Here is a 52823-nt window from a genome sequence, read left to right on the forward strand (position 1 = left end):
GGGTCTAGGGTTACGGTGGTTATAGCGTGGGGGAAACGCCCGGTCCCATTCCGAACCCGGAAGCTAAGACCCACAGCGCCGATGGTACTGCACCCGGGAGGGTGTGGGAGAGTAGGACACCGCCGGACAACATTTCATCGGATGGCCCCGATCAGCACAGGTTGATCGGGGCCATCCGCCTTTAACAACCACTCTGCAATAGTTATCGTTCGTTATCTATTAATGACGCTCTGTCGCAGGACGGTGAGCGTGAGCACGGAATCTTCAAGTGCTGTGACTGAGTGTTTCTCAGGCGGAACGGGAAACAGCTGCCCAGCAGCAATCTCCCAGGACCGGTTGTCACCATTGAGCCGTACTTTACCTTCTAGTACGTGCAGAAATCCCTCCGATGGACTCTCATGTTCGGCCATTTGTTCTCCGCTGAGTATGACCACGAGCGTTTGCCGAACACCATCCCCGCGATAGACTGTGCTGCCAGCTCGTCTTGCAACGGCAGTTTTTGCTGCCTCCAGAAGTACCTCTCGTTCGTCATTCAGATCTACCAATTGGAGTTGTTCGGGTGGGTACGACACGATGTAACCTCCATAGCCTCGTCACTGAGCCGAATCATCAAAGTGAGACCGCTGTTGTCGTGGTTACACTGTACCTGAGGCCAATCACTTGAAGTTAGTGACCATGTACTGCATAGGCTTCATTGCTCCCCAGGGGTACATAGATCAAGACCGCGGTGACACAGTTTCACGCTATGGGCCATTTGACGTTCATTATTTGTATCAGGATATTTTGAATCTAGACGGTTGGTGCACCAGCAGAGACATTAGCCAGCATAAACTGCGCCCAGGCGGGTAACGATTTGCTCTATGATTGCCGGGGCGGTCGCGAAATTGATTCTCAGATGTCCTGCACCTGAAGCTCCCGTCGCAGCGCCGTCCGTCGCGACGACGCCACTGTGTTCAGCGGTAATATCTGCAAGGCTACGGTGCTCGGTCACAAGCGTTGCAAACTTGGCATAATTAGGTGTACTGCGTAAGTCGAGCCATGCCAAGTAGGTAGATTCGGGTTGACGGTAGCGCCCTCCGGGCAGATGGTGAGCCACGAGTTCACCGAATAGCCTACGATTGGTATCTAACTGTTGTCGTGCGGCGTCGAACCACTGTTGGCTATGCTCTAACGCGGCGATAGTGGCAACATATCCCGATGAGGCGGTCCCCATTTCGAAATGTGCTGCGTAGCGCTGCCACAGGTCCGCATCAGCAGGATTGGTGAAAATCAAACTGGCGGCTTTTGTCCCAGGGATTGAATAGGCCTTCGTCGCTGACCACGCCGTGATCGCGACTTCTGCTGCTTGAGCACTGATTGAAGCAAATGGTGTGTGACGATGGCCATCGTAAACCAACGGCGAATGAATTTCATCAGAGAACACCCGGACTCCGTAACGTTGGGCCAATTCCGCGATGCATTCCAGCTCGGTGCGAGTGTATACCTTGCCGATGGGGTTGTGCGGATTCACGAGAACCAATAAACCACCGGCTGACATCGCGTGTTCCAAAGCCTCCCAATCAATCCGCCAGTGGTCATGAGACTCTTCAGGGGCGAGCATATCTACGGTCTGAATCCGACGCTGATCAGAAAAGACGTGTCGTACGAAATTCATATACGCCGGCGTCATCAACGTGATGGGCGAATCGGCGGGAGTAAATAAACGTGCGACGACGTCGTATGCGGTCATGACATCCGAGATGGGGCGAACGCTATCGTCAGACACTTCTAAGCCAACGGTCGAGAAATATTGGCCTACAACGCGCTGAAAACCTTCGACCAGCACCGGATCCCGGTATCCTAACGAACCATCCTCCGCCCATCGGGTCAGGGCCTGCCGTATCGGCGCCGCGGGAGCGAAGTCCATTTCTGCAACAAAACAGGGCAGCGTTTCCTGACCATGAATATGATCGGCAAACATGCTCCACTTCATCGAGCCAGAAGAGCGCAATGCAGGAATGGACAGATCGCCAAGAATCTCAGGGACATCATAAGTCATGCGTTCAGCCTATCGATCCTTGCTTAGTATTGACTAGGAGTAACGCAATAATCGCGGGAGAACATCGAATATACCCACGAGACAGCGCTGAGCCTAGACTGTGGAACTATGACTGAAAATTCTGTGTTTGAAAGCCCAATTGTTGGTCGCCAATTATTTGGTCCCGGACCGTGTAATCCGTATCCTGAAGCCCATTTGGCCTTGAGTTTACCGTTGCTTGGGCATCTCGATCCCGCCTTTATCGACTCCATGGATGCCACCAGTGAAATGTTACGTCAGGTGTGGGGTACACGAAACCAGCGCACCATCCCGCTGTCAGCCACCGGTTCTGCTGGAATGGAAGCTGCCTTCGTCAACACCGTACATCCCGGTGACGTCGTCGTGGTCGCCGTCAACGGGCTCTTTGGCGAACGGATGGTTGATGTTGCGGGTCGTCACGGCGCCGACGTGATCGCGGTTGAACACGAATATGGCACACCCGTTGACGTCGAACGCGTGATTACCGCCCACCCAAATCCCAAAATTATCGCCGCGGTGCATGCAGAAACCTCGACTGGCGTCGTCTCGGATATTCAGGCGCTGGGCGAGAATAAGGGTGACGCCTTGCTGCTGGCCGACTGTGTAACCTCGATTGGCGGTATGGACATACAGCTTGATGACTGGGGTGTTGACTTGGCGTATGCAGGGTCACAAAAATGTCTAGGGGTTGCCCCTGGACTGGCACCGTTTACCATTTCTGACCGGGCGTTTGAACGCCGCGTTGAAAAGCCGTCGAACTGGTACCTGGATCTGAATCTTTTGGGCGGGTATGCAACCGGGACAACCGGCGGGCAACGTACTTATCACCACACTGCCCCAACTGGAATGGTGGTGTCATTGAAAGCGGGGCTAGAACGGATATTTGCTGAGGGCTTGCAGAATGTTTACGCACGTCATGCCACCGCAGGACAGGTATTACAGGATGGCCTTGAAGCCATGGGTCTAACCTTGTTCGCCGAAGAAGGTTCGCGTCTAGCCCAGCTGACCACAGTCAAGGTTCCCGATGGCGTTGATTCAGCTGCCGTACGTAATTACTTGATGAGTAAATACAATTTAGAAATCGGTGCCGGTACCGGTGCCTATGCGGCCAAGATTTGGCGCATTGGGATGATGGGGCACAATGCCACTGAAGCCAACGCCAACCTGCTGCTTGCGGCATTAAAAGACGCATTAGACAATGCCTAAGCGTACGTAGCCGCCTGCTTGAAAGGAGCTGGGACCGGCAACTGCCGGTCCCAGCGACGTTGATAGTTGAAGACTAGAAGTCGATGTCGTCTTGGGTCTCAACCGTGGCTGGTGTGATGCCATTGCGTTCTGCGACCTCGGCCACGGCAGCAGCGACGGCTGGTGCGACGCGTTGGTTAAACACCGACGGGATGACATAGCTTGGGTTCAGCTCGTCTTCCGTGATGGTTTCGGCAATTGCACCGGCAGCGGCAACCAGCATATCTTCGGTGATATCAGACGCCCCGGCATCCAAGAGGCCACGGAACAGCCCCGGGAAGGCGAGCACGTTGTTAATCTGATTCGGGAAATCGGAACGACCGGTCGCGACAACAGCAGCGTGCTTGGAAGCCTCGGTCGGTAGGATTTCCGGGTCGGGGTTGGCCATGGCAAATATGATGGAGTCCTTGTTCATGTTGGCCACGTCATCAGCATCAATGAGGTTGGGTGCGGACACCCCGATAAAGACGTCAGCGCCAACCATGGCCTGTTTTAGGCTGCCGGAGAAACCTTCGGTGTTGGTATTGTCGGCCAGCCACTGACGGTGCTCATCACGCTGGCTGGTATTTGGTTCCAAGACACCGTCGCGGCCAGCAGCCATGATGTGTTTGGCACCGGAAGCCTTAAGCAATCGGATGATGGCATGACCGGCAGCTCCGACGCCAGAAACAACGATACGGACATCTTCGATCTTCTTGTTGACGACTTTCAGCGCGTTATTCAATGCGGCTTGGGTAACAATTGCGGTTCCGTGTTGGTCATCGTGGAATACGGGGATGTCAAGTTCTTCACGGAGCCGAGCTTCGATTTCAAAGCACCGTGGAGCAGAAATATCTTCCAGGTTGATACCACCGTAAGCCGGAGCCAACGCTTTGACGATCTGGATGATTTCTTCGGTGTCTTTGGTATCGAGTGCAACAGGCCAGGCGTCGACATTGGCGAACTGTTTGAATAGGACTGCTTTACCCTCCATGACTGGCATTGCAGCGGCTGGACCGATATCACCTAGACCCAAGACGGCGGTGCCATCAGTGACCACAGCAATGGTGTTGCGCTTGATGGTCAATTCACGGGCGCGAACCGGGTCCGTGGCAATGGCTTTGCAAACACGCGCCACACCCGGGGTATAGGCGCGAGAGAGATCATCGCGGTTGCGTACATGAACTTTCGAAACCGTCTGTAGCTTTCCGCCCTGGTGCATGTGGAAGGTGCGGTCAGACAGACTGAGCACTTCGAATCCTTCTACGGCTTCGATGGCGTCTTTGACTTGGCGGCTATGTTCTCTGCCTCGAGTGTTACACGTCAGGTTGATGATGTTGGATACGTGGCTGGCGTCAACAATATCCAACGCGGTGATCGCAGCACCGGCCTCGGCAACTACAGCGGTCAGATCGCTGGTAGCGGTGAACGTCGTGGGGGCCTGGACTTTGACAATGATCGAATATCCGGGGCTAGGTGTTGCCATGTTTGAATGAACTCCTTGAACAGGTAATAAGCAGAGACATAACGAAAGGCTCTGCTTTGTGATAATTGAACGAGCGGCTCGTGTGCACTACCTGGCGATCATGGGGTATATGACGACAGCACATGCAGCGGCACTGGCCTGGGTAAAGGCTCAAAGGCCACATGATTTGGAGTTGTCAGAATACCACGCCAGGTCAAGGGCCCGATGAGACTTCAGACTTATTGAGCCAGGGATGCGAAATTCTACCAAAACCCTAGTAATTGGTCGTGAGTTATATTACAGTGGGCGTTTATCGGAGCTTCGAAGATGCAGCATCTGATACTGATCTCGCCGGATACACTCTCCGCCCACACGGTGGAAGTGGCGTAGGCTTCAGCTGCCGACTCTGCCATAACCTCGCAGACGCTCTGCAAGATTTCGGTCTAACCATCGTCCGAAGTTGTTGCTACCCGTCGACCTTATAACGGGTTCCCACAGACCAGTTCCTTTTTCATTCGGCGCTTGTGACGCGCTCGAGGTCTTTGAGGAGACATCATGACTTCAGTTCCAAAATCATCCCCGCATCCAACACCTCTGACTCCCTCGCAACAATCGTTGGCGAATTTTCCTGTCGGGGGACTGGATCCAGACTTTGTAGTCGAAGGATCCGTCAGGCCGAAAATTTGTGCTCTTCCTGTGGTTGGCAAACTGCTGCCACAATGTAAGTAAGTCATTGCTGTTGGCGAAGGACGCCGTCAACGGTCAAAATCCAGCGGGCTTTGTGGGGAACAGTTGTAGGATAGTGGCAGTATATTGACCTGCTTGTACCCTAAACAGGCGCAACGTTGACCCAAGGACGTAACAGCTTTGACCGACAGCACTCAAAACCAGCCGAAGGATCGCGACGATTCCCCACGTGAGGAACGTTCGGATCGTCGAGATGCACCCCGCGATCGGCAACAGCGTGACCGCGGACCTAGCTTCGGTAAGGGGCGGCAGCGCGGTCAGCAGCGTGATGGTGACCGTCATGGGGGAAGCCGAAGCCGGGATGAACGTCGTGGTCGCGGTAAAGGGCCACGGAAATTCGATGGCAAACCGCGTCGTCGTGAGGATCGTCCAGAACACGCGGAACGCACCCCGCCACCGCACAACCCAGCCGACCTACGTTCAGCGAACCGTCCAGAGCGTGGACGCTCTCCGGATATCGATCCCGATGTGACCGGTAGTGAACTGGATAAAAGTGTGCAACGGGAACTGGGCGCGCTCGACGAACAGAACCGCCCCTGGGTGCAGAAGCACCTGGTCATGGCTGGCCGATTGATGGAAGAGGATCCTGAACTAGCGTTTGCACATGCGCTTGCGGCATCTCGACGAGGCGGTCGACTCGGTGTTGTGCGTGAAGCCGCCGGGATGACGGCCTATGCTGCGGGCAAGTTCTCAGAAGCCCTTCGGGAATTTCGTACCTACCGCCGAATTTCAGGCGATAACGCGCATCTGCCAGAGATGGTGGACTCAGAACGAGCATTGGGCCGCATTGAAAAAGCACTCGAAATGGCAGCCGAGGCACCCCTCGATAAACTGCCGGTCACGTCTCGGGTCGAATTGGCCATCGTGGTTGCCGGCATTCATCTAGACCAGGACAACGCCGAACAAGCAGTCAAGGCGTTGGAAATTCCAGAACTCAACCCGCGTCGCGGATTTTCCTATTCACCGCGCCTCTTTAATGCTTACGCTCAGGCACTCGAGGGCGCAGGGCGAACGACTGAAGCCCGCAAATGGGCGAATCTAGCCATCAGGGCAGAACGTGCGTTAGGTTTGAATGTTGAGCCCGAACCAGAAATCTTTGATGTCGCGGAAGAAGAGGAGGAAACGACTCCTTCGGTTCGTGCGCGCGACGTCATACCTCCGGCAGCTTCCAAAGAGGAAACAGGTGCTCAAGGCGGCGAAAGTTAGTCCGTGACGACGTTTTTTAATGGGTACGACGGCCTGCTATGCGATCTCGATGGTGTCGTGTATGCAGGTTCACAGCCGATTGATCGAGCCGTCACTACACTCAACACACTCATAAACGCAGGGATACCGGTCGCATTTGTCACGAATAATGCTTCTAAAGCAGCCAGCGAGGTCGCAGAGCGACTCGTTGAGCTTGGTGTGAACACTGATACTGAGCATGTGATGACCTCGGCCCAAGCTGTTGTGAATCTGCTTTCTGCAGACTATCGCAGTGATGCCGGTCCGGTTCTGGTTACGGGCTCACCGCAATTGACCGAACAGGTCCAAGCCGCAGGCTTCGAGGTCACCCAGGTTGCTGCTGACGAACCGCAAGTTGTTGTGCAAGGCTTCAACCCCAAACTGGGATGGAATGATCTGGCACAAGCCAGTTTTGCCATACAGCGTGGAGCAGGATGGTTGGCAACAAATCTTGACCTAACGATCCCGCTGAGTGAAGGGATCGCTCCTGGTAATGGATCGCTAGTCAATACCGTCGCTCAGGCAACAGGAACGCGACCTGAGATTGCTGCAGGAAAGCCGGCCCCGGTCATGTTCACGACGATGGCTCAGAGACTTTCTATGATCAGACCTCTGGTCGTTGGGGATCGGTTAGATACTGATGTTCTTGGTGCTGCAAACGCTGGATTTGATGGTGCGCTGGTAGAGACCGGAATCCACCGGCGCCAAGATATTGACGCCCATCGAACGGTCGTGACACCGGCCTGGGTGCTGCCGGATCTCGGAGCGTTACTTGAAGAACCCCTCGATGATTATTGGAGTCGCGATGCGTGACGTGCAGAACTTGTCAGCCGAGGTTGCCGAACAGTTAGCTGATGTTCATGAGCTTTCACCCGCTGATGAACTCGCCACGTATGAGCGCTTACTGACTGAACTGACGGAGCTGCTCAACGCTCCTGAAGAACACGGACCCGGAGACTAACAGAGTGATACGTCTCGATCAAGCACTCGTTTTGCGTCAGCTGGTAACCTCTCGAACCGCAGCAGCTAAGCATATCCAGGCCGGTGAGGTGATCGTCAATGATCAAAAGGTCACGAAGCCCGCGACTAAAGTCTCGGATCAAGACGTCATAAGGCTGACGATATCTGGGCCCCAATTTGCTTCTCGTGCCGGACACAAATTAGCCGGAGCCTTAGAAATTTTTCACACCATCGAAGTCTCTGGGGCTCGCTGTTTAGACGCCGGCGCATCGACCGGTGGGTTCACCGATGTTTTGCTCCAGCAAGGGGCACGTAAGGTCGTTGCCGTCGATGTTGGCCATGACCAACTGATACAGCGTTTGCGGGTCGATCCACGAGTCGAGGTCCATGAGGGACTCAATGTTCGATACCTTAAGTTGGAAGAAATCGGCGAGCCAGTGGACATCGTGGTATCTGATCTGTCGTTCATCTCATTGAGACTCGTTCTCGGAGCTTTAGTATCGGTATGTGTACCCGGGGCCCACTTGGTCTTGATGATTAAACCGCAATTTGAGATCGGTCGTGAGCGCCTACCAAAAACTGGCGTCGTGACAGATCCAGATCAACGACGCGAGGCCGTCGTGGCCGTGATTGAAACAGCCTTAGCTCAGGGTTTAGTGCCGCAAGGGGTGGTGTTGAGTCCTTTACCAGGCCAGGACGGCAATCGGGAATTCTTTTTTTGGGCCACTTACGATGTTGCCGGAGCGCATCTTCATGCCACAATTGAAGCGTCGCAATGGTTAGACTCCCAGCGTGTTCAGTGGGCTGACTAAGTCGTGACAGGTTTTCCACACCGCGTCTGGAAAGGTAGCAAAATCAGATAAAATGGCTAGATTGGTGTGTTGGGCAATACGTACGAACGAAGGAGAACCATGAGCCGGCGAATATTAATTTTGGCTCACACGGGACGCCAAAAGGCGATGCAATCTGCATTGCAGGCCATCGAATTGTTACGTGCGTCCGGGCTCACACCGGTCATGTTGCCTCACGATGCTGCCGTCATGTACGAAGCCATTCATAATGGCGTACTACAAACTCACGAGGCCGGTGTCGATGCAATTGACACCAAAACTTCTCTACACGATGTTGAACTCGGCATGGTCTTGGGCGGGGACGGTTCGGTTTTGCGTGCTGCTGAGATGGTTCGCGAATCTAATCTGCCGCTGATGGCAGTCAATCTCGGCCACGTGGGGTTCCTCGCCGAAGCAGAACAAGCCGATCTAGAACTTGCCGTCTCGGCGGTGGTCAATAAGGATTACCTCGTTGAAGAACGTATGGCCATTGACGTGAAAGTTTTGGTGGGCAAACACCTGGTAGCTCATACTTGGGCCTTGAATGAGGCATCCGTGGAAAAATCCAATCGGGAGCGTATGCTTGAGGTGGTCATCGGCGTCGATAATCGACCGATTTCATCGTTCGGCTGTGACGGAGTGGTTATGGCAACTCCCACCGGCTCAACGGCATATGCGTTTTCCGGAGGCGGGCCCATCGTATGGCCTGAGGTCCAAGCCATGCTGATGGTGCCCTTATCTGCCCACGCACTTTTTGCCCGCCCATTAGTTGTTGCCCCGGAATCCGTCATCTCTGTTGACGTACTGCAACGCAGCAACGAAAACGGAGTGCTCTGGTGTGACGGACGACGGACCGTGGACTTGCCATTTGGGGCGCGAATTGAAGTCACCCGCTCAGATAGTCCAGTCAAACTGGCGCGGCTGGCACTGACCCCATTTTCAGAACGACTGGTCCGAAAGTTCGATCTGCCCACAGAAGGTTGGCGTGGCTCGATTAGCGAAACAGACCGAGCTGCGATTGATGCACGCGAGCGCGCTCGACGAGATCAAGACAGCTGGCATCAGTCCCTGGCTGATTCGCAAGGCATTCGCATCGTGGAACCTCACCATGCGGCACCACGCCCAGATATGGTCCCACCGCGTACGACACCAATTCCGATAGTCACCAAGGCCGATGAAGAGGTAATTATCGACGTATCGAAACCACCAGTCGAGGACGAATAGGGAGCAACGCATGCTAGAATACCTGTCGATCAACTCGTTAGGCGTCATCGAAGAAACCACCGTCGAACTTGATCCGGGGTTCAACGTCGTCACGGGTGAAACTGGCGCCGGTAAGACGATGGTCGTGACCGCACTGAACCTGTTGTTAGGGGCACGTGCGGATGCCGGCGCGATTCGTGCAGGTGACTCCAAAGCAACAGTTGAGGCTGGGTTTGTATTACCAGCCGATCATCGAGCGATCGGTGCAGCTGAAGAAGCAGGCGCGATCCTAGATGAGGATAACCATGATCGCCACCTGGTCATTACCCGTGCAATCAGCGCCTCAGATTCCGGTACCCGCTCGCGGGCTACAGCCGGTGGCCGCGGTGTTCCGGTGGCTCTACTGTCGGAAATCGGGGAAAATGCGGTCGCTATTCACGGTCAGTCTGATCAACTGCGGTTGAAATCAACGACAGCACAACGTCACGCTCTGGACTCCTACGGGGGCAAATCCATTGCCAAAGCGCTGGCTGCTTACCGGCAGACTTATACCAGCCTGCAAGAGGTCTCCAATCAGCTCCAAGAACTGATTCATCAGGCTCAAGAGCGTGCCCTTGAGGCTGAAAACCTGCAACGCAGCCTAGAAGAAATCGATAACGCCAACATTCAAGACGACGAAGACGAAGAAGTCCAGGAGCGCATTAAACGCCTAGAATCCGCCGAAGAATTTCGAGATGCGGCACGCATGGCCACAACAGCTCTGTCAGGGGATGATTATAATCTTGATGCTTCAAGTGCCGAATCACTAGTGGAAGCAGCGCGCCAAGTTATTGCACAGGCACCGGGCCAGGTGGAAAAACTCGAAGAGATCGGCAAACGGCTCACCTCGGTCGGTATCGAGCTTGCAGACATTACTGCGGAAATCTCTCAGTTTGCTTCGAGCCTGGATGATGAAGGTCCTGCTGCCTTGAACCAAGCACAATCCCGGTTAGCTGAGCTGAATCGTCTCAAAAAGCTCTATGGGCCGGAGCTGGCTGATGTTATCCGGTGGGCTGAAGAACAGCGCCCGCGCCTCGATGAACTCCACGGCGATACTGATCGTATCGAGTATTTAGAACAAGAACAGCAAAAGTTGACTGACCGCCTCCAGCAAGAAGGCACGGAATTGACCTCGCTTCGACAAAAGGCTGGCGAACGACTGGGCAAGGAAGTTACTAAGGAACTCCATGGCTTGTTGATGCCAACCGCGCAGTTCTCGGTGGCTATCACTCCAGCAGAACTACCTGGACCATACGGTTTTGACGATATAGCGCTGTTACTGCAGCCACACCCCGGCTCAGACCCGAGACCACTTGGTAAAGGCGCATCAGGCGGTGAGCTGTCGCGCATCATGTTGGCGCTTGAAGTAGTTCTAGCAAACACTGATCCGGTCCCGACGTTTATTTTCGATGAGATTGACGCTGGTGTCGGTGGCGAAGCCGCAGTACAGATCGGTCGACGTCTAGCCCGATTAGCTAAACACGTTCAAGTCATTGTCGTCACCCACCTACCCCAGGTTGCGGCCTACGCCGATAAACACCTGCGAGTCAATAAGGCTCCGAACGTGGATGCAGGTTTCACAACCTCAGATGTCAGCGAATTGGTCGGAGAAGACCGCATCTCTGAACTGGCACGCATGCTGGCAGGACACGCCGATTCAAGCTCAGCTCGCGAGCATGCCAAAGAACTCTTGGAGACCTCACATTAATGCGCCAACAACACATACACGACACCGACCGGGTTGTGGCAGTTCAGCATCAGGCAACAGTCTTTCAAGGTGCAATCTGGGATATTCAACGGGACACCTTCACGATGACTGATACTGATCAGCCGCTTACCCGCGAATATATTACCCACCCGGGCGCGGTAGCGATTGTGGCCGTTGACGATCAACAGCGGATCGCAATGATCAATCAGTATCGTCATCCGGTAGGACAGGACTGCTGGGAAATCCCGGCGGGGCTCTTGGACGTTGAAGGGGAAAGCCATCTAGTCACAGCCCAACGTGAATTGGCCGAAGAAGCTGACCTGCAAGCTGCAGATTGGTCTGTGTTAGTCGACCACTATCCTTCGGCTGGGTCTTCAGCAGAAGCCATTCGTATCTTCTTGGCCCAAGGCATCGAAGAGCTTCCAACAGATCAACACCATCAACGTGAAGCCGAAGAAGCACACTTAATCCTACGCTGGATACCCTTCGATCAAGCATTGCATGCCGTGCTGACTGGAGCAATCCGAAACGTCAATGCAATTAGCGGTATCTTGGCAGCTCACTTGGTGCTAAATGGACAACACCAGGCACGTCCGGCCGAGGCTCCTTTCTAACCGGTATGGCTGAAAACATCGCGATCCCCGAAGCCCTGCAGCGTCTTGTCACCACCTATCTGAATCATCTGATGATCGAACGTGGTCTATCAGACAACACATTGGCAGCGTATCGCCGAGACCTCCAACGCTATTTGCGTTATCTCGCTCAGGAACGCGTTGATGACGTCACGACGATTACTGCTCACCACCTTGCGGGTTTTCTCCAGGCGCTTAGCTCAGGTAGCCACAACATGGGAAAACTGGCCCAAAGCTCCGTCAACCGAGTATTTATTGCTGCTCGTGGTTGGCACCGATTCATGTTTTTGGAAAATACGACCTCAACCAATCCGGCTGCAGAAGTTAAACCCCCCAAAACCGGACAACAGCTGCCCGACGCTCTCAGCATCGACGAAATCACCCGGCTATTAGATACTCCGCCGATCGACAGCGCCCAGGGACTCCGTGACAGAGCCATGATGGAATTGCTGTACGCCACCGGTGCTCGTATTACCGAAGCAATTGATCTTGACGTTGATGACATTGTGCATCTCGACGACGATGACACCACCATTGTTCGGTTATTCGGTAAAGGCTCAAAAGAGCGTATCGTGCCGTTGGGTTCATACGCGCAACGAGCTATTGATGCTTATCTGGTTCGTGGACGACCCAAGCACGCTGCCGGTGGGAAAGGTTCACCTGCGCTATTCTTAAACAGGTTCGGAGGGCGGTTATCGCGGCAGACCGGATGGAATATTCTGAAACAAGCTGCTGAAGACGCCGAACTCACCGAAGAAATTTCCCCGCACACTTTGCGCCACTCATTTGCCACGCACCTATTGCAAGGCGGAGCAGACGTTAGAGTTGTGCAAGAATTGCTCGGGCATGCATCAGTGACGACGACCCAGATATACACACAAGTCACTGCCGACACGCTCCGGGAGGTTTTTGCCTACGCGCATCCTCGGGCGCAAGGCTAGCCTGACCTTCAGGTTTGACGTTAAACTTTAAGGCTCGCCGTGAAAAACAAATAAGTTCGGGAAGTCATGTGAACCGGCAATACACTAGAGTCAGAAACTACACTCACGTCACTTACGAATACTAAGAGGATCACAACCCCAACTTACGTAGCGGTCAGGAGTTTCAAACATCGTGAACGACGCCAGCCAACAACCACAACCCGTGATGATGATCACTGGAGATCCAGTGATCGGACCCACCGGGCGGCCAAAGCACGAATTTCCAGTTCCAGAGCCACTCGAAGCACACGGTCCTGCTCGCATTATCGCGATGGTGAACCAAAAAGGTGGTGTCGGCAAAACCACTTCTTCAGTGAACCTGGGGGCTGCTCTGGCAGGTTATGGTCGAAAAGTGCTGATGGTTGACTTTGACCCTCAAGGCGCGCTGTCGGCGGGGTTCGGGATGAACCCTCACGAAATGGACCTCACGGTCTATAACGTCTTGATGGAACGTGGCGTACATATCAGCGACGGGATCGTCAAGACTGACGATCCAAACATTGATCTCTTGCCAGCCAACATTGATCTATCTGCTGCAGAAGTACAGTTGGTCAATGAGGTGGCACGCGAGCAAGTGCTGGCTCGAGCCCTCCGTCCCGTCATTGACGACTACGATGTCATCATCATTGACTGCCAACCGTCGCTGGGCCTGTTGACGGTCAACGCATTGGCTGCAGCACACGGTGTGATTATCCCACTGACTGCTGAATTCTTTGCTTTGCGTGCCGTGGCACTGCTGGTAGAAACCATCGAAAAAGTCCAAGATCGCATCAACCCGGAACTCATTATCGACGGCGTGCTAGCGACAATGGTCGATGGGCGAACCTTGCATTCGAAAGAAGTTATCGGACGATTGGTAGAGGCCTTCGGCGACCGAGTATTTGAAACAGTGATTAACCGTTCCATCAAGTTTGCTGATGCAACAGTGGCAGCGGAACCCATTACAACCTTTGCGCCCAATCATCCTGGTGCCAAAAACTACCAGCAACTTGCTCGAGAACTGATCTGCCGCGGTGGCGCTCCATGAGCCAGCTAGCCGTGCCGACCTTCGATGATGAGTACACCGAAGAGCAAGTTGGCTTTGAACTAGCGCTCACTAATTTTTCAGGACCGTTTGACCTACTGCTATCGTTGATAGCTCGTCGACGCATGGATGTCACAGAAGTTGCACTAGCCGAAGTAACCGATGAATTCTTAGCGTACGTGGCGACGTTGGAAACTACCGAGGAGGTCTTAGAGAACTCGACCTCATTTATGGTGGTAGCCGCGACCCTGCTGGAATTGAAGACCGCCCGTTTGCTCCCATCTGGAATCGCAGACGCCACTGACGAGATGGCGCTGTTAGAAGAACGAGACTTGTTATTTGCCCGGTTATTGCAATACCGAGCATTCAAACAGGCAGCGGATTTGATCAAGGAACGCATCAGTGTGCAGTCAGCCATGCTGCCACGTCAGGGTGGGCCGGAGCCTCAACATGCAAACCTGTTGCCAGAACTTGTCTTTGACCTATCTGCTGATGATTTTGCCCTCATCGCGAACGAAGTCTTTACAAAATTTGTTACCGAACCTGTTGAAGTCGGCACTCAACACTTACACGCACCGATTGTTTCCTTGACCGAACAAGTATCAATCATGTCTCGTCGCATTCAAGAAGCTGGTCGATTGACGTTTAGCGATCTCACTCGTGACGCATCAACCACAATGGTGGTTGTCGTACGATTTTTGGGTTTACTAACGATGTACCGTGATCGGTTAATCAACTGGCAGCAGGAAACCCCACTGGGCGAAATTACCGTGTTCTGGCAAGAGGCAGCATGACCCAGCGGCGCTATGAATCAGAATTATTTGCCCAGCTAGAAGCCATCTTGTTAATCTCCGATGAGCCGGTGACTATTCAACAACTGGTCAAAGTCACGGAAGCCAGCCCCACCGAACTCGAGACCACCTTGGAAGCTATTCAACGCGACTATGACGGAAAAACTGACGGTCCTGTTCGAGGTTTTCAACTGCGACACGTCGCAGGAGGCTGGCGTCTTTATACTCGTGCAGATCATGCTGATGTGGTCGCCACATATATGGTTCAAGGGGCCACACAAAAATTAAGCCAAGCTGCCTTAGAGACTTTGGCAGTTATCGCATATCTACAACCGGCTACTCGATCACGGGTTGCCCAAATCCGTGGCGTGAACTCGGATTCTGTCGTACGCACACTCCTGACCAGAGGACTGATTGCCGAAGATGGCACTGAGGAACATACCAGTGCCGTACGCTATAAAACGACGGATTATTTTTTGGAACTACTTGGCCTAAACTCTATAGAGGAACTGCCGAAGATTTCCCCGCTCCTTCCCGGAGTAGATGAAGCAAGTAAATTAGCAGAAAGTCAGGAATAATTATGACATCCCGCAAGCCGAGAGGCTCCGGACGCCGCAACCGCACACCCAAAGCTGGTCGTCGCGGTGGCCCATTTTCCGGTGCCGTCTATGATCGCAATCTAGGTCCAGTAGACCGTAGCCAATACCGAAGAGGCAAGGGCCAGGGCAAGAAATCCCGCCAACACGTGCCGGAAGGCGAACGCCTCCAAAAAGTCATTGCGGCTGCAGGTATAGCCTCCCGCCGCGTAGCAGAAGATCTCATTGCCGAGGGGCGGGTCGAGGTTAACGGAGAAATCGTGACCGCACTGGGCACTCGCGTTGATCCTGACAACGACATTATTTTTGTTGATGGTATCCGCGTCAACACGAAACCCGAGTCTGTCTACTATGCTTTCAACAAGCCTCGGGGCGTTATTTCAACCATGTCGGACCCGAAAGGTCGCCCCTCGATTGCCGACTTCGTCAATACCGCAGATACCCGGCTATTCCACATAGGTCGGCTCGATAATGAAACCGAGGGCCTGCTGCTACTCACTAACGATGGCGAACTTGCAAATCGTCTTTCACACCCAAGCTACGAAGTGCCAAAAACCTATCTGGTCCAGGTCAAGGGCCCAATGCGCAAAGGCGTCGGCGATGAACTTCGTAAAGGCATCGAACTGGAAGAAGACGGCCTCGTATCCGTCGACTCCTTTAAAGTTGTAGACTCTACGCCCGGCCACATCCTATGCGAAGTCATCATCCATAGCGGTCAGAACCGTGTGGTGCGTCGTCTCATGAAAGCTGTTGGCTATCCTGTGCAACGCCTAGTCCGCATTGCCCACGGACCCATTACCCTGGGCAACCAGCGTCAAGGCAGCATCCGACAACTCAACTCCCAAGAAGTTGGACATCTCATGGCAACGGTAGGACTATGACGACACCGCGGTTCTCACGCACAGAAATTGTCAACACTGCCTCACTAGCAGCAGCTACAGAGACAATTTCCAAACACCACACCATCCATGAGCCCGTGCTCATTATTGGGACAGGTCTGTTGGGGACCTCGATCGGTCTCGGCTTACGATCGGCCGGCTTACAGGTTTTGCTCACTGATCCGTCACCGTCTGCCCAGGCGGTGGCCGAAGATATCGGTGCTGGCCAAGGGCTGGCCGATGAAGACCAACCAGGCACCGTAGTTGTCGCAGCACCGCCAGACGTTACAGGTACAGAAGTGATCAAAGCCTTGCGTTGTTGGCCCTCTGCGGTCGTGCTTGATATCGCTTCGGTCAAAGGGGCCATTGCTCAGGAGATCGCGGCAGCAGTTGCAGCAGGTGAGCTCACTGCACAGGATGCGCAGCGTTATATCGGTACTCACCCGATGGCCGGACGTGAACGGTCAGGCCCAGTAGCAGCTCGTGGCGAGTTATTTACCGCTGCACCATGGGTGCTGTGCCCGACTTCGGAAACACCCCCACACGTCATCGACGTTGCTTCTGATATCGCACGGCTGCTTGGCGCCACCATCTATCACATGACTTCCGAAGAGCATGATGGTGCTGTAGCCCAAATCAGCCATTTGCCGCAGATTGCTGCCTCGCTGTTGGCCTCGCGCCTTCAAAACACTTCTGGACAAGCGCTGCAATTGGCCGGTAATGGGCTGCGTGATACGACCCGAATCGCTGCATCTGATCCCAGTCTCTGGGTACAGATCTTGACTGCAAATGCTGAACACATCCTGCCAGAACTTCATGGGATGAAAGCTGACCTTGACCGGTTAATTAACACCCTGAGTGCGCCTAGTGCCTCAGGGGCTCGACTCGACGTCGCTCAACTGATGGACGAAGGAAATCGCGGACAAGCGCGGATTCCTGGCAAGCATGGTGGGCCTGCTCAAGGATTTGCCCAGGTCACCGTGCTGGTCGACGACAAGCCCGGGGCGATAGTTTCAGCGCTACAAGCTGTGGCCGATGCGGGGGTGAACGTGGAAGACTTAAGGATGGAACACTCATCTGGTTACCAGGTGGGTATGCTGGAAATCGCTGTGGTTCCCGGTCATAAGAAGCACCTGGTTAACGCGTTAACCAAACTTGGATGGAAGGTACTGTAATGTCTGCACAATCACGGCTCGTCATCGCCATAGATGGTCCTTCAGGCACTGGCAAGTCCACTGTGGCCCGCTGGGTGGCTCAAGACTTGAAACTCAGTTATCTGGACACCGGTGCAAACTATCGCGCCGCAACGCTGTGGTGCATGCGAAATGGTTTGGATCTCACCCAGCCGGAGACCGTGGACACCCAGCAGATTACCGAACTGATCACCACCATGCCACTGGCTCAGGACCTCAATCCGAATAATATTTCGGTGGTCCTAGACGGACAGGATATTACTGAAGCCATTCGCTCCGATGAAGTTACTGCCAACGTGTCAGCCCTTTCGACACGCCCACAGGTGCGAGAATTGTTGGTTAAACTGCAACAACAAGCCATTGAATCACGGCCACGTATTGTCGTGGAAGGCCGCGATATCACCACGGTGGTGGCCCCCGACGCTGATGCTCGCATTTTGCTGACAGCCTCACCGGAAGTACGCATGGCGCGACGTCGTCAACAACTTCGTGAGACTGATCAAGACCCAACCAATGTTGAATCTGATGTTATGGTCCGGGACGCCAAAGACTCCGCCCTCGTGGACTTCATGACCCCAGCTGAGGGTGTTGCTGAAATCGATTCAACGAATCTTTCCCTTGAAGACACCGTGACCGTCGTCCTGGCTGAAATACAACGCCAAGTCAACGCCAAACAACCTTAAGAAAGCGTAATGACAGAAGAAGAATACATTCCATCTGGTGCTGACACGGTCGATGAAGACCTCGCGCAGATGACTGATGAAGAACATCACGCCCGCACTCAAGCTTATTTGGCCGGCTTACAACAATACGAACTTGAAGACGACGACCAACAGATCCTGGAAGGTTTTGAAGAAGCAGCAAGCTTTGAACAACTGGACTTTGTGCCACCCGTCGTGGCCGTTGTTGGACGACCCAATGTTGGAAAATCAACACTAGTCAACCGGATCATTGGCCGTCGCCAAGCTGTAGTCGAGGACGTCCCGGGTGTCACCCGTGACCGAGTCTTCTATGAAGCTGAGTGGAATGGGCGTCCATTCACCGTCGCTGATACTGGTGGCTGGGAATATGGTGTCAAGGGCTTGGCCGGCAAAGTCGCGGAACAAGCCGAGCGCGCCGTACAACGAGCCGATGCTGTGCTGTTTGTGGTCGATGCTACCGTGGGGATCACCGCTACCGACGAAGCCATTGTCACTATGCTCAGAAAAGCGAATAAACCAATCACCTTAGTGGCCAACAAAGTTGATGGGCAATCGCATGAGGCTGACGCCGCGATGCTATGGGGTCTGGGTTTTGGTTACCCGTGGCCGGTGTCCGCACTCCATGGACGCGGCACCGCAGACCTCTTGGATGCATTGCTGGAAGATCTACCCGAAGAATCAGCGCATAAAGACGTGCTGACCGCCCAAGGACCGCGCCGCGTGGCGCTGGTTGGACGACCAAATGTAGGCAAGTCGTCACTGCTCAATAATCTGGCAGGTAGCGCTCGAGCAGTCGTCGACGATACCGCGGGGACCACCCGTGATCCAGTCGATGAGCTCATTGAGCTTGACGGTGACATCTGGGAGTTCATTGACACCGCTGGAATCCGACGTCGTCAACATATGGCTTCTGGATCCGACTACTATGCATCCCTTCGGACCCGTGCAGCCCTGGAACGCGCTGAGGTTGCAGTAGTCCTACTGGAAGCGTCCCAACCGCTGAGCGAACAGGACGTCCGTATTATTCAAATCGTGTTGGATACCGGCCGTGCGCTGGTCTTAGCCTTCAACAAGTGGGACCTGCTTGATGAGGACCGTCGGTTGGATCTGGAACGAGAAATCGATTTAGACCTGCAACACGTCTCCTGGGCGCCACGCATTAATATTTCAGCTAAAACAGGTTGGCACAAAAACCGATTGGTGCCTGCGTTGGAGACCGCGCTGGAATCCTGGGAAACTCGTATCCCGACCGGCAAGCTCAACTCGTTTATCGGCGAGTTGGTAGCGGCTCACCCGCACCCGGTACGGGGTGGCAAACAACCCCGAATTTTGTTTGCCACGCAATCATCGACCAGACCGCCCAAATTCGTACTGTTTACCACAGGCTTTTTGGACCCTGGCTACCGACGATTTATCATCAATCGTCTACGACAGTACTTCGGGTTTGAAGGATCGCCTATCGAACTGACGATGCGTGTACGCGAACGTCGGAAACGCTAGATTGATGAGATTGGAATGCCGTAGACGACCTCCTCAAGAGTGCGCGTTGGCGGCATAACCAATTGGCCGCCTGCACCCCGAAAGCACAGCGTTGCCCTGATTCACTTCGGCTCCGGCTGCAGGTTATCACGCTAGCACCGGCTTGCAGCGATCTACCCGCGGCCAGGATCTTATCAATGAGTAACACAGGTACTTCTAGCGTTGCGTCGTAGGACCTCACCGGTTTCGCCAGTGTCGAGGCTCGCTTGCAAGGGTAACCCCCGCTTCTCAAAGCATGCGACGACAACGAAACTGCCGTGTGCCTGAAAGAGCGGTTCTGGTGCGACAGACTCCATTGCTCCATTATGAGCAAGCACGGGGATGATGTTTGGAATCGAAAAGCTCACCTGATGATAATCGCAATGGGCCTGAAGGGGAAACGCACATGGGCGACAGGGTTTATTTGTGAAAGAAAGACAAATCGATTTTCAATCCTAGGACCAGTTTTCGAAATCATCGGCATCCACTGAAGTACACAAATTCGGAGATTCTTTGGACATGGTGTAGAGTATCCCGAGTATCCTAGCTACTGAATACATCAGTGCAAGATCGGGCTGTGGCGCAGCTTGGTAGCGCACATCTCTGGGGGAGATGGGGTCGCAGGTTCAAATCCTGTCAGCCCGACGAGATCATCCTTGGTTTAGCACTAAACCAAGGATGTTTTAGTCTTGGCCTCTCGGCACATACTCGAGGAGGTCCAGCAGGTCGGAGTCGTAATATTTGCTCCAAAATGTCTGGGATTTTACTGTCAGCATACTTTGGCCAAAAAACCCAGATGACAGGCTGTTTTATCTGAGGTTTCCCAGCTTCAACAAGTGAATTAGCTGAATCTATCGGCTAAACTTAGGTGGCCAGGGTGGCAGTCTGAACCGTCGAGCCACCCACGATGAATTTGTACAACAAGGAGCGTTCAAGCATGACAAAAGATAACCCCGTTCCTGGTAACTCAGAAGACCCGTCTGAGGTAGAATCAACGACCGTTGGGTTGCCCAAGCTTGAACCGTTAAGAAACCTGCCGCTTGACGCTGAAGAACGCTCAGCAGTAGAAGCCTTGCCGGTAGGATCTGCACTCTTGGTTGCACATGAAGGTCCCAACCGTGGGGCTCGTTTTTTGCTGGATCAGGACAAGGTCACAGTCGGTCGTCATCCCGACGCCGACATCTTCCTTGATGATGTGACTGTCTCTCGTCAGCATGCCCTATTCGAAAGGGAAGCCGGCGGCTATCGCGTTATCGATACCGGATCACTCAACGGCACCTACATCAACAACGATCGGGTCGATGCCTTACTCCTTCGCACGGGCATGGAGTTGCAGATTGGCAAGTTCCGGTTGTCCTATTATGCAGGAACCCAGCAACCTACCAAGTAGCCGTTTGATGCTTTCGTCGACGGTCAGATGCCGGCGACAACTTGTATCTGATCTTACGTTGTTGAAAAAGGTTTCAAGATATTGGCTGCTTCCCATAAACCCCGTAGTTCTTCGCCCGCGACTTCAAAGCGTTCGCAGGCATTGATGAGTATCGGCGAAGTTTTAGAACACATCAATGCTGAGTTCCCGGAAGTCCGTGCCTCAAAAGTACGTTTCTTAGAGGAACGTGGATTAATTACCCCTGCTCGTACAGCAGCAGGATACCGAAAATATACGCAGGCTGACGTAGACCGGTTACGTTTCATTTTGGCACTCCAGCGTGATCAATTTTTGCCGCTTAAAGTTATCAAAGACTACCTTGACGCCATTGACGCCGGGAAGCGCCCTGAATCGTTACCCGGTGGATTACGGCTTGAACCTCGGTCTGTGTCTCAACAACTTGCCCACGAAATCAGTGGCCATATTCGGCCTATGACTCGGGCGGAGCTTCAGGGCATTTGTGGGGCTTCTGACGAGTTAATGAAAACACTCGAATCATACCGTTTGATTTGGCCTGATGAGACCGGGCGGTATAACGATCACAGTCTCAAAGTGGCTCGAGCTGCGGTGACCTTGGCAGAGTTTGGCTTTGAACCACGGCACTTGCGGCCCTTTCGTATCGCGGTCGATCGTGAGCTGGGAATGGTACAACAGGCCACCTCAGGGCTAGGGCAGCACGACGGTGGTGTTTCAATGGAACGCGCACAGGAAGCAGCACGAGAGATCACCCAAGCATGCCTGCGCTTGCATGCAGGGGTTGTGAGTGCTGAAATTGCAGATATGGACGACTAGCCGCAGCTAGCGTTGGTCACCACAACGAAAAGGAGCTTCACCATGGCCGACATTGTACTGAAGGTCCTTGAAATTAGGATCGTACTTCCGGGGAACCAACCGATCCTTTTGCTCTTGCACCAACAAAGTCAACGTTTGCTCCGTCTGTGGATCGGACCGTCCGAGGGGACAGCTATCGGTCTTGCCCAGCAGGGGATCGACACGCCTCGACCGACCACACATCAATTGCTTGTAGATGCTCTACGGCAAGCCGGTGACCCACTGCAAGCTGTACGCATTTCTAAAGTTGACGAAGAAGTGTTCTATGCAGAACTTATTTTGACCTCTGGGACGACGGTGGACTCACGCGCCTCGGACGCCGTGGCATCTGCATTGTTTGCTGGTGTGCCGGTTTATGCGACCGACACCGTATTAGACTCGGCAGGCATTGATTTAACCGAAGGTGAGATCGCAGCAGAGCTCAATATCGAGCAACCCGAAATCGAGCCCGAGATTACGGAAGAAAGCGTGGATGAATTTCGCGAGTTCCTCAAAGACCTGAACCCTGAGGATTTCCTCACACCAGAAGAAACTGCTAAAGAAGAACCACCCAATACATCGACGGCCAATGACGACGAGGACGAAAACGGCGATAACGATGGTAACGGTGCTGAGGATACCGAAAAATAGTTCCGACACGACTAACGTTTTTCTCTCCGGTCTTTGACCAGGGCTGATTCTCAGAATAGCGTGGGATACTATACGTTCCATTGCATAATGTGAGACCATTAACCAGTAATCGCAGATGATGTCGGTTCCACGTGAGTCTTACGAAATCTTCCCCGTGTGGAACAGAACAGCAGGAGGAAACCCTAGTGTCTCACACAAGTGATTCAGGGCATCGCCAGAGTCTCGATGCTGGCAATCAGGGTGTGTTGTTTAACGACGATGCGCCGTGGCTAGACAATGAGTGCGGCTACCGCGGTCCAACCGCATCGAAAGCAGCCGGTATCACATACCGACAGTTAGATTATTGGGCACGTACCGGTTTGGTCGTTCCGTCGCTTCGTGGTGCAGAAGGTTCTGGAACCCAGCGACTGTATTCGTTCCGTGACGTACTCGTGCTCAAAGTCGTCAAGAGACTCCTCGATACCGGAGTCTCGTTGCAACAGATTCGCACGGCGGTCGATCATCTCCGCGAACGCGGGGTTGAAGATCTTGCTCAAATCACTTTAATGTCCGATGGGGCGTCCGTATATGAATGCACCTCAGCTGACGAAGTCATTGACCTGGTTCAAGGCGGTCAAGGTGTCTATGGTATTGCTGTAGGTCGGGTATGGCGTGAAGTCGAAGGGACACTAGCTGAACTTCCAGCAGTGCGCCTGGCCGACTTTCAGTCCGATGCTGATTTTCCTGGTGATGAGCTCGCTGCCCGACGTGCTACTCGCCGAAAAACCGCTTCCTAGCAGGTCGTTACGTTCCTTTGAAGCTCAATCAAAACCCGGTTATGTATACATAACCGGGTTTTTGCTCTTACACACGTTGAGGAAACACGTTCAAAATTACCCGTGCAGGGCTCTTCGAGAAGAAACTTGTGGTTGGTGGAGCTGCTGAAGCAACCGATCGAATGTGCGCGCGGCGGTTGAGGCCGTATCGCCAGGCCAAGCGTGAACCGGCCACGCAGCACCTTGGATTTGCTGCCAATTTGAACTCTCTGGAACCTGGATGTCTAACATCCGCTTGCCGAACATCCGACGCATTTCAGCAAGGCGGTATTTATGTTCGGTCGAAGCTGCACGCACTCGGTTAACGACCAGTACGGAGTTCCTCAGTTTTGGTGCGTATTCCCGTTGGAATAGATCCAGGGCCCGGAAGGTGCGCTCGGTGCCGGCAACGGAAAATAAACTCGGCTCTGCCACCAGTAATACATCGGTTGAAGCTGCCCACGCCATACGCGTGACACCATTGAGCGCAGGAGGGCAATCGATCAAGACCAGGTCATAACCCTGCGTTTGATCTAATAATGTCATAAGGCGATTAATTTCACGACGGCGCGTCGTCACTTTTTCAAATAAAGACGTTTTGGCCGAACCACGAATGACATCGAGCACGCCCGATTCAGTACCATTACGGTGGTTCGTTTGTATCCATCCAGACGTAACGGCGTGTTCGTGCAGCCGAAATTGTTTAGGCTTACGCAGCATCGTGCCAATCTCGGTACTCATATCATCATGTTTGATACCAAGGCCGGTGGTCGTATCGGCGTGCGGGTCGAGGTCGATGACTAGGGTCGAGACGCCAGCTGCCCAAGCCGCAGATGCCAAACCAAGGGTTATGGAAGTTTTGCCAACGCCGCCCTTGAGGCTGGAAATAGAGATAACCTGCACTACGATTGCACCTTATTTATTAAATAGACGTTTTGGTCAATACCATATTCTAACAAGCCGGACGAGAACTTCTGGGACTGTCCCTTTTGGGTACTTATTGTTTGCAATGACCAAGAACGTGGGTAGTATCGCCTATGTTCAATGTATACAGGACCGGTATCTTTGAACGTCCCTGAGAGTCTGTCATTACTCGTGACAGCACTAACACACACTGGAGGAACCTTGGCTGAAAATCAAGACCACTCGGCCCACAAGAGCGGTGGTGTCCCAATGTTTAACAAAGTATTGGTCGCCAACCGCGGCGAGATTGCTGTTCGCGCTTTCCGCGCGTGTCACGAGCTCAATGCCAAGACAGTCGCTGTCTTTCCATACGAAGATCGCAACTCGATTCACCGACAAAAAGCAGATGAAGCCTATCAGATCGGTGAAGAAGGTCACCCGGTCCGGGCGTATCTAGACGTCGACAGCATTATCAAAGTTGCGCTGGAATCTGGTGCAGATGCTATTTACCCCGGCTACGGATTTCTAGCCGAGAATGCTGAGCTTGCACGGAAAGCCAAAGAGAACGATCTGACCTTCGTTGGCCCGCCTGCCGAGGTCTTAGAACAAACTGGAAACAAGGTCGCGTCACTGCGCGCCGCTGAACGAGCTGGCGTGCCAACCCTGAAATCTACGGATCCGTCCGCTGATGCTGAGGAACTCTTATCACAAGCAGACTCCATCGGCTTCCCCTTGTTCGTCAAAGCCGTTGCAGGTGGTGGCGGTCGCGGAATGCGTCGCGTCGAGAGAGCTAAAGACTTACCTGAAGCCCTCAAGAGTGCTATGCACGAGGCAGAAACCGCTTTTGGGGACCCAACAGCCTTCCTCGAACAGGCAGTGTTACGTCCACGCCACATCGAAGTGCAGGTTCTTGCAGACAAGTATGGGAATGTTGTTCACCTTTTTGAACGCGACTGCTCGATGCAACGCCGCCACCAGAAAGTCATCGAAATTGCCCCTGCCCCAAACATCGACGATCAGTTGCGCCAACGACTGTATGATGATGCGGTCAAATTCGCCAAGGCGATGGACTATCAAAACGCCGGCACGGTAGAATTCTTGGTTGATACCGAAGGCGAGCGCGCCGGGCAGCATGTCTTTATTGAAATGAACCCGCGCATCCAGGTGGAACACACCATCACCGAAGAAATCACCGATGTGGATCTCGTCGCAGCACAGCTTCGTATTGCTTCCGGAGCCTCCCTGGACGACCTTGGCATCCGTCAGGAAGACCTTCAGATCCGCGGTGCTGCCATTCAGTGCCGCATTACTACCGAAGATCCAGCCAATGATTTCCGTCCAGATACTGGCAAAATTACCGCCTACCGTTCTGCTGGTGGCTCAGGCATTCGTCTCGATGGTGGCACGATCTACACAGGTGCAGAAATTTCACCGCACTTTGACTCGATGCTGGTGAAAATGTCGGCTCGAGGCCGAGACTTCCAAACGGCTATTCGGCGAGCACGTCGCGCACTAGCCGAGTTCCGTGTCCGTGGGGTCGCAACCAATATTCCGTTCTTGATGAACGTTTTCGACAACCAACAATTTATTGATGGCGACGTCGCAACGGACTTTATCGATAAGAACCCCTACCTCACGCAAATCAACCGCTCCAAAGACCGTGGTTCGCGTGCGCTAGCTTACCTTGCTGATGTCACGGTCAACCGGCCATATGGTCCACGTATCGAGGGGATGGATCCACGCCGTAAGTTGCCGCACTTCCCGGGAGATAAGGCCGACGAACCAGACCGCAGTCCATTTGATGGTCCGTCGTTGGAAACACCTCCAAGCGGATGGCGCGATATCCTCATCGACAAGGGACCCGAAGGGTTTGCGCAAGCTCTGCGTAATCACGAAGGTCTTGCAGTCACCGACACGACCTTCCGAGATGCGCATCAGTCACTGTTAGCAACCCGTATTCGTACTCGGGATATGCTTGCCGCCGCACCCGCAGTGTCCCATCTGATGCCACAGCTTTTGTCGGCTGAAGTCTGGGGCGGGGCCACCTACGACGTCGCACTTCGTTTCTTGTCGGAAGACCCATGGGATCGTCTGGAGCGTCTCCGTGAAGAAATGCCAAACATCCCACTGCAGATGCTGCTGCGTGGTCGCAACACCGTCGGATACACGCCGTACCCACAGCGCGTGACCGAGGCATTTGTTGAAGAAGCAGCACTAACAGGCGTTGATATCTTCCGTATTTTCGATGCGCTCAATGATGTCAACCAGATCATCCCAGCCATTACAGCGGTTCGCGAAAACACCTCCTCGGTTGCCGAAGCAGCCATGTGCTACACAGGCAACCTCCTGGACCCCAACGAAAAGCTCTATACGCTGGACTACTACTTGGGTCTTGCTGAAAACATGGTCAAGGCTGGGGCACACATCCTGGCGATCAAAGACATGGCAGGTCTGCTGCGCCCAGCAGCGGCAAGTAAACTCGTTACCGCCTTGCGTGAGAACTTCGATTTGCCGGTGCACTTGCACACCCACGACACCTCAGGTGGACAACTGGCGACCCTGCTAGCAGCCTCTGAGGCAGGCGTGGATGCCGTGGATACCGCAATTGCGGCATTGGCAGGTACAACCTCACAGGTCTCGATGTCTGCTCTAGTTGCAGCAACTGATAATACCGAGCGCGAGACCGGGCTGTGCCTGGAACATGTTGCCGGGCTGGAACCCTATTGGGAAGCCGTACGGGAAATCTACGCACCGTTTGAATCGGGGCTGCCGGCACCAACTGGTCGAATTTACGCGCACGAGATCCCAGGTGGTCAGCTATCCAACCTGCGCCAGCAGGCTATCGCATTGGGCTTGGGGGAGCGCTTCGAATCGATCGAAAACATGTATGCTGCCGCCAACAATATCCTTGGAGACATCGTCAAGGTGACTCCATCGTCGAAGGTTGTGGGCGATCTGGCCCTAGCCTTGGTATCTGCCAACGCTGACCCTGTCGACTTCGAAGAAAACCCAGGCAACTATGACATTCCAGACTCGGTCATCGCCTTTTTGTCTGGACAGCTTGGTGATCCTCCAGGCGGCTGGCCAGAACCATTCCGAACCAAAGCACTGGAAGGTCGTAACACAACCGGCATCGAGGTCGAAGAGCTTGCTGCCGAGGACGAAGCCGAACTGGCAGAATCGGGCGAGACCCGACGTCGTACCCTTAACCGACTGCTTTTCCCTGGACCAACCGGTGAATATGAAGAGCACGTTCGACTCTATGGCGATACCTCGGTCTTGCATACCCGCGACTTCCTCTATGGCATGGTCGAAGGCCATGAGCATGTGATCTCGCTGGGTAAGGGTGTGCGTCTATTGACCACCCTGCAAGCTGTGTCTGAAGCTGACGATAAAGGCATGCGTACCGTGATGGTTACCCTCAACGGCCAGCAGCGCCAGGTTGAAGTCCGCGACCGGTCTGTAAAATCCAATGTGCACGAGGCAGAGAAAGCTGATACCTCGAATACGGGTCACGTACCAGCACCATTTTCTGGGACGGTTACCGTCGTCGTGGAAGAAAACACGACCGTGGAAGCGGGAGACACGATTGCCACAATTGAGGCCATGAAAATGGAAGCCGGTATTACCGCGCCGATTAGCGGGACTGTGTCTCGTGTGGTCCTAAAGAACCCAACCCCTGTGGAAGGAAACGACCTCATTTTGGTCCTCGATCCAGCATGACGTTCGAATGACCCAGGACGTCAATACCGGATTCGGAACCACTACACTGATGGCATGAGCATCGAACAATACGATCTGGCCATCATTGGTTCCGGATCCGGTAATTCTATTATCACCCCATATTGGGACAACAAAAAAGTTGCGATCATTGACTCTGGCACCTTTGGCGGTACCTGCCTCAACGTCGGATGTATCCCCACCAAAATGTTCGCATACCCTGCTCAACTGGCGGCGACGGCTCGGGACGCCGAACGACTCGGTGTCGACCTGAGTGTCGATGCTACGAACTGGCCGGAGATACGCGATAGAATTTTCAATCGCATCGATGCCATCTCTGAGGCCGGTAAACACTACCGTGACGTCCAACTGGACCATACAACGCTGATTACCGAAGAAGTCCACTTCAGCGGACCCAAACAACTCACCACGTCGAGCGGACGTGTTTTGGAAGCCGATCACATTGTTGTTGCTGCCGGTTCTCGGCCGAGCCTGCCGGACGTGCCCGGACTCAATCTTCCTGGCGTACACACCTCAGATACGGTGATGCGACTCAAAGCACTACCAAAGCGCATTATTATCGTTGGTGGCAAATACATTGGTTCGGAATTCGCCGCCGTATTTTCGGGGTTGGGTTCCGAGGTCATTCACATCAATCGCTCGGGGCAATTGTTATCCAACCACGACAACACCATTTCTGATGAGTTCACCCGGGTGGCAAAGGAAGCTTGGCAAGTCGCTCTCAACCGTACCTTGCATTCGATTGAACGCCAGGACGGCAGACTGCGGGTCAATCTCAGCGCTACCGGACATGATCACCACGAGGTCGTAGACTACTTCATTGGCGACGTCGTGTTGCTGGCTACGGGACGCAAGCCAAATTCGGACCGTCTCAATCTGAGTGCGGCTGGTATTGACGTCGAGAACGGGTTCATTGTGCGTGATGAATATTTGCGCGTTCTCGCAGATGGCAAACCGCACGATGGGGTCTGGGCAATCGGCGACATCGCGAATCCACAGATGCTCAAGCACGTGGCGAACCATGAGCAGCGAATCGTCTCACACAACATGGAAAACCCTGATCATATGAAACCCGATACGCTCACGACTATTCCGGCTGGGGTCTTCACCCGACCCCAGATCGCCAGCGCTGGTCTGACTGAAGATGAGGCACGTTGCCAGTATGGTGACGAAGCGATCACCATGAAAGTGCAATCTTACGGTGATACCGCCTACGGCTGGGCGATGGAAGATATCGACGGGTTTGTAAAAATCGTTGCTGAACGAGCCACCGGAAACATTTTGGGGGCACATATTATGGGTCAGGAAGCCACCAACTTGATTCAACCGCTGGTGACTGCCATGTCCTTTGGCATCACTGCCCATGAATTAGCGCGCGGCCAGTATTGGATCCACCCGGCTATGGCAGAGGTAGTCGAAAATGCGCTACTTGGTTTGGATGTTCCAAACTCGGAGTATAGCTAGCATTGAATTATGAAACGCCGCGCTGGGTGAAGAAACCGAAAGGTTCCACCCAGCGCGGTGTTTGGCTAACGCGGTTGTTATTTGGCTGCTGTCTGGTAGATGTCGTCCACGAGATCTTGGAAATGGCGCAGAATCGTTTCACGTTTGATCTTCATTGACGGGGTCATCTGTCCGGCTTCAATCGTGAAATCTTGATGAACTATACGGAATTCTCGGATGGATTCAGCCCGCGAGACTGATTCGTTGGCCCTGTCGATGAGCCCTTGAACATGCTCACGGACGATCGAATGGGAGGCCATGTCAGCTATCGACATGTTGGGATCAAGACCCCGTTGCTTCAGCCACGGTGGTGCGGTCTCTTCATCTAAGGTGACCAGTGCGGCGACGAATTTTTGATTGTCGCCAATTACCATCACTTGCGAGATCAGCCCATCGGAACGGATCTGATCTTCCAACTGGGCAGGAGCCACATTCTTGCCACTGGAAGTGACCAGGATTTCCTTCTTTCGCCCGGTGATCGTGAGATACCCATCGTCATCGAGATGACCAATATCGCCGGTGTGGAGCCAACCATCAACGAGGTCTTCTGCGGTTTTGTCAGGCAGGTTGAGGTATCCCTTGAATACGCACACGCCGCTGGCCAGGATCTCACCGTCATCGGCGATCCGGATGCCACATCCTGGGGCAGGTAACCCGACGGTTCCGACCCGGGTTTTGCCTGGCCGGTTTACTGTGACTGGTGCGGTCGTTTCGGTCAAACCGTAGCCTTCTTTAATGTTGACCCCGACGCCGCGAAAGAAATGACTCAAATACTGGCCAAGCGGACCGCCGCCTGAAATCGCGTCTTTGACATTGCCACCCATGGCGGCACGGATCTTGGAATACAATAGCTTGTCAAAGATCCAGTGCTTCAGACGCAATCCTATCCCGATACTGCCAGCTTCTTTCGCCTTAGAATAGTCGACTGCGATTTCGGCACCGCGTTCGAAAATCTTTCCTTTGCCACCCTCCTGCGCATTCAGCAAAGCCGAATTGTAGACTTTCTCAAAGACTCTTGGTACGGCTAACAGGAAATTAGGCTGGAAAGATTTCAGATCTGGAACCAGCTGCTTGACGTCTGGCGTATGACCGACTTTTGAGCCAGATGCCAAGGTCTGGAAGGAAATAAAGCGCGCAAAAATATGCGCCAGAGGGATGAATAGGATCGTGGAACTATCCCGAGTCAATACCTCCTGCATTTCTGAGTGTAAAATATTCAGTGATAAGTTCACCAGGTTGCCGTGAGTGATCATGCACCCTTTGGGACGCCCGGTAGTGCCAGAGGTATACACGATCGTAGCCACGTCATCGAGATTCGCCAACGATCGACGGCGTTCCATCTCTTCGCTATCAGGGCCATTGGCAGCTAGCGCTCGCAGGTCGTCCAGACCGTCTTCCATAATCCACATCCCAAGGAGTTCGGGAAGCCCCTCGCGCTGTATTGCCGTTTGAACTGCACGAGCATGGTCGGATTTTTCCACGACGACTGCTTTGACTTGTGCATCTTGAAGAATCCATGCGATCTGTGAAGGGGACGAAGTTTCATAGATCGGGACCGTCACGGCACCTGCATACATGATCGCCAGATCCAAGAGTGTCCATTCGTATCGAGTGGGACTCATGATGGCTACTGAGTCGCCGGGCTCGATGCCGATCGAGGCTAATGCGCGTGCGATGGTCTTGACATCTTCACGAAATTCCCGAGCCGAGACATCAGTCCACTGGCCGGGTTGTAGCTGGCGCGCAAACAGTGGGTGATTCGGATCTTGATGGAATTGATTTTCAACTAGATCGGTGGCATTGGAATCATGCGGGGCTTCGGCAACCGGGGGAATGATGATCTCTTTCACAGTGATGCTCCTCAGTAGACAAGGATGAGCGATTTGAATCACATTCTACTGGTCGGTAATCCAAATGACGAGACATCACCGAACAGGAACACGGGTGTCATGAGGGCTTATAGTTGGGCGCCGTTACCGTAATCGCCGTCGTCATCTGGGTTGCGGTGGTCGCGCGTGCGGGGGAGCAAGAAAAAGAGGCTCAGTGCGCTGGTAAGAAACACCAGGATCGTAACCGCAGATGTCCACCAGGCCAGCGGTATCCCTAGCAGTGCAGCCAGCAGCCAGATCGTCATAGCGCCGATGACGCCGATCCAGGATAAAACCGTTCGTGGATTGCCGGTTGCAATTGGTTTCGGCTCAGGCGGTTGAAAATCTTCGAGGATTTCTTCGGCCACCGTGTAGTCTCGTGGACCCGGCATTGAGGAGGGCCTAGATGGAGCTGGTCCAGGGGGAGGCTCAACTGTTGGTTCGGATTGAGCTTGCTCTGGGCTGCCACCGAGCCGGCGTACGAGGTCTTGCCACGCTTTATCTTCGTCACGCTGTTCCACTACGACCACCTCCAGAAAGTTTCAGCAGGGTATGGACGCTGTCCTGGAAGATTAGTGGTGCGTCATTATCCAATGTTGCCACGTGGTAGCTGTTGTCCATGCGCACTATTCGCAAAAGATTGGGGCCAAGGCGACGACGCAGCAGTTTTGCAGTAGTTGGAGGCACGATGTGATCTTCAGTCGAGCAATACAAAGTCACCGGCGATTGAATATCAGTCAGCTGCCTGCGGACGGTTCGAAAGAGTTTAGCCAACTCGACCACTGCCGGAACCGGGGTACGGTCATAGGCTTCTTCTACAACACCAGCCTTTTGAATATCTCCAGCAAGTGGTCCCACGGTGGGAATGATGCGTTGAAATAAGGGTGAAAGTGCCACCCCGAGCTGATCTACGGGTTTGAAAGTCAAAGCCGGGTTGACCAGGAAAGTGGCATCGACCATGCGGTGTGCTGCAGCATCGAGTGCCAAGGTGCCGCCCAGCGATAAACCAGCCACTGCAATGTGATCATAGTTTTGCATAAGCATGTTATCCACAGTTTGCTGCACTTGCTGACGCCACTGTCCGGCCCGCGTCTGGGCCAGATCGCTGACTGTGGTGCCATGCCCGGGAAGTGTCGGGATGTATACGGTCGCGCCCGCTGTTGCTAAAGCCTGTCCCCAGGGCAGCACCGATCCCGGATCAGCGGTAAAACCATGCAGCAAAACGATACCCCAGTGAGTCTGGTTTTTGGCGAGGACACCTTGGGGGTCTGGTTGAAGGATTTCAATGGACTGCATCATGCTCATCAACTCCAGCATAGTCCGGCGCATTGACAGATGAATACCTGATCATTTCCGCGTGAAATTTCAGCTGGAATCAGGACTATATTGGGCTCATAGCGTCATGAACTACCCGGTGTGTGGCGTCGGGTCGTATGCTTGTCTGCATGATGTTTGACGCTGCGGAAAAGAATTTGGCTGTAGAGCCGTTTGGTACCACCCATTCACAGGGTGCCGCTGACTATCCGGGCTTAGATGAATGGCGGAATCTTGACGTGCAGCAGGCCCCGCAGTGGTATGACCAGCAGGTGCTAGAAGATAGCCTCAATGAACTCTCGAACGTTCCACCGCTGGTGTTTGCCGGAGAGGTCGATGTTCTGCGCGAGCGTCTGGCCGTTGCCGCTGCCGGAAAGGCTTTCGTCCTTCAAGGTGGGGACTGCGCTGAAACTTTTGCCGGTGCAACTGCAAATAAAATTTCTGCCCGAATCCGTACCATCTTGCAGATGGCTGCGGTCTTGACTTACGGCGCATCGATGCCGGTGGTCAAGATGGGGCGTATGGCAGGCCAGTTTGCGAAGCCGCGTTCATCGAATATGGAAGTTCGTGACGGCGTCGAGCTGCCATCCTTCCGTGGCGAGATCGTCAACGGCTTCGACTTCACCGAAGAATCTCGTCGTCACGACCCACGTCGCATGGTGCAGGCCTACCATACATCCGCTTCGACCTTAAACCTGATTCGTGCATTCACAACTGGTGGCTTTGCAGATTTACGGACGGTGCACTCCTGGAATAAAGGCTTCATGTCGAACCCGGCCTACGCTCGGTTTGATGAACTTGCCGCCGAAATTGATCGCGCCGTTCGCTTCATGGAGGCCGCCGGAGCTGACTTCGATGCACTGCGCACTGTGGAGTTCTTCTCGGCACACGAAGCACTGCTGCTTGAATACGAACGCGCCCTGACCCGTATCGACTCCCGGACCGGTCTGCCCTACATTACGTCTTCGCACTTTGTATGGATTGGTGAGCGTACTCGCCAGATCGACGGCGCACACGTGGATTATCTGTCGCGCATTCACAACCCGATCGGCGTGAAGCTTGGCCCGACCACCACGGTAGATCAAGCCATGGAGCTCATCGATAAACTGGACCCGAACCGTGAACCAGGCCGCTTGACCTTCATCGTGCGCATGGGCGCAAACACGATCCGTGAGCAGTTACCGCCCATCATGAAGGGTGTCAAAGCCGAAGGTGCCACTCCATTGTGGATTACTGACCCCATGCACGGTAACACCATTACTGCTGCTAATGGATACAAGACCCGCCGTCTGGAAGACATCATGAACGAAGTTCGTGGGTTCTTTGAAGTCGCTAACGCCACTGGCACGCACCCTGGCGGGTTGCACATTGAACTCACCGGTGACGACGTCGCCGAATGCCTGGGCGGCTCCGTTGCGATTGACGAATCAGCATTCGATGAACGCTACGAAACACTTGTTGACCCACGCCTCAACCATCAACAGTCACTTGAACTTGCGTTCTTGGTTGCCGAATCGTTAGCCAAAGACAGCGCAAAGTAGTCTGAGAACTTCGATCGTAGCAAGGCGTTCAGCCCCAGGTGTCCTCCCGGGGCCTGAAGGCTTGCTGTGTTCGATAAAAATTCACCGGGTGTGATGATTCGGGGCGGTCTTAGCCAAAGAGCAGTCGCATGATGGCAGACCCCGTCCAGTTACCAAATAGCACTGTGGCTGCCGCAGCCATAATGATCAGAAGCGTATAAATTGCTGCCCGCGAGGTACGTATCGGGGCGAAGGCCCGGACAGGTTCATGTTGTTTTTTGTTTCCGAAGTCGCGAAGCTTTGGACTCGTCACTGCCTGTTGCTCAACCGATGGTCGCTGGTAGTGATCCATCGGGCCAGTGGGAGAGGCCTCTGCGGTGACTGAGGGTGGCAGGACTGTCACGTTAGGCTGTGGGGGAGGAGGCGGCTGGTGTGGCCCTGCACTATCTGCACTATCATCAGCGCGCTCTGCGGTGCCAAACGCCGTGGTGGCAACATCGTCGAATACCTGGGTCGCATCGTGATCGTTTTCGTGGTGTGCCAATTGTTCGGCTGCTTCAGGGTTCTCTAATAGGTGCTGAATCAAAATCAACACCTCGGTGGCATCTGCGGGCCGGTCCTCGGGAGACGGTTCGGTCATATGCAACACAATGTCGTCGACTGCGGCGCTGATACCTGGGACTAGTGTTGATGGTGCCGGGACACGAGAATTGGTGTGTTGGACAGCGATGGCTACCGCTGACTCGCCACTGAAGGGGCGCTGGCCGGTGAGCATTTCGAAAATCATAATACCCAGGGCATATACATCTGATCGCTTATCAGCTTGTTCCCCGGTGACCAGTTCGGGCGACATATAGGACACGGTGCCCATCAGAGCCATACCAGTGCCCGTGTGGCTGGAGGCGGCTCGCGCCAGGCCGAAGTCTGCGACCTTAATATCACCATCGTTGGACACCAGGACGTTTTCGGGTTTGATATCCCGGTGTACCAGACCTACCTGATGGGCGGCGGCCACTCCCCGAATAATGGGCAGGGCAATGTTCCAAGTTTCTTCAACCGTCATCTGCCCAGCGGCACGCATGACCTCGCGCAGCGTATGACCCTCAATAAACTCCATTGTCAGAAACGCTACGTCGCCATTCCCCGCGGTGCCCACGCCCTGGTCATATACATTGACCACATGCGGGTGATTAATTTTTGCGGTGTTCTTGGCTTCGGCTTCAAACTTTTCAATAACGGTTGGATCTTCAGCCATGTTTGGTCGCAGGATTTTTAGTGCGACCTCGCGGTCAAGGCGGGTATCAATGGCACGATAGACCGTGGCCATACCACCGTGGGCTAACCGCTGTGTAATTTTGTAGCGGTTATCGACGGTGAGGCCAACGAGCGAGGGTCCGGCTGGGGTATTCACAACACATAGAATACCCGGCCAGCAATGCCGACCGGGTATCCGTTTCCTATCAGTGGAGTTTCATTAGAATCTGCTCATCGCATTTCGGACTTTGCTGACGTAATCCTTAGTATCAGGATACATTCCGTACTTCCGAACCCCGCCTTCACCTTGATAATAGCCCGCAATACCAATGTCACCGGGGTTATTGCGCTGTAGATGACGGATGATCGCTACGCCTGCAGTGATGTTGTCCTGGGGATCCAGCAGGTTCAACTTCCGGCCAACGAGCTGAGATGCCCACTCCCCAGAAGATGGGATGACTTGCATGGTACCAATCGCATTGGCCGGGGAGACCGCCGTCGGGTTGAACCCAGACTCGACCTGGGCATGCGCCAACGCCAATTTCGGATCCACACCCATCTGGCTTGCCGTCTGGCTTACCATCTGACGTACCTGCTGGGTTGACGGCATTGGAGCCGCCAATAGTGCACTTTTATTTGCGTTCGCATTGGCCACGACGTGATCGGGATAAGTATAGTGCAAGAACGTATTGCCGATAAGCTGTTCATTATTGCCCGACGACGCTGTCGTCATCGAACTCGAACCACCATTACCAGACAGCTTGAGCGTCTGGCCGGCGTAAATGATCGACGAGGCCGACAACCCATTGGCCTGTAGCAATGTCGACAGACTCACCCCATTACGCGAAGCGATGCCCGACAGGGTGTCGCCTGATTTGACAGTGTAGGAGCCAGAGGTCTTCGACGAACCGCTCGAGCTGCTTGACGACGAACCTGAACTGTTTGAGGAAGCAGTCGAACCTGACAGTTTGAGCTTTTGCCCCGGGTAGATAATGGAGCTAGAGCTCAGACCGTTGGCCTTGAGAATTGTAGACAAACTGACACCGTTGCCAGCGGCGATGCCAGACAGGGTATCGCCGGCTTTGACAGTGTAGGTCGACGCGCTAGATGGTTTCGATACTTTATTGGAGCTCGAAGACGATGAGCCCGACGAGGAACTTGAACTTGCGGCACCACCAGAGAGTTTAATGTTCTGACCAGGGAAGATCGTCGATGATAAGGACAGCCCATTAGCTTTGAGGATCGTGGACAAGCTGACACCGTTGCGAGCGGCAATACTCGACAGCGTGTCACCGGCTTTCACCGTGTAGGACGACGATGACCTCGAGGAGGAAGTGGATTTCGTCGAGGACGACGAGTTGGATGCACTACCCGACAGTTTGAGCTGCTGGCCAGGATAAATAATCGAAGACCGGGACAGGCCGTTGGCATTCAAAAGTGTCGACAGGCTGACGTCGTTCTTAGCAGCGATGCCCGAGAGAGTGTCGCCGGATCGTACCTTATATGTGCTGCCGCCTGAAGAAGACGACGACTTGGAAGTCTTGGATGTTGATGAAGACGATGACGACGCAGAGCCGGAGAGTTTCAACGACTGTCCCGGATATATAACCGAAGACATCGACAAGCCATTGGCTTTCAGTAACGTCGACAAGCTAATCCCATTGCGTGCGGCAATGGCCGACAGAGTATCGCCCGCTTTGACCTTGTAGGTGGCATCAGATGAAGAAGATGAAGTTGAACGAGCACTGGTACTCGTCGAACTGTTGGAACTTGCTGGACCAAGGTTGAGCTCATCACCAGGATAAATAGTTGATGAGGCTTTGAGGTCATTCCACTTCAACAGACTAGACAGCGAGACCTTATGCTTTAGCGCAATGTGGCCCAGCGTGTCGCCCGATTCAACCTTATAGGTCTTCGGAGCGGCCTTGGCTGCTTGGAAATAGTCCTGAGTGAATCGTGCTGGCAGGGCTACCGCTACCTGATCAGCAGGAATCAGGGTTGCTTCCAGCTGTTGCTGTGCTGCTATGAGGTTGGCAGCTGTGGCAGGTTTAGGACTAAACGCCGTACTGGGTGCATCAGCTACCGCCGCGGTGGCCGCTGTGGCGGAGCCTAAGGCAAGTAACGGCAGAGCCGAAGTCGCAACAGCCGATTTGTAAAACCGGGAAGCCCCGGAAGTACGGTCAGTCATGGATAACGTATCCTCTTTGCGTCAGGCACCCGAGCCAGGGGAAGTTCTTGTGCACTGTGTGACAAAAATAGCGTCGAGGTGTACGTGATGAAAATGTTACATGAGTGAATATACATGACTACTGGGACAAATGTTAATAGGAGGCTGTTAAGAAGGGGAGTTTTGATCGTCTTTATGTGAGGAGACTCCCGTCTCGAGTACATCAGCCGTCCCTATGCAGCAGAAAACTGCGATATTGTTGAGACGTGAAGGAAAACCAAGATCTAGAAGTCCTTGTTGATGAGTGGCTAACGTTGCCAGAGGTTGCAGAACGTCTTAATGTAATTGTGACTCGAGTTCACAAGATGATTAAGGAAAAATATCTCGTCGACATGCGCCGAGGCGAGAGAAATGTCAGATATGTTCCTGCGGCATTTTTCACTGACACTGGTATCTTAAAGCCGCTTCGTGGCACCATCATGGTTCTTGCTGATGCAGGATTCAAAGACAATGAAATTATTCGATGGCTGTTTACTGAAGACGAATCTCTTCCGGGCCGTCCTATTGATGCTCTTCATGAAGGCAAGAAGACGGAGATTCGTCGCAGAGCGCAGGCATTAGCCTGGTAGCGCTAGTGCTGGCGGTGCAGTAGTCCGGAGACGAGCTGCTCTAGGCCAGATTGTACTTCTTCGGCCACGGGCAGCTCTTTGAGCGCTTGGTAGGTCTGTTCGCCAAGGCGCTGGATTTCGGCTTCGACTAAGGCTCGCGCTCCAGACGATTCGATGAGTTGTTGTATCTTTTCGACTGTATGGTCGCTGGTCTGGGGATCTTTCAGAAAATTGTTGAGCATTTGAGTATTTTCTGGTTCCAGATTCTTTAACGCGTGAGCCACGAGTTCAGTGCGTTTGCCTTCTATGAGGTCATCGCCCGCTGGTTTCCCTGTTAGAGCTGGGTCACCGAAGACTCCTAGTAGGTCGTCGTCGAGCTGAAATGCCATGCCAAGCGGCGTCGAGAAGTCTCGGTACGTCTTTAACGTGGTTTCATCAGCTCCAGCAAGAATCCCCCCGAGCTCAAATGGCCAAACAGCAGAATAATGTGCAGATTTATATTGCAGCACTGTTCGAGCTTGCCTCAAACCGGCCTCAGGATCGGATGGGATATTGGCCTCTGTGAGGATATCCAGATACTGTCCTGTCATGACTTCGAAGCGCATGGCATGGAACGCTTCCCGAGCAGGCGTGGCAAATGCGGTAGCGTCCGCCATTGTGGAGAAGACTTCTTCGCTGAGCCCTAATGCTAAGTCCCCTGCCAAAATCGCGGCCGACACGCCAAAGTGTGCGCCATCTTGCGCCCACTGTTCGTCGCGGTGGAGCTTTTCGAAGCTTTTATGAACAGAAAGCTGGCCACGGCGAGTATCGGAACGGTCGAGTATATCGTCATGAATCAAGGCGGCAGCCTGGAAGAGTTCCAACGCCACACCGGCCTCAACAATGCGAGGATCATCGGCTGCGCCGCCAGCACCTTGCCAGCCCCACCATGCCAACAACGCTCGGAGACGCTTGCCACCTTCAACTAACCGTGCAATGGAGCTGACCAGTGGTTCTGCAGCTGCTTCAATATCACAAGCACGACGTCGATATACGGCCAGTAAATCCTGCATTCGATCTTGGACCTTCGTCCGAAACCAGGCGGCATCCAATGTCGTCACGGTATCGAGTCTCCTGCCTGCTGAGCGTTTTGAGCAAAAAAATTTTTATTCACCTCAACCTTACCGGCAGCACGGCGTAGACTAGATATATGGTCTCAGCGGGTCAAAACTCAGTTTCCAGTCAGAAGTACGTCGACGAGTCTTGGGACGCAACGATATTGCATATCGATATGGATGCATTCTTCTTGTCGGTAGAATTGCTGGACTACCCCCAGTTTCGAGGTCGACCCGCAGTAGTAGGTGGCAAATCGCCGAGATCAGTCGTAACCTCGGCTTCGTATGAAGCACGCGAATTTGGTATTCGTTCTGCGATGCCAATGGCCCAGGCTCTGGCACGATATCCCCAGTTAATTGTTATTGAGCCCACGAGAGAAAAATACTCGCAAGCCTCACAGAACGTCATGAAAGTGTTGCATGACATCACCCCAATGGTCGAGCAGCTGTCTATTGACGAGGCCTTCGTCGATGTTGAGGGGGCCCGCAGACGATTGGGTAGTCCTGCCCAAATTGCAAGCCTCATTAAAGAACAAATCCGAGAGACAACGCAGTTACCCTCGACCGTGGGAGTAGCGGCTACCAAGTCCTTGGCGAAAATCCTCTCGGATCGTTCCAAACCCGATGGTATTGGGGTAGTTCCGGCAAACCGAACACGCGAGTATCTCGCGCCATTACCGGTGAACGTGATCTGGGGTGTGGGACCGAAATTATTGGAGCGACTCAATAACGCTGCAATTCATACGGTAGGAGATCTTGCTGCACAAGATCCAGTTCGAATGAAACGCTGGCTTGGCGTCATCGGCCCACAGATCGTCCACCTTGCACGTGGGGAAGATCCAAGGCCGGTGGAGCCACGTCAAGAGGCAAAGTCGGTATCAGTTGAACACACTTTTGATCAGGACATCACAGATCCTTATCTGCTTGAAAAAAACTTACTGGATCTGTCATATGAATGCTCACGACGAGTGCGCAATGAGGGCCTGGCAGCTGGTGGGATCAGTGTGAAGGTCAAAGACGTCGATTTTAGTACACGGACCAAATCAGTCACGTTGCCGACGCCAGCAACTTCAGGTGCAGTGTTTTTTGAGCACACCAAGCGGCTGCTTGAAGACCTCATGGCTCAACGATGGCACCCTGTCCGACTGTTAGGGGTACGGGCGGATCGTGTCGCTCAACCAGGTGAACAATCTGAGACCCAAGAATCGCTGTTTGAATTGACAGGCTCCCGTGCCCAAATCCACTCCGAAAAGGATTGGGATGCCACCGACAAAATTTTAGATGATGTCGCCCAGAAATTCCCTACTGCAGCGATTAAACCGGCAACCCTGTTACGGCATCAACGCCAAGCCCGGATGCCAGACGGTTAGACGTTGAATCTTAAAGTTCACCATGTGACAATCTCAGCAAATAGTCAGGCAAAAACTCTAGAATAGAAATAGACTCAACCGGGAATTCGACGAGTTTTCGGTATCACATGTGGAGGCGACCATGGGTTTATCAGATAGAGAGCAAGAGGTATTCGCTGAGATCGAATCTCAGTTGATTTCAGACGACCCCAAGTTTGCATCGCAGATGCAAATGAACGCACAAGGGCCGTTGCGTCGATTCTCTACTCGCAATATTGTTCTTGGTGTGCTAACCGCCACCATTGGCATTGTGGTGTTGTTGACCGGCGTGACAATTGATGCTATCTGGTTGGGAATTGTAGGTTTCATCGTCATGGGTGGCGGGATCTACCTTGCAACGAAACGGACCACTAAACCACCTAGCAAGTCAGGCCGTCGTGGCGGTTCCGGATCCTCGAAATCGAATCATGGATTTATGGAAGGGCTTGAATCGCGCTGGGATGAGCGCCGACGCCAGCAGTAAAGTTTACCGACCCTGGCACTCGCCCTTCACCAGAAAACCCGTAGTACACGCTACGGGTTTTTGTTTTCTTCGTAGCTTGACTCATTCTTGCGAATTGCCAGAGCTTTGATCCGAGTTATCCTCATCAACTATCTCAGTTGAATCCCTCTCAGGACTCTCTCCGGCAGTCTCTTGCCTCTTTTGTCGAAGTCGATTTTGCAGTTGCTCGTATTGCGTGTGTGAAGGTATCGGAACATCGGGAAACGAGCCAGGGCTCTCAAACGACTTCGTTGCTTGGTGGGATCGGGGGATTGGAACTGTGGCTTGCTGGATACCACCGGAAGCCGGTGGAGTTTCAAAGATTTCTGTTTCAGTGAGATGATCTGTGGGCCCCTGGACATAGTAGGGTTTCGTCTCTACAGCAGAGCGCGCTGGTGCCACACTCCAGACCCTGGTTGCTGCCTTACGCGTGCGGATTAGTATCACTACGATAACGATCAGAAATACGACAGACAGGGCAGCAACCCAAGCGGTTGTACTTGTCGGCCCATTGGCATGAATCGTAAACGTGCCAGTTGAATCTTGGACGGCAATAGTGCGTTGATTTGATTCATTATCCCTGGTGTGCCCAGAATGCATGGCGGGTAGCTGCACACGAAAGGTTGCCATTTCTTCTACTCCACCTGTCACCACTTCCCAAATGGGGGAAAGATTTACGTGTAGATCATAAGATGCCCAAATGCTGGTTATTGGCTCATGTTCGATCGATACAGGGGTTTCAACTCCTTTATCCTGCAGATAAACATTGATCATTTTTGTGAGATCATGGGCGCTTTGGGCTCGAAACGTCGTTGTATATATAGTCCTGTTGCCTTCAACTGCGGTATGGAAAGACCCAGTATTGGGTGGTGGCGAAAATCGATCTGACACTGTGTCTTCGTGTCCCTCTACCGTGGCATTGTCGACTACAAACTCGAAGGTTTGTCCCATACTGCCGTCGAAGTCGAGTTGTGTGGTTGAGGTCATGTGTTGCAGCGGCATGCCACGGTTGAATTCCGCGAAGAACTCACCATCACCACGACGATCTTCAACGAGTTGCCAGTGCTCTGGGTGGGTGGTTTCGCCGTGAAGTTGTTGTAGGTTGTTTGGGCTGCAGATCTGTTCGCAGGTCCAATTGGTACCGAAATATTGGGTAATGACATCTGGAGAATTGTCGGCAGTCACTTCATCTACCTCGAAAGAGGCCTTGTCGTTTGCCAACAGTATTTGCAAACCAGCACTGACGGCTTCCGGGGTTGAAAACTGCGCTACGACTCGACGGGTTGTGGTGCTGCCGTTGGCCGGGTCTGCAGGACCGGTATCTTCAACGGCTTCTGTGAGTCCTGCAATATCGCTGAGCTTTGCTATCTGTTCGGTGAGGAATGCATTTTGGGGATCAGCTGATTCGGCCGAGATGCGGTATGCCATGGTGACTCGCAGATCGCCCGATTCAAGGAACTCCAAATCGAGTCCGACATCCTCAAAACGATGATCCTGAGTGAGCTGAAAGTTCATGCGGGGGAGCGACGTGGAGGTATTGATTTCCTCATGATTGAAGACAACTGTAGCGATGCCGCTGGAAGTTAATACTGTGGCGTTGCTCGTCACGACGCCTTCGTTGATGAGCGCATCGGCTGCCCAGCCCATTAAATCGTCGTTATAAAAGTCTTCCTGGACTGACAGGGTTGTCATTAATGGTTGATCATCGAGCTCAATAGTCATGTCGCGCTCTGCGGGGGCTATCGCTGAAGCATCAAGCAGCGAATTGATCTTATTCTCGTAGTCTTCGAGGTCGTTGAATACTAGCGTGAAAGTTGCCGTGTAGCCTTCTTCGCGCTGTTCTACACCGTCAAATGACAATACCTCAGGGGTATGTGAATCTAGAGCCTGTGTTGCAGCTTCAAGACCCCCGGATATCGACTCGATATCAGTGTCGGCCATTGTCATAACAAAGGTGCGAGAGCCCGAAAAATCGTCCTCGAGTTCCAACTGGCTATTGACGTCTGCGCCGCAGGCTGCCAAGACCAAAGCACACAGCGATACCAAAGCTGCCCAGATGTACGTCCGTTGGCCACGGAACGCGTCCGGTTGTTTGGTCCGAAGAGATAATGTCTGCAAAACACTGCTTTCACTCGAGGCGCCACTGACGGATATGCCGGTGATCTTACCGAATTCATCTTAACGAGATTGCAGGCACGCGTCGCTCATGACGACGCACGTCCCCACTGTGCTCCACTACACGTCCCCACTTTGCTCCACTATCTAGGCCTGGTCGCCTTAAATCAGGGTATTTAACCTCGCGAGTATCCTCGCCTTTCACAATTGTCACAATTGTCACTTCATTGGAAAATGGGTCCCCACAATCCTCCCCAAAGTACCCCACTGCCGTCTACTAAGGCGCAAAACCGCGGAATTATGCGGTTATATCGCGCCACCTCTGGGCTTCACTGAGTTGATAATTTCTCGGAAATTCCCAAATAATGAGGGGTGAAGTATTGAAAGTGGGGGAAAGTGGGGTAAAGTGGAGCACGAAGAGGACGGTGATCGCAGGGCTGGAGCACAAGGGATCAAACCATGCTGGAGGTGGTGCCATGTTTTTAGGTACATACACTCCACGCCTGGATGAGAAGTCCCGGTTGATCTTGCCAGCGAAGTTCAGAGATGAACTGTCTGACGGATTGGTACTTACCAGAGGTCAGGAGCGCTGTGTCTACGTGTTCTCGATGGAGGAATTCCAGCGAGTGCACAATCAGATGCGCGAAGCACCGCTCTCTTCACGTCAGGCTAGGGACTACATTCGTGTCTTTCTGTCCGGTGCTTCAGACGAGACGCCGGATAAGCAAGGCAGGATCACGATTCCAGCGCCGTTGCGCGAATATGCGGGGTTGGATCGGGATGTTGCAGTCATTGGCGCTGGCACCCGAGCAGAGATCTGGGACCAGGCGGCATGGAACGAATACCTCGAGGCGCAGGAATCGGCATTCTCGGAAACCGACGAGGAGATCATTCCAGGATTGTTCTGATTCAAGATCTGGCAACGACATAAATCAACATTTGACAAGGTCTCTTATTTCAGACCTCTATCCGAACAGCTGGCCCGTCTTCCCCTGGGCCAGGTGCACGGATGGGGATCTGGGATAAGAGCCATCATTTTTGCAGGGCAGTAATCGCGAAGAACGAAGGAGCGTAATGGCAGTCTTTGACCAGAACGACCGACCCGCTCCCAAGGCTGCTAAAAGACATATCCCTGTGATGGCGGACCGAGTAATCGATCTGCTTGCTCCTGGCATTGAATCGGCTCGGGAAAATCAACGACAGCCCGTAGTGGTAGACGCCACCCTTGGGATGGGAGGCCACACAGAGATCATATTGAATCGTTTCGATGACGCTGTGGTCGTGGGGATTGATCGTGACACTCAAGCATTAGCACTCGCCATTGAGCGGCTGGCTGCTTTTGAAAATCGCTTCGTTGCCTTCCACGGAACTTACGACCAGATTCCTGAAGCCTTGGCCGCAGCCGGTGTCGCTGCAGCCGATGGCTATCTTTTCGATCTGGGTGTTTCGTCATACCAACTCGACGAGCGTGATCGTGGCTTCGCATATTCGTATGACGCACCTCTTGACATGCGCATGGACCCTACCGCGCGTTTCAGTGCAGCCGACGTCGTCAATGATTACGATCAGAAACACCTTGAACAAATTATTCGCCGCTACGGTGAGGAAAAATTTGCTCGCAGGATCGCTACCGCTGTAGTCGAACGGCGCCAGACCCGTCCATTTACTGAGACCGGGGATCTAGTGGAAGTCATCCGGTCGGCCGTGCCGGTAGCTGCTGGACGAAGTGGCGGACACCCGGCTAAACGCACGTTCCAAGCACTCCGGATTGAAGTGAACGAGGAACTAGACATCCTACGTGAGGCATTGCCTGCAGCAATGTCCGGGCTTCATGTCGGTGGCCGAATGGTCGTGATGAGCTATCACTCACTCGAAGACAGAATTACCAAAAAGGCGTTCCAAAAGGAAGCCACAAGTCTGACACCTCCGGGGTTTCCAGTTGAACTGGAAGAGTATGCGCCAGTCGTGGACATTCTCACCCGGGGTACTGAAAAGCCAACCAAAGAGGAAATCGATCAGAACCCACGCGCGGCATCTGCCAAGGTCCGTGCGATACAGAAAATTCGACCTACCAGGAGCAACGGATGACCACTTCCTCCTCAAACATCCGCGCATTGCGTCCCGAGTACTCAGCGGAATCCACCGCCCGGAAACTGGATGACCAGTATCAGCTCGCAGGGCAACCCGAACACACTGCGGGCGATTCTGAAGCTAGTACACGCCGTGACCAGCTCAAGGTCATATCAGGTCAGCTCAAACGGGCTCCCTTCGGGTATAGCGTTTTCGTGTTATCCATTCCCGTCATTGCGCTACTCATCGTACTGGTAGTCAATATTGTGTTATCGAACCGTCAATATGAGCTTGTTGAACTCAATGGCCAGTTGACCAGCATTACGCAAACCAATGAAGCCCTGGCACAGCAATTAGCACAGAAATCTGCACCCCAGGCAGTTGCGCAGCAAGCTGCTGATATGAGCATGGTGTTACCGGGGGCAACAGCATCAATTGACCTGTTATCTGGTGAGGTTATCGGCACTGCAACAGCCGCTGAGGCAGACAATACGCCGACCAGTTTTGTAGAGAAACCAACGGTACGTTCCAGTACGGGTATTCCCTCCGAGATCGAAGTCCCTGTGCGCGACGATTCAGATCCTGTGACAGTAACGAATGGAGAAGTCCCCGGTCCAGAATCAAATACGGTTAAAATCGTTGAACCGCAGTTGTCACTACCTTCAGCAGATGCGACAAATTCAACACCTAAAGATGGCGTGGCAGACACGATTCAGACCTCGTCAGTAGGTAGTCTTCAAGGACCCAAGGTGAGCCTGCCGACCGGCAACTAACGTGGGCCCCTGGCTGACAATGTTGAAGGTAGGTGAGTTGTGTGCCAAATACGCCCATGAGCCGAGCACCCCAAACCCGGTTAAAAGTCACCGTAGTGTTGCTCATGCTGAGTCTTGTTGTGTTAGGCGGACGACTCCTATTTATTCAAGGCATTGATGCTGAAGACCAGGCTCAACAAGCAATGGATCGGCGCACCCGACCGGTCACACTAGCGCCAGAGCGCGGTTCCATTTTAGATCGTGATGGCAATGTCATGGCTGAGTCCGTACAACGTTATGACCTGGTGGTAGATCAGCGGCTGGTTCAAGATTCTCGAGTTTGGGATCCGGAACAGTCTGCCTACACTGATCTGGACATTGACGAACAGCTCAAGGAACTCTCCGAGATTCTTGATATCGATTATCCCGAGTTGCGGGAACTCATGGTCGGCGATCGACCCTACCGGATTGTGTCTCGGCGTGTTACCCCTGAAGTACGTCAGGAAGCCCTCGACGTTGGTATTCCAGGGTTACTATCTGAGCCGGTAGCAGAACGGGTTTATCCAAATGGGGCAGTGGCTGGTTCCATCTTGGGTTTTAACGGACACGATGGGCACGGCCTAGAAGGCATCGAACGGTCACAAGACGAACACCTCAGTGGCCAAGCAGGAGAGCGCGTCTTTGAAATCTCGGCAGACGGCGTCCGCATCCCCAACGCATCGTTTTCAGAAACACCGGCTGTAGATGGCGATGATATTCGTCTCACAATTGATCTTGACGTGTCTTGGTACGCACAAGAAGCCATCGCAGCCAAAGTGGACCAATACAACGCCAAATGGGGCAACATCGTTGTGATGGATGCCAAGACAGGCGAAATCCTAGCACTGGCTGATTCTGAAACCGTAGACCCCACCGACCCAACGGCCACAGACCAACTATTCTGGCGGCCCACAGCACTAACGCAAGCCTATGAACCTGGCTCCACGGGTAAAGCGGTCACCTTTGCCATGGCACTAGACGCCGGAGTCGTGACCCCCGAACAACAATGGACCGTACCGAATAAGCAGACTTTTAATAACGAATCGATCAGTGACTCCATGCCGCACGATACGTACGACATGACCACCGCAGGAATCTTTACACGTTCATACAATACGGGAACTGTGCAGATCGCAGAACAGCTCAGTGCTGAGACTCGCTGGGACTATATGAAACAGTTCGGGATCGGAGAACCCATTGATCTGGGTATTAGTGGGGTCAACCAAGGTTTATTCACCCACTGGGAGAACTGGGACCGGCGTCAACACTTTACGACCACCTTCGGACAAGGCTATTCGCTAACGTCACTGCATACGACTAGAATTTTCCAAGCCTTGGCCAATGATGGCAAGATGATGCCGGCTCGCCTCATCGACTCGTACATTGATGAAGATGGGATTGAACGCAAATGGGAATCATCCGAAGAACCCAAGCAAGTGGTCTCGGAAGAAGCAGCCGACGAAATGCTGAAGCTGATGGAAGGAGTAGTCCAGAAAGGTACCGCATCTGCTGCCAAAATTGATGGTTACCGTGTCGGTGGAAAGACCGGAACTGGCGAAGCTGCTGGAACCAGCGGATATGACGGGTACACCACCTCGTTTACCGGTATCGTTCCACTTGACGATCCACAATTTGTGGTCTCAGTTGCGGTTCACCGACCTCAAGGCGACTGGAAGACCTGGCAAGTAACAGATACTGCCGCGGATGTAATGCAATATTTGTTGAGTAAGTATTCCGTGTCTCCCTCCGACACCGGACCGCAGCACTATGATGTATTTACAGAAGACCCACAGGAAAGGCCTTGGTAACCCAAGACGGCGGGTACACCGCGCTGACCATGCTACGACCACAAACGAAAATAAACACAAAACTTGGAGCACTCGTCAACCAGCTGGAACGCTATCGACCTGTACTAACCGGAAACCCAGAACTGACGGTGACCGGTATTTCAATGAACTCCAAAACAGTGCATCCAGGTGACGTCTATGTTGCTGTGGGTGGAGCACGCTACCACGGCGCCGACTACATCAATCAGGCTCTGGAAGCCGGGGCGGTGGCGGTACTAACTGATAACAGCGGCGTTGGGCGCATACCACCGGGGCTTACCCATATTGCCGTCGATGATGTCAGGTCGGCGTTAGCCGATGCTGCCTCGTTCATTTACCGCAATAATACGGCTGCCACACCGTGTATCTATGGAGTGACCGGGACCAACGGCAAGACCACAACCACCTATTTTTTAAATGCCATCATGGCGGCGTTGGACTATAAAACCGGCTTAATCGGGACCATCGAAACTCGAATTAATGGTGTCGCTACTCCAGCGGAATTTACCACACCAGAAGCACCAGAACTGCACAGCCTAGTGGCTCGCATGCGTGAAGCCGGGGTTGAAACCGTCGCCATGGAAGTTTCCTCACACGCCATGGACTATCGTCGCGCCTTTGCACTGCGTTATCAGGTCGCTGGTTTTACGAATCTGACGCAAGATCACCTTGATCTGCACGGCAGCATGGATGAGTACTTCGACGCCAAGGCACTACTCTTTCAATCAGATCGTTCGGTTAGCCAAGTCATCACGATTAACGGGGGTCCAGAACCTCAGTGGGGTCAACGTCTGGCAGAACAATGCCCCGACGCTGTCACACTCGATTTGGGGCCAGCCGCCGTCGTAGACACCGGAACGTCCAACGCCACCTGGAGCATTACCGAATGCGAACCGGCTGGGCTGGGGTATCGATTCCGGTTACGTCATACCTCCGGTTTCGAAGTTGATACAAAAGTCGGTATGCCCGGCACATTCAACGTAGCTAACGCAGCTTTGGCCGTGGTCATGATCTTCACTGGACATCCACGACACGACTGGGACCGCATAGCAGAGGTGCTGGCCGATGCACAGCCGGCACCATGTGAATCCGCTGTGCCGGGACGTATGGAAGTTATTAGCGATCAACCAACTGTCATCGTTGATTTTGCACACAACCCAGACGGCCTGACCCAGGCACTAGCTGCCATCAATCGGACCAAACGATCACAGGGTGGGCCAACGGCTCGCACTATTTTAGTCTTTGGTGCTACGGGTGATCGCGATACGGCTAAGCGACCGTTGATGGGACAAATCGCAGTCGAACATGCCGATGTAGTGATTGTCACTGATGATGATCCGCACTATGAGGACCCTGCAGAAATTCGTCAGGCCGTAGTCGAGGCTGCTCGAGCACGGGCGAACCATCTCGCTCATGCTCCAGAAGTTATCGAGATTGCGCCGCGGGCAGAGGCGTTAGCCCGCGCTGTGCAATTGGCCACTGCTCAAGACATTATTCTGGCGGCCGGACGGGGCCATGAAACACATCAGGACCTGGCAGGACAACGCTTTGCGATTGATGATCGCGAAGTGTTGCGTGAAGCCTTGACGGAATGTGGTTTCGTCACGACCCGCTCAGCATCATCACAAGGTACGGACTAAAACGGTAAGGTCAAAAGCGACATGATTGAACTCGATGCGAACCAGATAGCTGAAGCCACTGGGGGTCGCCTGACGGCTACCGTTGATCCCAATACGGTCGTGACTTCGGCCAATACCGATTCACGGGAAGTGAGCCCCGGCGCCCTGTTTATTGCCCGCCGCGGGGCAACCACCGATGGTCATAACTTCATCAGCGCAGCACGCCAAGCAGGAGCCAGCCTGGTTTTGGCAGAACGCGAGACGCAGGATGACCAACGGGCCGTCGATCCCGCCGTCATCGTGGATGATTCCACATTGGCTATGGGGCGGTTAGCTCGGTACATCGTAGAAAAGATTCGAGACCACTCCGCGACCACAGTTATTGCCATTACTGGATCGGTTGGCAAAACTTCTACTAAAGACGCGCTGGCGGCACTGCTGGCCACCCAGGGCCCAACCGTTGCGCCCCAAGGTTCATATAATAGCGAAGTTGGCGTCCCACTAACTATCTTCACCGCTGGACTTGATACCCGGTATTTGGTGGTGGAAATGGGCGCAGATCGTATTGGCAACATAACCGAACTTACAGATATTGTTCGCCCGGACATTTCTGTGGTGCTCACCGTTGGAACTGCTCATGCGGCGTCCTTCGGGTCAGTCGACAACATTGCCCTGACCAAAGGTGAAATTGTTGAAGCGCTCCCCGCCGGCGGTATTGCCGTGTTGAATGCCGACGACATTCGTGTTGCAGAAATGGCCCAGCGTGTCCCCGCACAGGCCTCGACCATCTGGTTTTCGGCAGCTTATGCACCGCCACAACGCGAGCACCTTGTATTTGCGGCAGACGCGGGAACCACCGAAAACGAAAACCCGCAATTCAAGCTGCAGTATTTTGGCCCCGAAGCCAACGATGCCGACCAGACAGGGTACGAGGTAACCGCACAGCTGATCGGGGAACACCACACAACCAACCTCTTGGCCGCCGCAACGGCCGCATACGCTGCGGGTATTTCGCTGGACACCATCGCGTCGCTAATGCCAACGATTTCGCCGACCTCCGCCCACCGCATGGCGCGTACCGATCGACCCGATGGCATCACCATCATTGACGACGCCTATAATGCCAACCCAGAATCCATGCGCGCCGGCCTGAAAACTCTGGCCATGCTCGGACGAAACACCGGCCGACGCACCTGGGCAGTGCTTGGCCCGATGCTAGAACTTGGCACATCGCACGCCAAAGAACATATTCTGCTGGGCGAAGTCGTCGTGCGTTTGAATATTGACCAACTCATCGTCGTAGGATCCGAAGCACGAGCACTCTATACCGGTGCCGTAAACGAGGGATCCTGGGGTGACGAAGTAGATCACGTGTTATCCAACGATGAAGCCTTCGACCTGCTGGTACAGCGCGTCGAACCCGGTGACATCGTCTTCGTCAAAGGTTCCAACGGCACACGACTGTGGGAACTCGCCGATCAACTCACCACCGTTGACTTGGTGGGGCAGAAGGAGAAACGCAAGTGATTGGACTCCTGCTCGGCGCCGTCCTCGGTGTCGTACTTACAGTTGTCGGAACGCCACTGTTTATCCGACTATTGCACAAACGCGGCTACGGCCAAATCATCCGTGACGACGGACCGACCACGCACGCCACGAAGCGGGGAACCCCCACAATGGGTGGTGTGGTGATCGTGATGAACTTTGTGGTTGTATACTTTTTGACCCATTGGATCATGATGATGCTGGGGCTAGAAAACTCCGGCATGACAGTCAGCGGTCTATTGTTGCTCTTCCTCACCGCTGGGATGGCACTTGTTGGATTCCTCGATGACTACATGAAAATCTCAAACCAACGATCCTTGGGACTCACCCCAATTGGCAAAATTATTGGCCAAGGAGCTGTGGGTATTACCTTTGCGGTGCTGGCCCTAAACTTTCCCAATGAAAACGGTCTGCCCCCCGCCTCTACGGCAATCTCAGTATTCCGGGATACGTCATGGGATTTTGCGTTTTTTGGTACCATCACCGGGGCAATTCTCTTTGTGATCTGGTCCAACCTGATCTCCACCGCAACCACGAATGCGGTCAACCTCACCGATGGACTCGACGGCCTAGCGACGGGGGCTGTGGCCATGGTGGCGGTTGGCTATGTTCTGATGACCTTATTCCAGACCAACCAATCTTGCTACGGTCCCACAAATGCCGGCGGATGCTATGAAGTGCGTGATCCGATGGACCTGGCGCTGCTCGGGTCAATTCTGGCCGGCGTGCTGATGGGTTTTTTGTGGTGGAACACCGCCCCGGCAAAAATCTTCATGGGCGACACCGGTTCCTTAGCCCTGGGTGGTGCCCTGGCAGGCTTTGCGATATTCTCCAAGACCCAGGTGCTACTGGTTGTGCTGGCTGGGCTGATGGTCATCATTGCACTGTCAGTTATCATCCAGGTCGGCTACTTTAAAATCTCTGGGGGCAAGCGGGTATTCCTCATGGCGCCCCTGCAACACCACTTTGAGCTCAAAGGCTGGGCCGAAGTGACCGTTGTGGTTCGATTCTGGCTGATCGGTTTGGCCTTCGTGGTCACAGCATTAGCCTTGTTCTACACTGAATGGGTGGTCCTGCGATGAGTACCAACCTGGATTCCCTGACCACCTGGGACGCCGACTGGAGCCAACTATCCGTGGTTGTGACTGGCCTAGGCGTCACCGGTTTCTCTGTTGCCGATACCTTGGCAGAGCTCGGAGCAGCCGTGGTGGTTGTTGACGGTAAAGACAATGAGCACAATCGACAAGCCGCCGATACCCTGAAAATTGTCGGGGTCAAGGAAGTTCTGCTGGGCGACGACGCCGTCCACGGCCTCCCGGATGCCCAAGCTATCGGTGGGACCATCGATTTAGTCATCACCTCACCGGGGTGGCGTCCAGATAACCCAGTACTACTCGCAGCACAAGCCGCCGGGATTTCCATTTGGGGAGACGTGGAATTCGCGTGGCGAGTTCGCAAACGGCAAGGTAAGCGCACCGCACGGTGGGTCGTGCTCACCGGCACCAACGGCAAAACCACCGTGGCCACTATGGCCCAATCCAT

General features: G+C 53.7%; 44 protein-coding genes, 1 tRNA gene, 1 rRNA gene and 1 pseudogene. 36 read left to right on the forward strand and 11 right to left on the reverse strand.

Annotation, left to right across the window (positions count from 1 at the left end):
- Positions 1–11 precede the first annotated feature (11 nt).
- Positions 12–128: ribosomal RNA gene (gene rrf, locus K8V32_RS08515) — 5S ribosomal RNA — on the forward strand.
- A gap of 84 nt (positions 129–212) precedes the next feature.
- Here the strand turns inward: rrf and K8V32_RS08520 are convergent.
- Positions 213–572, reverse strand: coding sequence for a cupin domain-containing protein (locus tag K8V32_RS08520; RefSeq protein WP_303905822.1), 360 nt, complete (start codon positions 570–572; stop codon positions 213–215).
- 245 nt (positions 573–817) lie between these two features.
- Positions 818–2038 (reverse strand): MalY/PatB family protein, encoded by a 1221-nt coding sequence (locus K8V32_RS08525; protein ID WP_303905824.1) that lies wholly within the window; start codon positions 2036–2038, stop codon positions 818–820.
- A gap of 108 nt (positions 2039–2146) precedes the next feature.
- Between K8V32_RS08525 and K8V32_RS08530 the strand changes: the two genes are divergently transcribed.
- On the forward strand, positions 2147–3262 hold the full coding sequence (locus K8V32_RS08530) for a pyridoxal-phosphate-dependent aminotransferase family protein (protein WP_303905826.1): 1116 nt from the start codon (positions 2147–2149) through the stop codon (positions 3260–3262).
- A 73-nt stretch (positions 3263–3335) separates the two neighbouring features.
- On the opposite strand, the gene K8V32_RS08535 is transcribed toward K8V32_RS08530, so the two are convergent.
- Positions 3336–4766 carry an NAD-dependent malic enzyme gene (locus K8V32_RS08535; protein ID WP_303905829.1) on the reverse strand — a complete coding sequence of 477 codons (1431 nt, stop codon included), beginning with the start codon at positions 4764–4766 and terminating at the stop codon, positions 3336–3338.
- 846 nt (positions 4767–5612) lie between these two features.
- Here K8V32_RS08535 and K8V32_RS08540 point away from each other — a divergent pair.
- The 20 genes from K8V32_RS08540 to K8V32_RS08635 all read left to right on the forward strand — a co-directional run bounded on the left by K8V32_RS08540 (position 5613) and on the right by K8V32_RS08635 (position 23435).
- Complete coding sequence (locus K8V32_RS08540) at positions 5613–6698, forward strand: tetratricopeptide repeat protein (protein WP_303905831.1); 1086 nt, start codon at positions 5613–5615, stop codon at positions 6696–6698.
- Between the two features lie 3 nt (positions 6699–6701).
- Positions 6702–7529, forward strand: a complete 828-nt coding sequence (locus tag K8V32_RS08545; RefSeq protein WP_303905834.1) for an HAD-IIA family hydrolase — start codon at positions 6702–6704, stop codon at positions 7527–7529.
- Between the two features lies 1 nt (position 7530).
- A complete protein-coding gene (locus K8V32_RS08550; RefSeq protein WP_303905836.1) occupies positions 7531–7677 on the forward strand; it encodes a hypothetical protein in 147 nt (48 codons plus the stop codon).
- A 4-nt stretch (positions 7678–7681) separates the two neighbouring features.
- Positions 7682–8488, forward strand: coding sequence for a TlyA family RNA methyltransferase (locus K8V32_RS08555; protein ID WP_303905839.1), 807 nt, complete (start codon positions 7682–7684; stop codon positions 8486–8488).
- 99 nt (positions 8489–8587) lie between these two features.
- Positions 8588–9730 (forward strand): NAD kinase, encoded by a 1143-nt coding sequence (locus K8V32_RS08560; protein WP_303905841.1) that lies wholly within the window; start codon positions 8588–8590, stop codon positions 9728–9730.
- Positions 9731–9740: 10 nt separating this feature from the next.
- Positions 9741–11456: a DNA repair protein RecN gene (gene recN / locus K8V32_RS08565; RefSeq protein WP_303905843.1), complete on the forward strand. Its 1716-nt coding sequence runs from the start codon at positions 9741–9743 to the stop codon at positions 11454–11456.
- Positions 11456–12070 (forward strand): NUDIX domain-containing protein, encoded by a 615-nt coding sequence (locus K8V32_RS08570; RefSeq protein WP_303905845.1) that lies wholly within the window; start codon positions 11456–11458, stop codon positions 12068–12070. Before recN ends, K8V32_RS08570 begins: the two co-directional genes overlap by 1 nt.
- A 5-nt stretch (positions 12071–12075) precedes the next feature.
- A complete protein-coding gene (xerD, locus tag K8V32_RS08575) occupies positions 12076–13029 on the forward strand; it encodes a site-specific tyrosine recombinase XerD (protein ID WP_303905849.1) in 954 nt (317 codons plus the stop codon).
- A gap of 205 nt (positions 13030–13234) precedes the next feature.
- Complete coding sequence (locus K8V32_RS08580) at positions 13235–14095, forward strand: ParA family protein (RefSeq protein WP_303905935.1); 861 nt, start codon at positions 13235–13237, stop codon at positions 14093–14095.
- Positions 14092–14886 carry a segregation and condensation protein A gene (locus K8V32_RS08585; protein ID WP_303905852.1) on the forward strand — a complete coding sequence of 265 codons (795 nt, stop codon included), beginning with the start codon at positions 14092–14094 and terminating at the stop codon, positions 14884–14886. Before K8V32_RS08580 ends, K8V32_RS08585 begins: the two co-directional genes overlap by 4 nt.
- A complete protein-coding gene (scpB, locus tag K8V32_RS08590) occupies positions 14883–15461 on the forward strand; it encodes an SMC-Scp complex subunit ScpB (RefSeq protein ID WP_303905855.1) in 579 nt (192 codons plus the stop codon). Before K8V32_RS08585 ends, scpB begins: the two co-directional genes overlap by 4 nt.
- 2 nt (positions 15462–15463) lie before the next feature.
- Positions 15464–16360, forward strand: coding sequence for a pseudouridine synthase (locus K8V32_RS08595; RefSeq protein WP_369681054.1), 897 nt, complete (start codon positions 15464–15466; stop codon positions 16358–16360).
- Entirely contained in the window at positions 16357–17532 is a 1176-nt protein-coding gene (locus K8V32_RS08600; RefSeq protein WP_303905858.1) for a prephenate dehydrogenase, read from the forward strand. Before K8V32_RS08595 ends, K8V32_RS08600 begins: the two co-directional genes overlap by 4 nt.
- On the forward strand, positions 17532–18233 hold the full coding sequence (cmk, locus tag K8V32_RS08605) for a (d)CMP kinase (protein ID WP_303905861.1): 702 nt from the start codon (positions 17532–17534) through the stop codon (positions 18231–18233). Before K8V32_RS08600 ends, cmk begins: the two co-directional genes overlap by 1 nt.
- 9 nt (positions 18234–18242) lie before the next feature.
- Positions 18243–19751 carry a ribosome biogenesis GTPase Der gene (gene der, locus K8V32_RS08610; RefSeq protein WP_303905865.1) on the forward strand — a complete coding sequence of 503 codons (1509 nt, stop codon included), beginning with the start codon at positions 18243–18245 and terminating at the stop codon, positions 19749–19751.
- A 589-nt stretch (positions 19752–20340) separates the two neighbouring features.
- Positions 20341–20414 (forward strand) — tRNA-Pro (locus K8V32_RS08615).
- A 292-nt stretch (positions 20415–20706) separates the two neighbouring features.
- Positions 20707–21159 (forward strand): FHA domain-containing protein, encoded by a 453-nt coding sequence (locus K8V32_RS08620; RefSeq protein WP_303905869.1) that lies wholly within the window; start codon positions 20707–20709, stop codon positions 21157–21159.
- A 144-nt stretch (positions 21160–21303) separates the two neighbouring features.
- A complete protein-coding gene (gene ftsR, locus K8V32_RS08625) occupies positions 21304–21990 on the forward strand; it encodes a transcriptional regulator FtsR (protein WP_303905872.1) in 687 nt (228 codons plus the stop codon).
- A gap of 42 nt (positions 21991–22032) precedes the next feature.
- The gene (locus tag K8V32_RS08630) at positions 22033–22659 is read left to right on the forward strand and encodes a bifunctional nuclease family protein (protein WP_303905875.1); all 627 of its coding nucleotides are present in this window, start codon (positions 22033–22035) and stop codon (positions 22657–22659) included.
- 185 nt (positions 22660–22844) lie between these two features.
- Positions 22845–23435, forward strand: a complete 591-nt coding sequence (locus tag K8V32_RS08635; RefSeq protein WP_303905877.1) for a MerR family transcriptional regulator — start codon at positions 22845–22847, stop codon at positions 23433–23435.
- Between the two features lie 96 nt (positions 23436–23531).
- Here K8V32_RS08635 and K8V32_RS08640 read toward each other — a convergent pair whose 3' ends face one another.
- Positions 23532–24356 (reverse strand): ParA family protein, encoded by an 825-nt coding sequence (locus K8V32_RS08640; RefSeq protein ID WP_303905879.1) that lies wholly within the window; start codon positions 24354–24356, stop codon positions 23532–23534.
- Between the two features lie 270 nt (positions 24357–24626).
- On the opposite strand from K8V32_RS08640, the gene K8V32_RS08645 reads away from it, so the two are divergent.
- Positions 24627–28079, forward strand: a complete 3453-nt coding sequence (locus K8V32_RS08645; RefSeq protein WP_303905938.1) for a pyruvate carboxylase — start codon at positions 24627–24629, stop codon at positions 28077–28079.
- 54 nt (positions 28080–28133) lie between these two features.
- The gene (locus K8V32_RS08650) at positions 28134–29561 is read left to right on the forward strand and encodes a mycothione reductase (protein WP_303905882.1); all 1428 of its coding nucleotides are present in this window, start codon (positions 28134–28136) and stop codon (positions 29559–29561) included.
- Between the two features lie 77 nt (positions 29562–29638).
- Here the strand turns inward: K8V32_RS08650 and K8V32_RS08655 are convergent, their stop codons facing one another.
- From K8V32_RS08655 to K8V32_RS08665, 3 genes are all read right to left on the reverse strand, one after another.
- A complete protein-coding gene (locus K8V32_RS08655) occupies positions 29639–31450 on the reverse strand; it encodes an AMP-dependent synthetase/ligase (protein WP_303905885.1) in 1812 nt (603 codons plus the stop codon).
- A 107-nt stretch (positions 31451–31557) separates the two neighbouring features.
- Complete coding sequence (locus tag K8V32_RS08660; RefSeq protein WP_303905888.1) at positions 31558–31989, reverse strand: hypothetical protein; 432 nt, start codon at positions 31987–31989, stop codon at positions 31558–31560.
- Positions 31976–32767: an alpha/beta hydrolase gene (locus K8V32_RS08665; protein ID WP_303905890.1), complete on the reverse strand. Its 792-nt coding sequence runs from the start codon at positions 32765–32767 to the stop codon at positions 31976–31978. Before K8V32_RS08665 ends, K8V32_RS08660 begins: the two co-directional genes overlap by 14 nt.
- Positions 32768–32913: 146 nt before the next feature.
- Between K8V32_RS08665 and K8V32_RS08670 the strand changes: the two genes are divergently transcribed.
- Entirely contained in the window at positions 32914–34323 is a 1410-nt protein-coding gene (locus K8V32_RS08670) for a class II 3-deoxy-7-phosphoheptulonate synthase (protein WP_524536723.1), read from the forward strand.
- 109 nt (positions 34324–34432) lie between these two features.
- Here the strand turns inward: K8V32_RS08670 and K8V32_RS08675 are convergent, their stop codons facing one another.
- On the reverse strand, positions 34433–35713 hold the full coding sequence (locus K8V32_RS08675) for a protein kinase domain-containing protein (protein ID WP_303905893.1): 1281 nt from the start codon (positions 35711–35713) through the stop codon (positions 34433–34435).
- Between the two features lie 63 nt (positions 35714–35776).
- A complete protein-coding gene (locus tag K8V32_RS08680; protein WP_303905896.1) occupies positions 35777–37744 on the reverse strand; it encodes a lytic transglycosylase domain-containing protein in 1968 nt (655 codons plus the stop codon).
- A gap of 245 nt (positions 37745–37989) precedes the next feature.
- Between K8V32_RS08680 and K8V32_RS08685 the strand changes: the two genes are divergently transcribed.
- A complete protein-coding gene (locus tag K8V32_RS08685) occupies positions 37990–38352 on the forward strand; it encodes an Rv2175c family DNA-binding protein (protein WP_303905899.1) in 363 nt (120 codons plus the stop codon).
- Positions 38353–38354: 2 nt separating this feature from the next.
- On the opposite strand, the gene K8V32_RS08690 is transcribed toward K8V32_RS08685, so the two are convergent.
- A complete protein-coding gene (locus K8V32_RS08690) occupies positions 38355–39431 on the reverse strand; it encodes a polyprenyl synthetase family protein (protein ID WP_303905902.1) in 1077 nt (358 codons plus the stop codon).
- Between the two features lie 89 nt (positions 39432–39520).
- On the opposite strand from K8V32_RS08690, the gene dinB reads away from it, so the two are divergent.
- Complete coding sequence (gene dinB, locus K8V32_RS08695) at positions 39521–40795, forward strand: DNA polymerase IV (RefSeq protein WP_303905905.1); 1275 nt, start codon at positions 39521–39523, stop codon at positions 40793–40795.
- Between the two features lie 121 nt (positions 40796–40916).
- Positions 40917–41297 (forward strand): DUF3040 domain-containing protein, encoded by a 381-nt coding sequence (locus tag K8V32_RS08700; protein WP_303905908.1) that lies wholly within the window; start codon positions 40917–40919, stop codon positions 41295–41297.
- A gap of 81 nt (positions 41298–41378) precedes the next feature.
- On the opposite strand, the gene K8V32_RS08705 is transcribed toward K8V32_RS08700, so the two are convergent.
- Complete coding sequence (locus tag K8V32_RS08705; RefSeq protein WP_303905911.1) at positions 41379–43433, reverse strand: hypothetical protein; 2055 nt, start codon at positions 43431–43433, stop codon at positions 41379–41381.
- Between the two features lie 473 nt (positions 43434–43906).
- On the opposite strand from K8V32_RS08705, the gene mraZ reads away from it, so the two are divergent.
- The 8 genes and pseudogenes from mraZ to murD all read left to right on the forward strand — a co-directional run.
- The gene (mraZ, locus tag K8V32_RS08710) at positions 43907–44338 is read left to right on the forward strand and encodes a division/cell wall cluster transcriptional repressor MraZ (RefSeq protein WP_303905914.1); all 432 of its coding nucleotides are present in this window, start codon (positions 43907–43909) and stop codon (positions 44336–44338) included.
- Positions 44339–44504: 166 nt separating this feature from the next.
- Positions 44505–45518 carry a 16S rRNA (cytosine(1402)-N(4))-methyltransferase RsmH gene (gene rsmH, locus K8V32_RS08715; RefSeq protein ID WP_303905917.1) on the forward strand — a complete coding sequence of 338 codons (1014 nt, stop codon included), beginning with the start codon at positions 44505–44507 and terminating at the stop codon, positions 45516–45518.
- On the forward strand, positions 45515–46273 hold the full coding sequence (ftsL, locus tag K8V32_RS08720; protein ID WP_303905920.1) for a cell division protein FtsL: 759 nt from the start codon (positions 45515–45517) through the stop codon (positions 46271–46273). The genes rsmH and ftsL overlap by 4 nt, the downstream gene beginning before the upstream one ends.
- A 41-nt stretch (positions 46274–46314) precedes the next feature.
- Entirely contained in the window at positions 46315–48099 is a 1785-nt protein-coding gene (locus tag K8V32_RS08725) for a peptidoglycan D,D-transpeptidase FtsI family protein (RefSeq protein WP_303905923.1), read from the forward strand.
- On the forward strand, positions 48093–49757 hold the full coding sequence (locus K8V32_RS08730; RefSeq protein ID WP_303905927.1) for a UDP-N-acetylmuramoyl-L-alanyl-D-glutamate--2,6-diaminopimelate ligase: 1665 nt from the start codon (positions 48093–48095) through the stop codon (positions 49755–49757). The genes K8V32_RS08725 and K8V32_RS08730 overlap by 7 nt, the downstream gene beginning before the upstream one ends.
- Before the next feature lie 21 nt (positions 49758–49778).
- Positions 49779–51263: a UDP-N-acetylmuramoyl-tripeptide--D-alanyl-D-alanine ligase gene (locus tag K8V32_RS08735; RefSeq protein ID WP_303905930.1), complete on the forward strand. Its 1485-nt coding sequence runs from the start codon at positions 49779–49781 to the stop codon at positions 51261–51263.
- On the forward strand, positions 51260–52363 hold the full coding sequence (gene mraY / locus K8V32_RS08740; RefSeq protein WP_303905933.1) for a phospho-N-acetylmuramoyl-pentapeptide-transferase: 1104 nt from the start codon (positions 51260–51262) through the stop codon (positions 52361–52363). The genes K8V32_RS08735 and mraY overlap by 4 nt, the downstream gene beginning before the upstream one ends.
- Positions 52360–52823, forward strand: a pseudogene (murD, locus tag K8V32_RS08745) (UDP-N-acetylmuramoyl-L-alanine--D-glutamate ligase); the annotation flags it as partial. The gene mraY and the pseudogene murD, both read left to right, overlap by 4 nt.

Source organism: Enteractinococcus helveticum (assembly GCF_020742345.1).
GTDB classification, from domain to species: domain Bacteria; phylum Actinomycetota; class Actinomycetes; order Actinomycetales; family Micrococcaceae; genus Yaniella; species Yaniella helvetica_A.

What these genes read in the sequence shown, in the direction of transcription:
- K8V32_RS08525 (WP_303905824.1), bottom strand. Translation starts at nt 2,038, where the DNA reads ATGACTTATGATGTCCCTGAGATTCTTGGCGATCTGTCCATTCCTGCA.
- K8V32_RS08530 (WP_303905826.1), top strand. Translation starts at nt 2,147, where the DNA reads ATGACTGAAAATTCTGTGTTTGAAAGCCCAATTGTTGGTCGCCAATTA.
- K8V32_RS08535 (WP_303905829.1), bottom strand. Translation starts at nt 4,766, where the DNA reads ATGGCAACACCTAGCCCCGGATATTCGATCATTGTCAAAGTCCAGGCC.
- K8V32_RS08560 (WP_303905841.1), top strand. Translation starts at nt 8,588, where the DNA reads ATGAGCCGGCGAATATTAATTTTGGCTCACACGGGACGCCAAAAGGCG.
- recN (WP_303905843.1), top strand. Translation starts at nt 9,741, where the DNA reads ATGCTAGAATACCTGTCGATCAACTCGTTAGGCGTCATCGAAGAAACC.
- K8V32_RS08570 (WP_303905845.1), top strand. Translation starts at nt 11,456, where the DNA reads ATGCGCCAACAACACATACACGACACCGACCGGGTTGTGGCAGTTCAG.
- xerD (WP_303905849.1), top strand. Translation starts at nt 12,076, where the DNA reads ATGGCTGAAAACATCGCGATCCCCGAAGCCCTGCAGCGTCTTGTCACC.
- K8V32_RS08580 (WP_303905935.1), top strand. Translation starts at nt 13,235, where the DNA reads ATGATGATCACTGGAGATCCAGTGATCGGACCCACCGGGCGGCCAAAG.
- K8V32_RS08585 (WP_303905852.1), top strand. Translation starts at nt 14,092, where the DNA reads ATGAGCCAGCTAGCCGTGCCGACCTTCGATGATGAGTACACCGAAGAG.
- scpB (WP_303905855.1), top strand. Translation starts at nt 14,883, where the DNA reads ATGACCCAGCGGCGCTATGAATCAGAATTATTTGCCCAGCTAGAAGCC.
- K8V32_RS08595 (WP_369681054.1), top strand. Translation starts at nt 15,464, where the DNA reads ATGACATCCCGCAAGCCGAGAGGCTCCGGACGCCGCAACCGCACACCC.
- K8V32_RS08600 (WP_303905858.1), top strand. Translation starts at nt 16,357, where the DNA reads ATGACGACACCGCGGTTCTCACGCACAGAAATTGTCAACACTGCCTCA.
- cmk (WP_303905861.1), top strand. Translation starts at nt 17,532, where the DNA reads ATGTCTGCACAATCACGGCTCGTCATCGCCATAGATGGTCCTTCAGGC.
- der (WP_303905865.1), top strand. Translation starts at nt 18,243, where the DNA reads ATGACAGAAGAAGAATACATTCCATCTGGTGCTGACACGGTCGATGAA.
- K8V32_RS08620 (WP_303905869.1), top strand. Translation starts at nt 20,707, where the DNA reads ATGACAAAAGATAACCCCGTTCCTGGTAACTCAGAAGACCCGTCTGAG.
- ftsR (WP_303905872.1), top strand. Translation starts at nt 21,304, where the DNA reads ATGAGTATCGGCGAAGTTTTAGAACACATCAATGCTGAGTTCCCGGAA.
- K8V32_RS08630 (WP_303905875.1), top strand. Translation starts at nt 22,033, where the DNA reads ATGGCCGACATTGTACTGAAGGTCCTTGAAATTAGGATCGTACTTCCG.
- K8V32_RS08645 (WP_303905938.1), top strand. Translation starts at nt 24,627, where the DNA reads ATGTTTAACAAAGTATTGGTCGCCAACCGCGGCGAGATTGCTGTTCGC.
- K8V32_RS08650 (WP_303905882.1), top strand. Translation starts at nt 28,134, where the DNA reads ATGAGCATCGAACAATACGATCTGGCCATCATTGGTTCCGGATCCGGT.
- K8V32_RS08665 (WP_303905890.1), bottom strand. Translation starts at nt 32,767, where the DNA reads ATGATGCAGTCCATTGAAATCCTTCAACCAGACCCCCAAGGTGTCCTC.
- K8V32_RS08670 (WP_524536723.1), top strand. Translation starts at nt 32,914, where the DNA reads ATGATGTTTGACGCTGCGGAAAAGAATTTGGCTGTAGAGCCGTTTGGT.
- K8V32_RS08680 (WP_303905896.1), bottom strand. Translation starts at nt 37,744, where the DNA reads ATGACTGACCGTACTTCCGGGGCTTCCCGGTTTTACAAATCGGCTGTT.
- dinB (WP_303905905.1), top strand. Translation starts at nt 39,521, where the DNA reads ATGGTCTCAGCGGGTCAAAACTCAGTTTCCAGTCAGAAGTACGTCGAC.
- K8V32_RS08700 (WP_303905908.1), top strand. Translation starts at nt 40,917, where the DNA reads ATGGGTTTATCAGATAGAGAGCAAGAGGTATTCGCTGAGATCGAATCT.
- mraZ (WP_303905914.1), top strand. Translation starts at nt 43,907, where the DNA reads ATGTTTTTAGGTACATACACTCCACGCCTGGATGAGAAGTCCCGGTTG.
- rsmH (WP_303905917.1), top strand. Translation starts at nt 44,505, where the DNA reads ATGGCAGTCTTTGACCAGAACGACCGACCCGCTCCCAAGGCTGCTAAA.
- ftsL (WP_303905920.1), top strand. Translation starts at nt 45,515, where the DNA reads ATGACCACTTCCTCCTCAAACATCCGCGCATTGCGTCCCGAGTACTCA.
- K8V32_RS08735 (WP_303905930.1), top strand. Translation starts at nt 49,779, where the DNA reads ATGATTGAACTCGATGCGAACCAGATAGCTGAAGCCACTGGGGGTCGC.